Genomic DNA, 57671 nt, shown 5'->3' with positions numbered 1-57671 from the left:
TTAGGGAACAGTTCTACTAGCTGGGGTGCCAAAAACACAGAAGCTTGCATCATCGCAGATCGTGATGCGACCTACTCGCCGGGACAATTTATTTGGACTGGATTTGACTATATCGGGGAGCCAACCCCGTACTTCACTAAAAACTCGTATTTCGGTCAACTGGATACCGCAGGATTCAAAAAGGATTCCTATTATATTTATCAAGCAGAATGGACGGATTACAAGGTCGCCCCGATGATTCATATTTTTCCGTACTGGGATTTCTCTAAAGGGCAGCTTATTGATGTGCGAGTATGCTCCAACGCACCACAAATCGAATTGTTCTTTAATGATCAATCCATGGGCACGGTTAACATTGACCATAAACATGGTAAAAAGCTGCTTGGGGAATGGCAGCTCCCCTATAGCGATGGTGCTCTGCGAGCAGTCGCTTATGATGAACACGGAGTGCAGATCGCTGAAGATACGGTAACTTCTTTCGGAGATTCGGCCACTGTGGTCATGAATCCTGATAAAACTCAGTTGACTGCTGACGGATCGGACTTGGTATTTGTTGAGATCTCGACCCTCGATCAAGAAGGACGTCCCGTGGAGAATGCCAATAATCGTATTCAAATCTCTGTAGAAGGACCGGGGCGTCTTGTTGGTTTGGATAATGGTGACAGCACTGACTACGATTCATATAAAGGAACAAGTCGCCGGATGTTCAGCGGCAAATTGCTTGCGGTCATTGCCTCTTCATTGGAGTCAGGTACAATCGTTGTACGTGCATCTTCCCATGGCTTACAGTCTGCTGAGCTTACACTGACTTCCGAAGCACGAGAGCTAGATCATTCTAAGGACGAAGAGCTTATACTTTATCAGCATTCGTCACAATCACTATCGGATGTGAGTGAGTTATCCCAAGACTATTTATCAGATGAAATTCCCGTTCGCAAGCTGGAAATCATATGCCCACAAGGAAATCAACTAACGAAGGACACCCGAGCACTTCCGGTTCGTGTGCAAATTCATCCAGAGAACGCAACCTATCAGGAAATTGAATGGCGAGTTACGAATGCTGCCGGTATTGACGCCAATATAGCCGTTCTTGAGGCAAATGGACATGAAGCAGTAATTTCGGCTTTGGGAGACGGAGACGTCTATGTACGATGTGCAACGAAAAACGGTGCAGATCAAGTGCGCCTGTATTCGCTTATGGAATTCCATATTCGAGATATGGGAGCTGCCTTTTTGAATCCTTATGAGTTTGTTTCCGCTGGTTATCATAGCAATACGAGCCGGAACTTAACAAATGGGAATGAACGCGGAGTGGCTACTGCAAGAGAAGGAGACAGCTGGATCTGTTTCGACAACATCGATTTCGGTGATTATGGAGCTACTGAACTTACCCTTCCTATCTTCGCGCTAGATAACGATAAATATACGATTGATATATGGAAAGGTACTCCGGATGCTCCAAACGCAGCTCTGCTGACACAGGTAACCTATCAAAAACCTTCCATATGGAATGTATATCAAGAGGAAACCTACTCATTACCTGAGCGAATAAAAGGTGTCACCACCCTTTGTTTTGTTCTTCATAAAAAGATTCATCTCAAGGGCTTTCAGTTTAACAAACCTTTAAAAGCGTACGAACAACTTAACGTTCTGGAATACAATCAGATTTATGGGGATTCCTTTACGCTGGCAGATGGACAAATCAAAAATATTGGTAACAACGTCTCTCTCATCTTTAAAGATATGGACTTCGGTGATACTGGAAGCACTAAACTAACCTTATGCGGGCATTCGCCTATCGATAAAAATACTCTGCATATTCTATTTAGCGGACCAGAGGGTGAAAAGAGACAGCTTGTGGAGTTTACACAGTCAAGTGATTATTGCGAAAGAGAATTTGTATTGGAGCGCATAACCGGTCCGCAAACCGTCACCTTTATATTTCTACCGGGGAGCCAGTTTGATTTTAAGTGGTTCCAGTTCCAAGCAGAGTAAGGTATTTTCAACTTTAAACTAATCGATTAGCAAAAGGAAAAACCCTACGCATTAGCGCAGGGTTTTTCCTTTAACTTATATTTAGAGCTACTTAGTCAACTTTATTAAATTCGATCCAGTCGATCTGTAAACCTGGTTTAATGAATTCCAGTTTCATTTCATAAAGACCTGCTTCGAGTTCTACTTTCACAAGCTTTTGTCTAATCCATTGACCTTCTGTCCCGTTGGTTTGAATGGTTGTCATCAATTGATCATTCAAATTAACATTGCATGCACTTTGAGCCAGCTCAGGCTCTGTTGACATGATATGCACGAGGATCCGATATTGTCCAGCTTGGCCAACTTCAAAGAAAGTCGATCCTTCAACGGCTGGCTTAACCTGTGGATTTTGAGATAAGGATTGTACTTGTTCTGCAGTAAGTGAAGGATTAGCCTTAAAGGACTCAACCGTTTCAACAATTTGCTGTTTTCTCGAGAATACTGGAGCATGTATGATGAACTCACAAATATTCATTGCAGAACGTTGCAGCTCTCCTCTAGTCAAAGATCCATTTTCCAAGGATTCAATGGTGTTGTCATTCCATCCATTAATTTCGGCGCCATAGTTAGCTACAACCATGTACAGGTCATTTTGTGCACGGACCATCCAATTTGTAAATTTCCGGTCTGCAGCTCCACCATTAACGACATCATTCATGATGGCCCACCAGTCTGTCATGACAATACCTTTGAAGCCCCATTCTCCGCGGAGAATTGTAGTGTTCAAATCGTAATTTGAAGCGGCCCAATGTCCATTAACAGGGTTATAGGAGGTCATAATTGAATTCGCTCCACCCTGCTTCACTGCAATTTCAAAACCTTTCAAATAAATCTCGCGAAGCGCACGTTCCGACACAACAGCGTCCACTTTACTGCGATGTTTCTCCTGATTATTGCAGGCAAAATGCTTCAGCGTGGCATTAGAGCCACCTTTCATAATCCCACGTGTACATGCAGCGGCAAACACCCCAGAGATCAAAGGATCTTCAGAAAAATACTCAAAGTTGCGGCCATTAAGCGGGCTGCGACGAATATTTAGACCTGGTCCAAGCAAGGTGTCTATGTTGTTTCTTACCAACTCTTGTCCTTCTAACACATACAGCTCTTCGACTAATGCGGCATTCCAAGTAGCTGCAAGAAGCGTTCCGATCGCAACCTGAGTCGCTTTCGCTCCACTATCCATACGAATTCCTGAAGGACCATCTGCCGTACATGCAACAGGGATTCCTAAGTTATATAGACTATCACTTACTCCTCCAAATGCAGAAGCTGTACCCGGTGTAACCAATGGGCTGCTCATACCTTCACCCCGTACAATGGCAGCCAAATCATCGTCACTAAGCTGGGCAATAAAAGCTTCCATACTAACTTTTTGTTCAAATACATCTCTTAATTTATGCCCTTGATTGCCTGTCTGGGAGATCGTTGTTGGTAGATTGCTCTCGATCCGTTCTGCTAACGAAATCTTGCGTGTTGGAACCTCTGCATAAACAAGTTCATATGAACCGTCTGCTTTTTGAACACCTGGTTGCATTCTTGTAAAGCTTTGCGTGGGTGCAAGAGCTTCTTGTAACTGTTCCACAACTTGAAGAGTTTCCACGACATAGCCGCTATTCCCTTCAACCTTGACTTCCTCCACTTTTTTAACACTCGTTCCCACAAATATGCGGTACGTGCCTTCTTCTAGCACATAAGCGGAAGCATGCCCTGACACACCAGCATCATCATAGGAAGCCATTGAATGAACAGGGAAACTCACGGTAAGACGTTGAGCTTCGCCTGGCTGAAGGACTTCTGTTTTTGCGAAGGCTGCCAAAGCTTTAGCAGGCTGTCCCAATTTTCCTTGTGGAGCTTCATAATAGACCTGAACAACCTCTTTTCCAGCAAAGGTAGTTCCTGTATTAGTTACGGTTACGCCGACTTCAACATTAAGTTCGCCAGCTTTGTAAATAAGTTTAGCTTCTTCTGGCTCGAGCTTAAACGTGGTATACGATATTCCATAACCAAATTCATATTGAACCTTTTCTGGGCAAAATGTCTCGAAATAACGATAACCAACATAGATATCTTCCTGATAAAGGTTTGTAAATTCATTACCGTAGTTGTGTGTTGACGGGTAATCGTTGATGGAATATGCGATCGTGTCTGTTAATTTTCCGCTAGGAGTTACTTCTCCAGCCAGCACGTCCGCAATTGCATTACCACCTTCCATTCCCCCCTGCCAAGAGTAGATGACAGACGAAATCGGATTTTTATAGCTTTCATCGTTCAGCCAGCTCATATCAATAATATTAGAGACGTTCAGTACAACAATCGTTTGCTCAAAATATGTAGTTACCTGCTTCAGCATCGCTTTTTCATCAGCTGTTAGTTGGTAGCTTCCTGAACCATCGACATTATCCTGATCTTCTCCTGCTGTACGTCCGATTACAATGATTGCTTTGTTCGATTTACTTCTAGCCTCAGCTACCAATTCGTCGGATAAAAGCATTTCCTTCTGGTTCCATGGCTCTGCAGCCCAAACGCCGCCACCATTATCAAATGGATTTTGCTCAATCCACTTCTCATATACTGCTGCCAAATCTTCGTTGACCGTAAGGTTCTTTTTACTGCGAAGACCGCCCAGCAGGTTGGTCGTATAAGTAACATGAACACTACCGCCCGAACCAGTACCACTGCGATAATAATTCACTTGAGTTCTGCCAAAAACAGCAATATTATCACTTTCAGCAAGCGGAAGCACCTGATAATCATTCTTCAACAGTACCGCACCTTCTGCTGCTACCGTCCGGCTAAATTCTGCAAAACCTTCTAATGGAATTCCCACACTCTGTGTACTCAACTTGTTTCCTCCTGTTGTTCAATTCTATAGGTTGTTTCTTTAGGCATCAATTACATATCATAAAGTTTAACTATACCATTATAGTACATTGGATAACTGTAATATATATAATAATTATCTTTATTAATATAATAATATTGGTCTGTTAGAGTTGGAAATTTTCAATCGATGTTAAAAATATCAGCTAAGTTCAATGATCTTCGTGGCAACATTATGGCAAAATTCGCGATCATGCTCCACAAAAACGAGTGTTGGGGTATATTCAAGCAATAGCTCTTCAATTTGCATACGTGAAATAACATCAATAAAATTAAGCGGTTCATCCCAAATATACAAATGAGCTTTTTCACTAAGACTTTTGGCGATCAGGACTTTTTTCTTTTGGCCGCCACTGTAAGTGGATATATCCTTATCAAATTGAATTCTAGAGAAATCAAGCTTTCGCAGAATAGATTTAAAAAGACTTTCATCTATCCCATTCTCTCTAGCATAATCTGTTAAATCGCCCCGTAGATCTGAAGTGTCTTGTGATACGTAGGAAATGATAAGCTGGCTATCCTTTGTGAAGGTGCCGGTATAATCTATCTCCTCACCGCAGATCAATTTGATGATACTTGATTTGCCGGAACCATTTTTACCCGAGAGTGCAATTCTCTCCCCCTGCTCAATGGTAAAGCTTACTTCTGAACATACCCTTTTCTCTCCGTAAAAAACCGAAACATTGTCCAGCTCCGCAAGATGACGTTTATGAAAAGCAAGCTGCGTAATCTCTAAGTTCTCAGAATTTTCGATGTTTTTAAGAAGCTTAGACTTTTCGTTGATGGCAGATTGCTGTCTCTGCTCGATGGCTTTAGAGCGTTTCATCATTTTAGCGGCCTTGTGTCCAACATAACCTTTATCTAACTTAGATCCAGAATTTCTAGTTCCATTTTTAGTTTTTTCCACCTCATGTGACCAGTTACCTGTTCGTTTAGATGAGGCTGACAAGCGTTTGATATCTCTTCTAAGTTTTTCGTCTTCCGCTATCTCAAAGTTATCTTGTCTGACTTTATTCTCCCACCAGCTAGAAAAATTGCCCTTTTGAATCTCTATATTGGTTTTGTTGATTGATAAAATGTGGTCCACACAATTATCAAGAAAGGATCTGTCGTGAGAAACCAGAATATATCCACTTTTCGTATTGAGGTAATCACTGACAAGCTTTCTTGCTGTCATATCTAGATGATTTGTAGGTTCATCAATCAACAGGAAACTATTCTCCTTAATAAACAATGTAGCTAACAGCACTTTCGTCTGCTCTCCGTTAGACAATGAATCAAAGGGACGATATAACACATCCTCAGAAACCTTTAGCAAAGAAAGCTCACGCATTAACTTCCAATGAATATAATCCGGAAAAATCTCGCTGATCACATCTATGGTGTTAAGCTCCTTGTTATTCACCTGAAAAGGGAAATATTCAAAGCTGACATGAGCAGAAATATTTCCGCTGTATTCATGCTTTCCAAGCAATAAGCTAAGAAATGTAGTCTTTCCTCGACCATTTCTTCCTGTGAAACCTAATTTCCAATCGGTATCGATTTGAAAGTTTACGTTCTCAAATATGTTATCGTAGCTGCCTTCATAGGCAAAGGTTAGATTTGTGACATTTATTAATGACATAAAATAATCCTCCTGTATTTTAAAAAAATAAAAGCCACAAGAAAGTTACTTTCTTGTGACTCAAATAAATACAGCAAATCCAGCCCCAAATGGAGTTAGATATGGATATATTTTCGAGTGAAAAGAAGTAGTAACTTTCTTGCATACAAAGAATAAAACAAACGAAATAAACCATTGTTGTTGTTTTATTCATCATGGGACGCAAGAATAATTACTACACTATAATTTTCAACTCCGATCATTAATTTGTAATTATGTTATCATGCATATTTATTATTTTCAACTTCCTACCCATAATTCGTTAAAAAAGTTCAAATTCTTCTTCTATAAGATCCATATTTACACTCATAGCTGTCCGACTCCCGTCAGCCGCGGCAAACACTAACTGAGAAGGCATAAAATAAGAAACATCTCCAGCCGAATATAATCCTGGAATCGAGGTTCTCCCCGCACCATCCGTGCTAAACCCACCAGAATCATTCCGCTTTACAGTCAAATGGTCTACGATTGATGCCGTTTGGATCAAATTCGGAGAAATAAACCCTCCCGTTCTTAAGATCTCAGTACCATCTGCAAAGCGAACCGCCTGAAGTTGCCCGTCATGCCCTATAAAAGAGGAAATTGTTTGTTCATTGACTACAACTCCCTTAGCCTCAAGACTTTTTTTCTGTTCATCAGAAAGGAATGTCTTGCCGTTCGTGCAGATAACCAAATCTTTACTCCAATTGAGCAGCATTTTAGCCATATGAAAAACATGTGGATTTTCGGAAACAACGACAAGGGGTTGATCTCGTAATTCCCAGCCGTCACAATACGGGCAATTAAACAGACTTTTTCCGTATAATGGTCGTAAGCCCTCTATCTCAGGAAGGACCTCTTTTAACCCAGTCGCCAAAATCAATCTGCGAGCTTCAATGTGACGACCAAACGAATCATGTACCGCAAATCCAGAATCAATTTTGTTAATCGAAATAATCTCAGTCTGGATATGCTCAACAGACGGATAACGTAGTACCTCCTCATACGCAATGCGACGAAACTCGGCTGGTGTAACCCCGTCTCTTGTAATAAAACCATGTGATGCATGGGTAACAGCATTCCTTGGCTGATTATTATCAATTAAAGCTATTTTTCTTCTTGCCCTACCAAGAACAAGGGCTGCGTTCAAGCCTGCGGGTCCACCACCAACAATAATGCAATCGTAAATCATATGAATCATCTCCTATATGCAGATATTAAAGACTCTTTTTGTCTATTATTAAACCAAAAAAATACTCGTTCCATCATAGACTTAATGAATCTATAATATCTCCAAATTAATTAAAGTGTCAACCCAAACTTTCCGATCCTCCGTGAGTTTTATTTAGTGTAATACTAGAAAAAAGTAAATAAGCCCATTACCGTATGTTTGGAGGTAACTTAATACTCCAATATATCAGGTAAGAGCTATATGTTGAACTTACTTGGCAGTGCAGGGCTTCCTCACTTATCAACCTTCACCGTTTGCTAATTCTAAATCATCAGCCGAGGGTCCGTAAAGACCAGGTACCGGCACGTCAAGCAGCCGCAGATAAATTCCAAGCTGCGCCCGGTGGTGAACCATATGATTCAATCCGATGGTACGAAGCGCAGCTGCCCGTGTCTGACGACGGATGATCTGCTCCCCGTTCCGCAAGGTCCACTCCGCGCCGAGCATCTCCACATTGCTTGCAGTAATTAATTCCTCAATCTCACAAGCTTTCAGGTCGAACTCTTGTAGAACCGCGTCGGGACTCTCCAGTGCTTCTCGTCGATATGCCACAGATGCCAAATCAAACTCCGAGTAAAGTAGAATTGCAGATTGCCAGCTCAGAAGGTTAACGAGGTGTGTGGCCAGCCCACCCAGGCTCATTGACTTAGAGTGTGGTTTCCATGTCATATTCTCTTGAGGCAGCTTCTCCAGTATCCGACGTGTACCAGCCAGCTCTTGCAAAACATCCCCAATGATCAGCTCTTTAACCATTCATCTCTCTCCTCTCTTCTGTAAAGCAATTTCTTTTGATCATTCGTGTGATACTTTTGATTTCTTTTCCCAAACACTTTCTAACTCTCCGCTAGATCGGACCGAGGTGCACTTATTTCGTAGATTTATAGCATTTCACCAGGTTATCGGACCCAGATGCAGTTATTTCCCTAAATACACTCCAATTCTGTGCCATTACAAGCCAATAAGAGCTATGCAGTCCGATAAGCTTGAAAAATGCAGCGAAAATCTAAAATAGCTGCAATGGAGTCCGATACGATGGACATTTGGCGAAAGTCCAATACAGAATACATCAGAAGGAAGATCTAATTGGATTATGAATAACGACTTCGACATCGCTTAAGAAACATCCTGCTGAGCATTCGTTTTTCAAGTCTTCTCTCTGCAACTTTTTAGATACTTTCTGCCAATTGCATAGTGGTAACACATGTATTATCACTCTTAAAAGTGGAAAGCTCAGATTTTGCTGCTTTTCCATCCTGCTCAATGGTTACGTTATATTTTTTGTCCCGGGGTAACCAAAGATCAATAAATCCGTTAGATAGCGATTTCATTTCTTGATCCACAATCACATTGCCTTCGCTGTCTTCGATATATACTTTAAACTCATCATCCGTTAATTCCCCTTGGCAGCCAGTCAAGCTATGTGTTGCGCAAGGATGCGTATTCTCCACATATGGAGCTATAGAAACAAAAAACTCATCTTTAGGCAAGTCGTAAGTTTTCTCTTTATTGTTACTATCGGTTACAATAAGTTGCTCAGAAGTGATAGACGCGGACAGGTTTTCCAGACTGCTTGAACTATATTCTTGCACTAATTGCTTAATGTCGGTTGTATCTTGTGCTGAAGGCGTATCCTTATCGATACCTCCCAATAACAAATACGCACCTAATGCAACAACCGCCGCTCCCGATACCACCAAGATATTTCTTTTCATTTGTAATCATCTCCTTCGCTTATTCGCCAGATTATGTACTCACTCAAAGTATCTTCCATTTCTTTTAGTATAACTAGTTAAACTAAACTAACACAATTATGAACAAGGCAAAATAGTGAAAAGTTATGTATTTGATTCATCCTCTATCAACACAAAAAAAGGCCTCCTCACTGGTTTTTCAACCTCGAGGAAGCCTTTTATCTTTTATATTATTATGCTTGTAAATTACCGACCATAACACGAATGACATCCGCAAGAGGAGTAGCTGAACGTTTCAGCAGTTTCTCTAAATCGCTACTTTCAATATTAAGCCAACCTTCACGAATCCCACGTTGTATAGCTACAACTATTGGAAGCGCAGCTTCTGGGACACCCACCTCCGACATGGTCTTGGCATAAGCCTCGTCGTCAACCTGGATTACTTTGATTTCTTTACCGATTACACTGCCTATGATCTCAGTCAATTCCTCTTGTGTTAAAGGGTTGCCAGACAATTCATACACTGTGTTCTCATGTCCGTCACCTGTCAGAACATTTGCTGCAGCTTCTGCATAATCTCCGCGTGTAGCCCAGCCAACTTTACCATTCCCTGCTGAAGTCACCCATGGGGCACCTGCTAGAGCACCTTGAATGGAGCCGATCTCATTCTCCAAATACCAGTTATTACGGAGGAAGCTGTAAGGAATGCCAGTTGCGCGAATAGCTTCTTCGGTGATGCGGTGAACTTCAGCAAGAAATAGCTCACTCTTGTCTGCTTGTCCTACACTTGTGTAGGCAATGAAGCCGACGCCTGCTTTTTCCGCAGCAGCAACAGCTGCTTTATGTTGACGAATCCGGGTTTCATTATCACCATCTGCAGATACAATTAATAATCGATCCACACCGGCAAATGCTGATTCCAGCGTCTCAGGTTGATCAAAATCACCATGACGGACTTCCACTCCACGTGCCTGAAGATCACTTGCTTTTTCTGGGTTCCGCACACTAACTACAAGATCACCTGCAGGTACAGTTTTAAGTAAAGCTTCTATCACCAATGATCCGAATTGACCTGTTGCTCCTGTTATTGCTATTTTCATTTTTACTTCCTCCTCAAATTAGGATGATAAATTTATTTTAACCACTACCTGTAACTATTGTAGTTACAATCAGTTTGGATGTCAACTTATTTATGATCCCAACTCTGGCTGGATAATAAACAGGAGAATTAAAAAATTATATTCAGAACAAAAAAACCACCGTCATTTCCGTTAGGAAAAACGCTGGTTCTATGATTAGCTCCAACTCAACTTAATAATGGTCCCTTGTCCAGGGCTACTCTCAACAGCAATTCTGCCCTCCATACATTCGATTAATCCCTTGGAGATCGCCATGCCAAGGCCGGATCCGTTGGAGCTAGATACCGTGTCCGTTCCTCGATAATAACGTTCAAATAGACGGTTAAGTGTGACTTCATCCATTCCATCGCCATCATCGGAAAATTGAATAGTAAATCCACTGTCCAAATCATTCATAGTAAGCGAAACCGTTAAAATCGTATCCGAGGGGTTATGAAGTAAAGCATTCGCAGTCAAATTGTTGACCACCCGCTCTAGCCATGGAGTATACAATCGGGCTCTCACTTCGTTTGGTGCCGGCACAAATATAATTCGTTGCTTCCCATATTCGGGATTTGCAGCAGCTTGATCAAGGGCTTGATGTAGCCAAGAGTTCAATTCCACCTCCATCAGCTCTGGTGGCTTGATCCCTGTTTTTAGCCGATAGGTCATGGCAAGATCACTGATCAGCATGTCCATATGGGCTGATTTATCCAGCATCGTCCTTGTAAACTTGCGAACTTCCTCTTTCGACCAATCATACGAAGGCTCCGCCAGTAAATGGGCATAACCAGTTATAGAAGATAAAGGAGTTTTTAAATCATGTGTAACACCTGCGATCCATTCTTCCCTCAAATTCTCTGTTTGTTGCCGCAACGCCTGATCTCTCTGCAAATTAGCAGATAATTTCTCTATGGATACCATAACATCAGAAAAAACCCGGTATCTCCGCCTCCATTTACCTACGTGGGTTCGACTACGACGATTTCCTTTACGGTCCATAGGCTCTGTATATATGGCATTTCCAATGGAATCGAGCCATACAAGCATATGCAGCATTGGCGCTCCAAACCTATGAGCTTGCCATAAAGAAAGCAATATAAATGCAAGCAATAAAGCCGCGAGCATTGCTAATGAGCCTTTAATAACAATTTTAACCTCTTCAGGTACCCATACCTTTTGTCCTGTATCTGCACCCTTTACGTTCGGTTGTCCAACGATCCATGTTTGGCCCGTTTGTTTATCAAAAGAAGATCGGACATGATAGCCGTAACGTTCACTGTAGAGAGTGCGTAGTGCTAGCTCTGGCACTGAGTACTTGGTGGGAATCATCTTTGGCCTATTATAGGAGAGCAGCTCCGTACCCGATGAATCGATGAGTTGAACAAAAGCCTGTGATGATTTAATTTCTCTTTCAATCGAATCAGGCAGAACCAGATCTCCATCTACTGCATCAAATGTACCTTCGCTCATTTTTTTTAACAGAGGATCTAGTATATTTGGCGCGCCATAAAGAAGCGTGAATTGTCTCCCATTTTTCTCTTGAATCCATACAGCCAGAGTATACCGAAAAGGCTGAGTCCCTGTCCAATAGGCGACTACTTCACCCGGTCCATATTGAATTGGGACATCTTTTGGAGTGTTGTAGGCACTTTCAACTTTTCCATTTTCATCGATGTTTTGCAGCCAGCCCTTATTCTTCTTCACTTGCTCCAGCAAGCTCGGGGAAAATTGAATGCCCTTCTCATCAATTTTGGAGGATTCAACCAGTTGCTCTAAGCCAACATTCGCAAAATCACGCGTAATACTGATATCGAGAAAACGCAACAGCATCCAAGTAAACGTTACTGCTGCAATAGCGAGAACAACCATTCCCGTAATTGCTAGCTGTAGAACGAACCTTAACGTTAACCGACGTTTGATATTCATGGCATAGACAACTCCTGGCGGTCTACCTTCACCAGCTTATAACCAAGACCCCTAACGTTAACAATAAATTTTGGATCGGACGGGTCTGCTTCGATACGTTCTCTAATTCGATGAATATGAACCATGACCGTATTATCATCGCTCAGTGCTTCATCGCCCCATACTTTCTCATATAACTCACTTTTGCTGAAAATCTGATTGGGATGTTTGCATAAGAAGACCAGCAGTTGAAATACAAGTGCCGGACAAGCAACAGACTGACCCTCTACCAGGAGTTCTCCCGCTGTCTCATCTAGCTTAAACCTTCCGTAATCATATACATTTGCAGATTTATGGGGGACTATTTCTACACTCTTGCCAGTAGCCTGTTGGTTAGCAGAAGCAAAATATCTCCGCAGTTGTGCTCTTATACGAGCCACAACTTCAAGCGGGTTAAAGGGCTTGGTAATATAATCATCTCCGCCTATAGCAAATCCCGTTAATTTATCGAAATCAGACGTTCGAGCAGTCAGAAAAAGAATAGGGGCATCCGTCGTCTGACGGATAAAAGGGCAGATTTCGATACCACTTCGTCCGGGCAGCATTACATCCAGCACAATTAAATCATATTTTTTGGATTCACAGGCACTTACTGCTTCTTCACCTGTTTGCACTGTATCTATATTGGCGTAGCCTTCCTTACGCAGCACTGTCTCCATAATGTCTAAAAGCGATACCTCATCATCAACCAATAAAATTGAAGCCTCATTCATATAAATTTTCCCTTTCACAATAGACGTTTTTATCATCATAGCATGATTTTTTTGGCTAGCAATCTTACTAATCTTAACGGAAGCTTAATTCGTATTCATTATATAGCTAGTAAATTATGTAAGTGTTAATATAGAATTTCAGAAGCGCTAAGGATAGACTGCTACAATCGTAATACTGGGAGGCGATATATATGAACAAAAAACCTAAAAAAATCATTCATAAAGTTATTTTGAATACAAGAACTGCCTTGGCTGTAGGGTCATTGTCTTTATTAATGGCTGCCTGTGGAGGAGAGAATGCAGATGTGCCGACTACTGAAAAGGCGGAGCAGACAACAAGCCCGGCCACAGCTGCCATTCTGAGCGGATTTGCTCCAGATGAACTATCAAAGATTCTACTGGACGGGAAGTACAAGGAGTTGTATGCCCGCTTTAATCAGCCTTTAAAAGATGAAATAAGTGAAGCAGAATTAACAGAGACAGGAAAAGAATTCACTAAGGGTATCCATACATTGGAAAAGGCATCGACCATGCAGCTTAATGGATTTGATCGACGCACATGGGTTAGTGATGCTGGCAATAAGGGGCTTGTCGGGATGTTTGATCCGGATGGGACGATTACATTAATTCAAGTTCAAGAGCTTACCCCTTCTCCTGAAACCGACAATGTACTAAGCAAACATGAATACGCACTGCCGTTTGAGGGAGATTGGTATGTATTTTGGGGTGGTGAAAATGTGCTTGTGAATTATCATTATGAGTTAGAAATCCAGCGGTACGCTTACGATTTTATCCAAACCAAAGATAACTATTCCTATACAGGAGATCCACTAAAAAATGAAAGCTATTATGCCTTTGGCAAAAACATTCTCGCTCCAGCGGACGGCACCGTTGTATCGGTTGTGAATGACATTAAAGACAATGAGCCAGTTGGGGTCATGAATCCGAATCAAGCTACCGGAAATATCGTTGTCATTGATCATGGCGGGGAATATAGTCATTTGGCGCATCTCAAACAAGGGTCAGTTACTGTAAAACCGGGGGATAAAGTCGAAAAAGGTGAAGTTATTGGCTTAACAGGTAATTCTGGTAATACGAGCGAGGCCCATCTACACTTCCAAATCTCAGATGGAGCTGATCTATTCACTTCCCGGGCAATCAGAGTTAAATGGGAGAAAAATTTAAAACCAATTCAAGGTGAGACTATTTCCGCCGCTAATTAGCGCTAAATTCCGGATCGCTAAGGTTGTCTCTCATAAATAATAAATCAGATGAGACAACCTTGATCTTCCCTAAAAAACATCCTACTTTCTTGTAATACCAATACATATAATCCGGGTAATTCACAAATAATAATAGACATATAGGATATATAGTGACTAAATATGGCTCTCTTTTCAGAGGAAAGGAAGTGTCAACCCCGATGTCTTTACTCCTAGGCTCTCATGTGTCTATGACCGGAACAAAAATGCTCCTTCGAGCTAGTGAAGAGGCAGCCTCTTATGGAGCGACCACCTTCCTTTTTTATACCGGAGCCCCACAAAATACACGCCGCAAACCCATTGAAGCTTTGAATATTGAAGCGGGACATGCTCATATGAGAGATAACGGTATTTCTAATATTATTGTTCACGCTCCATTTATTGTTAACTTAGGAAATACACTTTCGGCACAGGTCTTTAAGCATAGTATAGGATTTCTTCAATCAGAAATCATAAGAACAGAAGCTTTGGGTTCAACCCAAATCGTCCTACATCCTGGCTCCCATGTTGGTGCTGGCTCTCAAGCTGGAATCTCTCGGATCGTGGAAGGCTTAAACGAAGTGCTAACAGATAAACGAAATGTTCAGGTTTCATTAGAAACTATGGCTGGAAAAGGTAGTGAATGTGGAGTCTCTTTTGAAGAACTTGCAGCTATTATTGATGGAGTGACCCATAATGAGCGCCTATCAATTTGTTTGGATACTTGCCATATCCATGATGCCGGTTATAACTTAAAAGAAGATTTTGATGGCATATTGGATAAATTTGATCGATTGATCGGAATAGAGCGACTAAAGGTAATTCACGTCAATGATTCAAAGAATATCATGGGCTCACATAAAGACAGGCACGAAAATATAGGACACGGATATATCGGCCTTCAGGCGCTTCGATATGTGGTCCACCATCCTCAACTATCAACCATTCCCAAACTCCTAGAGACTCCCTCCATCGGTGAAAAGAAATATGTAAACGCACCCTATAAGCATGAGATTTCCTTGTTAAGGGGAGAAACAGATGAGCTGGTAAAAAAATAAAAACCGCCAATTACGCGGTTTTTCATCTGTGCAGCCATGATCGACTATCCTTTTGTGGAATCAATTGTAGTAGGTGCGGTTCCATTTACCTGGAGTTTTTTTAACGAGTTTTTCTTTGCTGTTAATTCTTTGGAAAGATCAGCTTGCAGGCGATTCATGTTTTTAATTTCATCGTTAAGCTTTTTGATTCGCGTCATTTTACTGCTCAAATCTGTGTGAGACTTGCTAAATTTCATATCCTGTTCTAATTGATTAATTTTGAATTTGGATTTTTCCTTTTTGTTCTTCACGTTTTTGAGCTTGCTCTCTACCTCTATGATTTCTTGTTCTAACCTTTGGATCATTGGTTTGGTGAAATTAATCGCCATTCTTACACCCCATATCATTTAGTGTTGCCGAGAATCAATTCTACTATAAAAGAAGAAAAAAGCACACTCATTAGAGTATGCTTTTTAAAAATAATCAGAGAAATAAGGATGTTCTGGCCTGATTAGCCCTTCCAGGAATTGAACTGTAGCTTCATCTGCCTGGATCCGACCGATCCTAGCCAAATAGGTAGGTCGCTTATAGCCCATTAACATCGTGGTTAAAGTAGGAATCTCAATCAACAAGGAAGGGTTAGTCCCTCCTGCGTGCAAAACACCTGTTCCATCTTTATCCACATTAAGCGTAAATGTACCCCGGTTCCATTCCAGCATCGGATCACTCAAGGTGAAGATAAGGCAACCATCTTTATCCTGTTTTTTAAACGGATACTGTTCGATAAATAATTGCACATCCACTATCCGGGCCATAAAATAAGGAGCAATGGTTTCCTTGATGTCACCATCATCTAAAACGAAGGAAAGCGGCTCCCCTTTATAAATATCCCCTTTGACAAGAGTAATCATCGAAAAATGTGCACTTATAAAGTTCCATAATCCCACGCGAGCTCCTTCGTTAATATATACCATTTCTTTGATGTAAAAGATCTCCTCAGCAACCCAATACAACAAATACCCTGTGGGCAAATCATCATTGTTATAGTAGATGCCCACTGTCATTTCATCCAGATCCCAGCGTAAATATTCTTCCCAAGCCAACTTATTTCGAAGCATAGCTCCATGATGCTGCATGGAGAACTGATCATATATCTCCTTGATATCTGGATGTTCAATAGTTACCCGCTCCACGTTCCCAGGAACTTTTTTAGTTTTCGGCAGCTGGGTATCCGGAACTTCAAATGAGATTTTATCGGTAATGATCTCCCAGCCTTTCCGCCTATAATACGGAATAGAATACGGAAATAGATAAGAAATTGATTGCTTGCGGCCCCGCATTTTAGTTAATGCATGCAACATCAGCTTATTCATTAAACCTAAATTAGCATATTCGGGATAGGTTCCAACACCCGTCAGGCCACCCATCTCATAAATTCGCCCAAAAATATTTACTTGAAATGGGTATACTGCTAACTGTGAAATCAATTTATCACCATCAAACCAACCGACTACATCAGCATACTTTAGAACTGGCAGCTTCGCTTGGGTGATTTCACGATTTTCCCAACCAAAGATTTGTAAATCACGATTCGTCACTTGAAATACATAACGCAATAAATTATTAAATTGCTCTGCATGTTTAGTCTCGACATTTGCTAACCTGATTCTGTCCTGTAACTTATTGCGACTCACTAGCAATACCCCCGCTGAATTCCCCAGATATAAATCAGAAATCACTCTTATTATTCTTTATATCCGTTCAATAAATACATTCTTTCAGAGAAGGTTAGCCTAGCGAATTCTTTTGCAGCTGCGGGATCAAAGCATACGCAAACGTGATGAATGGGCTTAACCACAGAAGGGTGGCATAAGGTATATATTCAATTACCGGCACACCTAGTGTAGCAGCGAAAAAAGCACCGCTAACTCCCCAAGGAATTAAAGGATTAACAAGGGTTCCACAATCCTCTAACGTACGGGATAGTGTCTTTGCTGGAATGCCTCGGCGATTATATTCATCTTTGAACATTTGACCAGGCAACAAAATAGAAAGATACTGTTCACCAGTCATCCCATTAACCGCAATGGATGATGCGCCGCTCATAAGCACGATACTGCTTTTACGTTTGAGGGGTTGAATGATTTTGCGAAAAAAAGCCTCTATGACACCACAATGTTGTATTAGTCCGCCTAATGATAAAGCAATCAAGATAAGTGAAACGGAACTCATCATTGATTGCATTCCACCTCGGTTAACGATAGAAGCAACGGTTTCATTGGCAATAGTACTTTCGTATCCATTCTGCATCACACTGAACCAGACACCGATTTCTGCCTGCTGCTGAATAATAGCGGTCACTAGAAGACCAGTAACAATACCAACTATCAGTGTAGGAAGGATTGGGATTCGTTTGATTGAGCAAATAATAACGGCAAGTGGTGAGATCAAAGTCAACCAGTGGATATGAAATCCATCTTGTAGAGCAAACTTAATCCCCTGAATCGACGATAAATCAATCGCATCGGCTTTTGGTGCGAACAAGAAAAAGACAGTAGTTATTATAAGCGCCGGAATCGTTGTGTACATCATATTACGAATATGTGTGAACAAGGATATACCTACCACTGCAGGTGCAAAATTCGTCGTATCGGATAAGGGTGACATTTTATCACCAAAACAAGCTCCGCAAATGATCGCTCCAGCAGCAAGTGTGGGAGAAATCCCTGTCGTCAAAGCAATACCCATCAAAGCTACGCCGATCGTGCTAACGGTGGTGAATGAGCTTCCAGTAAACATAGAGACGACAATTGTGACATATAACGCGCTTACTGCAAAGTAGTTCGGATTAATATAATCCATACCATAAAATAAAAGTGTAGGCACCGTACCACTCATCATCCATACAGCGATCAATATTCCGATTAGCATGAGGATAAGAATGGGCATTATAGCTGTTTGGATGCCTTTAATGATAGCTGCCTCAATATCTTTCCATGACACGCCAAATAAACCCAATAAGACTGCTGTGCCAACTGTGGTTGCGAGAAGGGGGATATGAGGTTCTGCTTTTAATAGGAAAATAGATACAAAAAGAAGTGCAAAAATAAAAGCGATGATAATCATACTTTTTGAAAAACTAAGCTGACGGTCCATAACGATAGTGCTCCTTAACATTGTGATTGGGATAAAATTCGGAGATTGCGGCGCTTCCTTACTTTTAAGCTTTTAGGCTTTTAGGCAATGAAGCACAGAGGTAATATTAACGATAAGATAGAGAAGAGTCAATGTTAAGAACATACAATGAAGGTTTTTCCATTAAAAAAACAGAGGGCAAAATGCCGCTCTGCTTTATATTCATCCTATTCACTTTACAATTGCAGCTTTAAAATATCCTGCGGAGTTTCAAATTTATATTTCGCGGGAATATGCTCATGCTGCTTGCATCCCCATAAAGCTAATCCAAAATCGACACCAGCATCTCGTGCACATTCATAATCATAAATCGTGTCCCCTATGTAAATAGATGATTCAGGGTTTGCTTTTGATACTCTAATAAATTCTAGCAAGGGATCTGGATGTGGCTTATGCTTTGCTGTATCTTCTGCGATAACGGTATATGATAAATATTTAGTTAAGCCAAATGGAACGAAATCATCATTTAGCTCAGCTCTTGTCTTGGAAGTCACAATTCCTTGAACGATCTCTTTTGACTGTAATGAACTCATTACATCTACAATTCCGTCAAAGATGTTAATAGTATCATAGAAATCTTTCATGAAAACATTCCATCTCTCATTGCCCTCATGAATATCTTCGATCCCAAGTTGTGGTAATGAAGCTGAACCGGGAATACCTAACACAAAATAGAGCTCTGACAATTCATACTCTCTGTTATGATCCACCTTTAACATCTTTTGCAGAGAACTCAGAACAGCGATTTCTGTATCAATTAAGGTTCCATCCACATCAAAGATTACAGTGTTATATTTACGCATAACTACCTCCTATAGGATTACAACAAATACAAGATTATTAATCGTTAAGCTTAATCTATTACTTAGAAAATAACTCTACGGCTTGTGTATCCATAATCGGATTGATATATTTCTCTAGCGTAATCGTTAGGGGTTGAGGATAATCTTTCGCTCCCTTTCCAAAAGTATAACGCATTTCATCCACGGCTGTACCCTCCTTTGAAGTCATGTAGCCACCGAAGTTTCCTGCCGAAGTTGTTTTGATTGCTCTTTTATGCACATTTCCTTCCGCATCAGTAAAAGTCTCAGCAAGTCTAGTATAGTATTTTAAATATTCGGCATCAGTAATTGTATGCCGTAACAAGATCTCTCCTTCATCTGCATAATTCTCTTGCGTTGGAGAAACAAGCTCAAGGCCGCTTCCCGGTGCTTCAATGATTTGCTGCTTATTGAGATCGACAACAATTTTCATTTTATTCTTTTCCACTGCCGAGATACCAAAGGTTTTTAATGAAACGGTGTCTGGCTGACGGTTTAGGCTGCTCTGGCTGTTCCTGAACACCAGCGTAAACTTGGTGTTGTCCGAATAGACTTCAGAATTGTCAGAGTTGACGATGTCGGGGTAAAATAATTTTTCGGTAGCTCCCCCATTTGTATTAATCAGAACTGGATTAATCAATTGAAAAATTTGTTTATCATTGTTCAGATCATACTCCAAATCTACATAGGTACTAAGCGGTGTATATTGCACTAGATTCACTTTAATCTTTTGCCCGTCAACTGTCAGCGTTTTATCCGTTTTTAGAATTCTTTCCTGTGCTTTGAGCATATCAGGATTAAGTTCGAAAGCAACATCCAGATTAGTCCGGTACTTATTACTACTGGATTGTAGCGCCTTATCTGAAGTTTCAGTGAGAATGACATTATAGTTTACTTCCTTTGGATATTTAACCGTTGGTGAAAGACTAGTAGTGTATATAAAATCCTTAGACTGGCCTGGTTGAATTCGGTTATCGCTGGCAAGCATACTTAGTGCAGCACCTTTATGTAGATTCGACTCCTGTATGCCTTCATATTGAAGCGCAAAATTCGCATGTATAACTTCTTTGTCTGTATTGTTCTGAACACTGTATAGAATATACACCTTCCTTCCATCTGTTACTGCACCAGTTACATCTACTCGGTACCCCTTGTTTTCCGCGCTCTGACCCACCGGCATCACGAGATTCTGTTCCAGAGCACTAGCAAGCGCTGGTTCTAACCTTGAAAATGAACGATACGCTGCAAAATCATCTGTATTTTTAGGGCTGGCGGTTTGAACTGAAGGTTGAGCCACTTCCTTGGCCGGTAACCCGATTGAAGAGTATGTAAATAATAGGGCTGCGGCTGCAGCTGCGATCACTCCCAAACCTGCGGTATAAACGCGGCGTTTCTCACGTTTTTTTCCTTCCATAATTCCCTTTCGCATCGCGTTATAAATTTTCATTTCCTGTAAAGTTTCAGTATTCTGATTCATTTCATCAACATTTTTCTGCAAAATACGATCTTCTTTATCTGTCACTCTGTTCACCTCCCATATCACTTCAACACATTACGAAGCTGTTTAAGTCCCTCGCGTAACCAGGTTTTGATTGTACCTTCAGGTTTTTTTAGCACTTTTGCGATTTCGATTGTAGTCATGTCATTGTAATATTTAAGAAGTACCACATGCCGATATTTGGGCTTTAACCTGTTCAGAGCACGTTCCAGATCAATCCGGTCGTTACTTTTCATTTCCTGAGTTGCAACCTCTGCCAGCTTCTCCGTAGGAATCACTCGTTTTTTTCGTCGTAGTTCATCCATACAGCAATTGATCGTAATTCGAATCAACCAAGGTGTAAATGACTGTTCATCTTTAAGCTTCTTACGTTTCATCCAGGCTCGACATGAAGCCTCTTGTACAACTTCTAACGCGTCCGCTTCTGTCCGTAGATAACTATAAGCGACGGTGTACATTTTCCGATGCTCCACATACAGGCGTTTAAAGAAAACTTCCTCATCCATTCGGGCAAAATCAACCATTCTGACCTCGTCCATCGTCCTATCCACCACTCACCACACCCCCTCTTTTTTTGTCAGTGTCGGTATTAGGATAAAGTCATCGTTCTGATGTTCTTATAAGTAAGACGGAGTTGAACGTAAAAACGATTGATTTTTTTCATAAAAAAGTGCTGGCAAAGATGCCAACACTCCATTTTCATATTTATCGATCACGATTAACCATATAATTCAATAGATGTTTTAAAAAATTGATATTGCGGGGGATCTCTTTTAGCGCCTCCATGGCAAGACAATAGTGCTCCCACATCTCTTTTCTAGCGCCTTCTGAACCCAGAATGGAGACAAACGTTGCATTGTTATTCTCAACATCCTGCCCTGTGGGCTTACCCAGTAATTGTAAATCCCCTTCCAAGTCGAGTAAATCATCTTTAATCTGAAAAGCAATCCCCGCATGATAAGCGAATTTCTTCAAAGCTTCAATTTCTGTCTCCTTAACCTGTGCGAGAATCGCTGGCATAACTAGTGAAGCTTCGAACGCAATGCCCGTCTTATAGAAGCAAATCATATTTAATTGCTCTAGCGTCAATGCTTTCCCTTTAGAATTCAAATCCATCGCTTGCCCCATGCAGGTATCTTCCGCCTTTTGAGCTGAATATTGCATTAAAGCAATTACGGATATAGAATCGAATGTATGAAGGGATGCCTGTTCCTCAATCGACTTCTGAATTAGAAAGAGTCCTGTCAATTCCGCCGTTGCGCTATTATACACCTCATGTAGAGTTGAACGGCCTCTTCGAGTGGGGGCATTATCCTGAGAGGGCAGATCATCGAAAATTAAGGATGCAGTATGCATATATTCCAAAGACCTCAAAAGCGGCACAATTGCCGCACTGTCTAATCCGTATTCGTTCACCCCCATAACCCAAGTGAGGATAGGTCGTATTCGCTTGCCATCACCCTCTAAACTATAATTGGCTGCATCAATTAACATTTCTTTCATAGCTGGTGTCCCAACAGGTTTATTAATCGGCAATTGATTGTTGATTTCACCACGAACCTTTTGAATCGTATTGTGAAAATCCACCTTTTCCTGCTTGTTGTTTTTTAAATTCATAAGCATTTGATCTCTTAGTAGTTTGTCAAAAAAATCCACATCATCAGCTTTCAACACCATTTGCTGCACGAGACGATTAAATTCGGGTTGACCCGAAGCAAAGATCTCCATAATCTCTTTATACTTTTCAGTACCCACACGTACTTTACAACGCTTCAAACCGTTAATTGCTCGATCTAGAATCACTTCACGGGTTTTGGCATCGGAGTGATATACGGAATGGATTAGATGAGAGATGACGGTCCAGTATAATTCAAAAGGGTTTATCAAATCTGAACGTTGATCACGGTATTTCAGAAAATAGGTATACGGCGTTACCGCTCCCTCTTTCATATCGTCAAACATATCTGCAAAATCATCAGCCAGTTGATTGTAAAGACCATAATAAAAAGTGCGTTGATCAAATCCATCATCTGTAGGTGCACTAATAACGGATCGGACAATTAAACGGGAAGAAGAGGATTTTAAGATAATGGGGATATAAAGCTCTTCATTGGTGTATTTAGCATTGGAAAGTTCCTTAACACGGTCCAGCTCCTGAGATTGAAAAAACACAAAGGATTGCTCGAAGAATATGTTCTGCATTTCTGGACGTTGATAGCTTTTAATATATTCGAAAGCTTCACTAAGCTCCGAATGTACGTATCGAATGAATTCCATGTTCTCTCCGGACCATTCTCCAAGCTCAGGCACAGATCTAGTAAGGATAGCGTCGCGTATCATGAGGGAAAATTGCTCTTTTTCTTGAACCGTTAAGACACTGGAATCGAGAAGATCATCAATAAAAGGGTAAGTCAGCCCATAAGAATAACCAAGTCTAATGGCTTCACTAAACTTCTTAGAACGTTCCAAAGGTGGGGTACTCTCCCCCATTTCCTCCATTACATGCAGAATGACCCCGATAATGATCTTAATTAACTTACGCTGCGCTTGTTCGGCATTCATTTCCTGCGGAATATGGGTTGATACGTTCTTTAGCTTGTCGATCACCCAGATGGTGGCGGTCTCGACGCCTTCTTTCTGCGCCCAGCGATATACTCCTGCCAAACTCATAAATTCCGATTGATCTCTTATCGTTGTTGAATCGTCTGGGATCAATTGAGATCTAATGTCAGCAACCATTCGCTGAATCCTGTTTTGTGTATCAGTAGATTCCAAGGCTTTGCCCAGATCCCTCATATATAAATAGGACACGCTGCGATCTAAATAATCATCCAATTTACCGTTAAGATTCAGCCAGCCTATATACCTATGATAATCCTGCGAATCAGGTTTCCTTTTCCCTCTAGAGAAAAATGACAACCATGAGCGGCGATGAATATGATGTTTTTTCCATAATTGAATATCTTCAGTGAGAGTAGATACATAAGTTTTTTCTTTGAACTGCATGTGCAGTGAAACAAAATACTGAGCCGCCCTCTGCTCAGCTAGCGAATAGGCTGAATCGGCATGATCGGTTACATTCACATTCATAGGTGGATTACCTCAACTTCTCTTTTGGTTAATTGTCGGTCATGTTCATATCTTATACGGAGAATTGTCTTTATGGTTACGAATTCTTCGCCATACGTTTCCCAATAAAGTCAAAGATCAGACCCGCTGTCCTTTTTATAGGACCCAATGAAACAGGATAATAATAACCCGACTCAAACCAGCCTTGTTCTTTGTAATAACGATAATCCTTGGAATGATCATCAAGCATTGTTTTTATACTTGTACGTGACATTCGAAACAGCATTAATCTGAGAAAAGAAGGAACTGGAGTCTCGGGCGACATAAGGTCCTTATAGAATCTTTCGGAGGCTTTCTTTATTTGTCTCGTCATTTTTTTCTGCGCAACTTCTGTTCTTGGCTCCAAAGTAGTCAAGACACAGCCTTTTGTAACTTGAAATCCGAAATTCTCGCCCATATTACTAAGGTATTTCACAATTTTGCTGCCTCCAAAGATACCCTGATTGACAATAGCCGTGAAGGTTTTCCCGAAGAATCGAGGTCTATGAAATACAAAAGCAAGCCGGTCCAAGAGGTTCTTCATCGGTGCCGATACATGAAATGCATAATTAGGCGTGGCGAAAATAATTCCGTCAGAATGGATCATTTTCTCCATCAATACATCGCGATCATCCTTTAGTGGACAATATTCCTCACCTTTATTGAAACATATCTTGCAGCCCCGGCAATATTCAAGCCGATAATCTTTTAAAAAGACATACTCAAATTCAATATCACCATATGCTTTTAAATTATTGCCAAATTCACAAACCGCTTCAAAGGTCGCATGCTTTTGTTGATTCCCAATAAATGCAGTAACTTTTTTCATTTGAACCCCTCCATATATGCATATTTTGAATAACACCCATCAATATGAATGAATATTATTTTATTCATTCATATTGTAGCACCTTGATCCCTTTTATGCGATATAATTCCATTTGAGAATGCAAAAAAAGAAGCCCGACTTGACCAGGCTTCTGTTAACTTCCCTCTATATCTTTTTAGCGTAATTATGTGTAACAAAATCAACTAGCAGATTCACACTGCTCTCCATATCGTAAATCTCTGTGTTAACTGTCAATTCGGCATGTTCAGGGGCTTCATAAATAGCATCAATACCTGTAAATTCACGAATTTCACCTTTTCTAGCTTTCTTATACAGCCCTTTAGGATCACGTTGTTCGCAGGTTTCTAATGAACATTGCACATAAATCTCTGCAAACTCGCCAGACTGAAAACGATATCTAATCGCTTCTCTAGCAGCTGAAGAAGGTGAAATCATCGGGACAAGCACTATAAAGCCTAGATCCAAAAACATAGATGCTACTTCGGCTGCGCGACGCATATTTTCTTTACGATCCTCTTCTGAAAAGCCTAAATCAATATTCAAACCTTTCCTTAGCTGGTCGCCGTCGATCACAGCACATCGGATGCCTTGCTTAAACAATTCTTTTTCAGCTTGTTGTGCTAGTGTACTTTTTCCTGAACCTGAAAATCCTGTGAACCAAAACACGCCCGCTTTATGACCGTTCAACAGCTCCCTATCTTTTCTATTCATTCTAAGACGCCCCTTTCTATATGATTAATATTATACTAGTTTACCGCAGTCTTGAGAGAAATGGCTGATCCTAATTCCTTCTGTATATACGCTATATCAGTCATCTGCTCAATATGGTAAACTCCACCTGGGGGTGGTGAATCATATAGATGTTTTGCTACTGCCGCTGTTACTTTTGCCGTAATGATAGATTGATTCTTTCCTTGTAATAAAAAATCCGCATGAAGTAATTTACCTTCTGAATTTCTTCCATGTGCCTCAACCTTAATAGCGAACCCATCATCCCCCAAATGCAGCCGCCCCATAACACGAACAATTGAATTCTTCAGCCAGCCTATTTGCAGTAAGCGAACGGCTCCAGTTCTTTTCGTTATTGCCAGTATTTTAGTAACTACAGCTGAATCAAGACAAAATCGTGTAGAGATAGACGATGATTTTAGTGTTCTGCTAAGTGTCTGTTGATCTGAGAATGGAAAACGGTAAGCATATCGCTTACCCATCTCATCACCAAAATGATACAACCTTCTGTCTGTAAAGCTCTCCACCTCAACCTGGCGATTATCCTGCTTCACTTCGAACTTAGCTGCTAAACTGTCAACTGTCCATTCTAGCGCCGCTTTGCCATGAGAATCACCTAATCCGAGCATAATCGCAATTTCTATCTCCTCAATCTGATCCATCTGCCGCTCTGCTTCAAGGGCCAGGAGATTAGTGATGCCGGGAGCAAGTCCTACACTTAAGACAGCACTTGACCCATTGTCTTCAGCTTCTCTCTTGTATTTCTCAATTTCATTCAAAAACAAACCGTTCGCAGATACATCCACATAATGAATACCGCTTCGAAACACCGCTCTTATAAAATCCGTATCCGTTTGATCTAAGCACATAATGATTAATTTCACTCGTTCTAACTTATCAGTAGGTAAAGGTTTATTAATATCCAACTGCATCGGCTTAATTTTCCCATCAGTTGCTTGACTGAATTGCTTTGCTTTTACAAGGCTTCGCCCTGCAGCATATACTTTTCCAGGATATTTTTTCTCTAAGATTTCACAAATGGTACGCCCTACATGGCCATATCCACCGACGACTACAATATCTTCTTTTCTCTGCATTTTATCACCGCATCCTATATAATAGAAATAATTAAGAACCATTCTCAATTATACGGATATGGTTTACATTCACTATCCCATAAATGTGGGATACTTGTTTTTATACTCCATGACTAGAGGGCTGACCTATGAAAACCATAAGACAACTTAATCATATTAAACAACAAATCATAAGGTTAGGTGCTGTTTCTGAATCTTCACATAGCTACCGTACTTCATTACTGTCGATTTTACGCGAGGCTGTACCCTTTGATGCTGCCTGTTGTACCCATGTTGATCCACAGACACTACTCTCGACAGGTGCGGTTACAGAAGATAACGTGGAATCCATTCATCATCACTTGTTCCAGATCGAATACGGTGAAGACGATATTAATCCCTATGAGCAAATGGTTCATAGTAAAGTGCACGTAGCTACTTTATATGAAGCAACCGAAGGGCAGCCAGATTTGAGTGCCCGCTATCAAAAAGTACTGTCTCCGGCAGGATTTGAGGATGAATTACGCGCTGTACTTGTTCATGGAGATGCGTGTTGGGGGTATCTGACACTTTACAGAAAGTCCGGTCAGCCTGTATTTTCACTGGAAGATTGTGAGTGGATAAGCTTAATGCTTCCTGAGATTGCCGCTAGAATGCGGGCTTTCAGTCTTGAGTTGCCTGAGAGAAATCAGACTTGGCTGGAAGAAGATTACGGTTCCGGAATTGCCGTCCTTTCTGATCAACTAATGCTCCTCTCCTCTAATCCTACAGCGGACCGTTGGTTAGAGAAACTTCGTTCATTAGAAAAAATTGATCACCATATCCTGCCACGACCAATTCGGGCGGTGAGCACACAAGCAATCAATAGTCCCTCTGAATCTTCGGGGATGGCAAAGTCCTGTATCCGGATGTCAGACGGACCTTATCTAGTGATCCGGGCTAGCCGGCTTCATGCATACGACGGTCAGACGCAAATTGCTATTTCATTCGAGCCTGCACGTCCAGCAGATATGCTTCCTATCATTGCAGAAGCGTATGATCTGACGAAACGGGAACAGCATTTACTTGAAGGAGTAATTCGCGGATTATCTACTAAAGAATTGGCTGCTGAGTTACATATTTCTGCTTACACGGTTCAGGATCATTTAAAATCCATTTTCGCTAAAGCAGGTGTCAGTAGCCGTAGAGAGCTTATCTGGCATTTACATTCTCGATATAGCATTTCAGAGAAATAGGATCGCCGAGCTTCTTATCAAAAAAGCCCAAGCCTTTATTAACAAAGGACTTGGGCTTTTATTTTATCTTTTATTTCCTTAATGCGATGCCGTAAATTCTTCCAGCTCAGAAGCAGGATCAAACTTCTCCCTGCTCATCACAAATGCTGCCATTAGAGCTATAACTGATGGAATAATCGCCCAAGCAAAGGTATGAACAAGAGAAGAAGATAATCCTTCGGTGATTTTATCAAGAACCTCAGAGGGGATTTTGGCCCGTGTGTCGGGAGTCAAAATTGTACTTGGATCACTTAGATTAACACCTTCTGGTGCCGCGCCTCCCTTACTGAACATGGAAGCTAGTTTATTCGAAAAAATGTGACTTTGAATAATACCAAATACCGTAATGCCAAGTGTCATTCCCAGCTCCCGTGTGAAGCTAAGTGTCGAACTTGCAGAACCCCGTTGTCTTGCTGTAAATCCATGAATCGCTGCATTGCTTAGAACAGAAAATGATGAACCTATGCCAAGACCCACCAGAAACATAAAAATAGTGACTATAAACCGGGAGGAGTCTGGTGTTAGTGTGGTAAGTAGAGCCATACCTGCAACAAGGAGTACTAACGTAGAAATCATGATCGTGCGATAATTAAATTTAGAGAGCAAGAATCCTCCGCCAGCAGCAGTGATAACAGAACCAATCATCATCGGAAGTAGAACAAGCCCCGAATTTGTGGCAGACCCGCCAAGAACCCCTTGAATATAAATTGGAATGTACACCGAGGCTGTAATAAATGCTGCTCCGCTAAATATCGCCATAACATTACTCGTAGAATAGAGACGATTCTTGAACATACCAAAGGTAATGATTGGCTCTTCTGCACGACGTTCGATAACAATAAAACCAATTAAAAACACAACAAAAGCCATAAACAATCCCAGAATCATTGTCGAGTCCCAAGCATATTTCTTACCCCCGAGCTCAATCGCAAACATGAGACAAAGGATTGAAGCTACAAGTGTAAAAGCCCCAAGATAATCAATTTTCTCTTTGGAATGCTCAACAGATTCTTTGTAGAAGAAAGCGATCATAAAGAATGCAATAACACCAATGGGTAAATTGATATAAAAGACCCAAGACCAATGAATATAATCCGCTATATAAGCGCCAATAAGGGGACCAAATATACTGGAAATACCATAGGCAGCACCGAATAACCCACCGATTTTCCCCCGTTTTTCTGGGGCCACTACATCGAACATAATCGTGAATGCAATAGGAACGAGTGCCCCTCCACCAATACCCTGAATTGCCCGATAAATACTAAGCTGGACAATAGAATTTGCCGTACCACATAAAGCTGAACCAATCATAAAAACAATAATACCGAAAATAAAAAATCGCTTACGTCCATACATATCCGATAATTTACCGAAAATCGGCATACCCGCCATCTCAGCTATCATATAAGCGGACGTAACCCACATCAATTTGTCAAAGCCGCCAAGGTCACCTACAATGGTTCCCATTGCGGTTGCAAGTATAGTATTATCCATTGATGCCATAAGTGTAGCCAACAATAGAGCTACTATAATAACCCCAACTTTATTTTTCTTTTCCATGCTCCTTTTTCTCCTCCACTTTTCCCAAATGTTTAGTTCTACTCTAATTGTTAAAGGATTGTGCACAGGCTTCATTCCAAACCATGTGATGTTATACCCTTTGCAAATTAGTGAATAATTCGATAAAATCAAGACAATTAATTAGATGTTCATCAAGCATCTCGTTCATTGATTATCTTGACTATCAAGATATAAACATTTTAAAAGGAGGGTCCTCTTTTGTCAAGAGATCGACACAATCAAGTTACAATTCAGCAGGAAGACTTAACTTTACGCATGCGGGGCCTAGGCAGCCGAACGGTTTTGTATCAGCAAAAAGTAGCAACTTCTCTAGGGTTATACAATAACGATTTTCTATCTATAGATATCCTTCATGAAAAAGGTCCTATCACCGCAGGCGAGCTATCCAAATTAACTGGACTTACTACAGGCAGCATTACCACATTAGTTGATCGACTTGAAAAAAACGGCTTTGTTCGCAGAGAACATGATCCCAATGACCGTCGTAAGGTGATTATTGTTCCTTTATATGAGAATAACGAGGTTGGAAATGCCTACCTTCCTTTGCACACTAAGATGGTTAAACTGGCGTCTTCCTTTACTGAGCAGGAGCTTGAGCTTATAACAACATTTTTAGGCAAAGCAAGTACCATCCTGGAAGAGCAGATTCACTATCTCAGCACTACAACGAGTAACTAAAACTGTATAATCGTCAAAAAGGACGATCTCCCATGAAGTCAAATGACTTTGAGATATCGTCCTTTTAATATAAGTATGGATCAAAGTGAAGCTGAAGCTTGAGCAACTAAAGAGACCAATTGTGCAGAATCAAATGTGTCTCCTTTTCGAAGCTTCAGGGTTTTCCTTTCAGGTGGTCCCTCAAATGCTCCCTCTGGAAGCGTTAGCTCGGTTGTATTAAAGATTACAAAGCTGACTGCGTCTTTTGATGTCGAGATGGCCGCAGCGTATTTTCCATTTTTCAAAAAATGAGGTTTCTTATACTGAATACGTTCCTGCACATCCGGTATAGCCTGATGAACAACCTCACGTAGTGAGGTGGACAACTCCACCTGCCATGATTCTTTTAGCGCTTCAATAAAATCGATTACTTCCTGATTCATTTTTCATCTCTCCCTTTAAGTAATTAAATGGTTTGCCTGAATAAGCGCAGTAAGTTGTTTAACAAAATCAGGAGGTCCTTTGAGATCCGACGCATCTGCTATGACGAACATAAGATGATGAAATCAACACATCCGCAAAAGAATTTCAAAAATTTAATAGTTTAAATTCCCCTTATATTAATTTCTTGTTCATGTAGTCATTATCCTTCTGGCAATTTAGAGATATCCAGCTCGTTACAAGCTAAAAGGGAAAAGCTCCTAAGAGCTTCTCCCTTTTAGCTTGTACATAAAATTAATGAATCGTTAGATTAAAACCGCTCTGAATATAATTCAGATTCGGATAAGCAATGTTGGAAGTTGTCAGGTTATTAAAGGTTGCAGCACCATTGCCTGTATAGGTGTAAATAGCTGCACCTTTATGTGGACCTGAGAACCGTGAAGTTGTTATTCCATCAAGTCCTGTACCGTTAATATTGATGTTGTTGAACACGATGTTCTCGAATCCACCACCATATCCAAATTGAATCGCATCACGCTGGGTATTAATGATGTCTATGTTATTAAATGTAACGTTCTTGATAGCATCATTTGATGCTTCAAGATCAATTGCGCCACGTTCACCCCCATAAAGATCTTTACTCGTACCACTGTTAATAATGGTTGTGTCTGAGAAAACTACACCCGTATTATTCTGGAAATGATAACCTGGAAAAACGGTATTCATACGTATGCCGGAACCACCAACTGTATCAATGATATAGTTATGATCAGCCTTATGACCACTTCCTCCAAAGAAAGCAATCGCTGCCGCACGCCAGTTATTCTCAATGGTGTTATACGAGAAGGTATTATTCACACCAGCAGGTGCACCATTTGTGTTACTGGTCCATACTGCAAGACCATCGTCACCATTATTTCGCACACTGCTATTGCGTACAATTGAATTGCTAGTTCCTTGCGAGAAGTTGATGCCGTCTGCAAGATTGTTCCGAATCCGACTGTTTTCAACTACCAGCCCGGTAGCATAAATCGCAGGTGTATGAGCGTAGTCGCCTACCCACATTCCGCATTCAAAATGCTCTACCCAGACATCATGGATAATAGAGTTGGTTCCAAAGTTATCCATAAAACCTTTGTAAATTGCATTTTGTCCATAACGTGAGCGCAAATTAGAATTCATATATACATTACTGAAATCTAGCTTACCTGAAATACGGAGTGAAATACCACCGCCCGCAGCATTAGGATTGGTGAACTGAATATTGGTGTGCCAGAGACCAGCACCAGTAATAGTGAGGTTATTGATCATATTACTAGCAGTACCAATCTCCCACATACTGCTAAGATTAAAGGTTCCTGCTGGAATATAAATAGACTTTCCGCTTGCCACGGCTGCATTTACAGTAGCTTTAAAAGCTGCCAGATCATCTTGTCCGTCGTTTGCCACAGCACCGTAATCTGTTACAGATACGGAGTTAGCTGGGCGGGCAATTGCTGTTGGAACAGATTCAATTTCAATGAAATCCACACCATATTCCAAGCTATCTCCATTGTTCTTCTGGATTCGAATCTTATCCCCAGGTTGGAGGGGTGTATCCATCTTCCAGTGAACTTCATCAAAACGGAATAGTGGACGTCCAGCACTAGGTGTATCGCCAGGCATATCACCTGAGAAATACTGCCAGCTGTAGTATGAGGTTAAGGAAACTGTTTTTACTTTCGCTCCATTCACATACACATCCAGTGAACCATTCAATCCCATCCCATCTGCAGAGTCAGGCATTGTAAATCTCATAGTTACACCTGCGCCGCCTTGACCCTGTCTGACCGTCCACTCTAAGTTCGAACCATTCGAAGGAAGAGCTATATAACGCTGGCCAGAAGCCTCAGAGGCGATTAATCCTTGATCAAAGGTTGGCGCCGATTTCAATGTCGCGCCACCCCCGAGTGTAGCATCCTCGGTATCATATCGACTATACGGCATGCTTGCACCACGCGCAGCATAGACAACGAGATTAGAAACACTTACATTATTCGCTTGCTTGGCAACTATCTCATTAGCATCCACTTCAACAGTAGTGGTGACTGTGTAGTTACCATTAATCGCTGTCCAAGTCCCTGGAATCGCTACATTAACTATTGCCCCCGCTGCTAAGGCACCGTTATAAGATCCATTATAGGTTTGAATAGTGGAACCCGCAGAGTTTTTAAGAACAACGCTTATACCATGTGAACCACTTGCAGAGGCAATGGTTCCTTGATTCTTAAGATTTACATTAAACGCTACATTGTTATTAGCAACAGGATTACTTGGTGTCCATGTAACAGTTCCCACTAAGTCAGAGCTGGACACTGGAGCGATAATAAGTGACGCTGGGTTCGTGTAGCTGTTATTCGCTTCATTTTGTTCGATAACTAGGTTGTCTTCATCAACTTTGGCACTAACTGAATACGTTGCGGCAGGCTTAACTCCTGCGGTAAGTGTCATCGATGCTGTTGTCGATGCTCCAGTTGCTAGTACACCTACCGGAGCTGAGCCTACAAGCTCATTATTTAAATAGAAATTAACAGTAGTAGCTGGAGAGCTGGCATTGCCGATATTCTTTACGATTGCGTTCAGCGTAATCGCATTAGACTCAACCGGATTCGTTGGTGACCAGGACATGCCAGTAATCACCAAATCCGGATTCGGAGCTGGAGTACCGTATACTTCAAATTCGGCGATCTGTCCAGCTGGAGCACCCGAGTTGGCAGTAATATTAAGCTGTAGACGTTTGACAGTTGCGGTAACAGGAATGGTTACTGTATTTCCTGAAGCTGGATTAAACGAATACGATTGTGCTGACACCAGATTCCCAAATGTCGTTGTGTTCTGATTGTGACCGAGCACTTGAATCGTTTGGGTACGTGCTCCCCATGCAGCGGCTGGATTTAACTTTAGAACGATGGAGGAAACGTTGTAGTTTGACCCCAGGTCAAGTATCAATGAACTAGGATTACTGCCACCTTCCCAGTATGTGTTGGTGTTGTTGTCATTAGCATTTGCTGCCACAAATGATTGCGTATTAGAAGATGCGGTAATCGATTTGCCAACCGCGATATTACTGCCCGCAACAGGTGTGGCCGTTGGCGTTGCTGTCGGTATGGCTGTTGGCGTTGGTGTGACTGTTGGTGTGGCTGTTGGCGTTGGTGTCGGTGTGACTGTTGGCGTTGGTGTGACTGTTGGCGTTGGTGTGGCTGTTGGCGTTGGTGTGACTGTAGGCGTCGGTGTGGCTGTTGGCGTTGGTGTAACTGTTGGCGTTGGTGTGGCTGTTGGCGTCGGTGTTGGTGTACTAGCTCCATAAATTTCGAACTCAGATACTTGCGCTGCCGGCCAACCCGTATTACCTGTTACATTCAGGCGTACATAACGAGTGCTGGTTGCTGAAAAATCAATCTTAACGGTGTTCCCTCCTGCTGAAGGATTGAACACATAATCAGCTGAACCAACAATGTCAGTGAATGTAGATCCATTTGTGCTGCCTTGAACGGCGAGTGTTTGCGTACGCGTCTCCCAGCCCGTTGGAAGCTTCAATACGATTTGGTCAATACTTGTCTCTGTACCGAGATCTACTTGGATCCATTGCGGAAATGCATTATTGCTGCTTTCCCAATACGTCTCTTGATTGCTGTCTTTCACATTGTTTGGACTATACGTTTGTGATTGACCACTAGCCGTCACAGTTTTGCCCAGCGTCAAATTCGCGCCACCAGAGGCACTAACAAATGTGAACGGACCCGCTGCCAGGTATAAACTTGAAATCAACAGGGTTACTACAAGCGACCATACGACATACTTGTTGCGCATTATAATCCTCCTCTTAATGTAGATACTCACTAACGTGTCGCCTTATCGGAGTGCTCAAATGATAGCGTTTACAATCAAATTCATCTCAGAGCACATTAAATAACAACCGATCCTCCTTTCAATGTGAGACACTCTCATTATAGAGAAAGAGCGGATCAAGCTATAAGATGTAATTCTACGGAAAAGATATGTGATACCAATATCGCGAAACTACCCTAAATATGGAATCTATTAACATCACGTCCATCAAATAAAGGCCTGATTTCTCAGGCCCTAGTTTTTTATGAAGATTAACTTGTCGTTTTAAGTTCTTTTTCATTAGCTGAATCTGGAGAGTTTAATAAAACCACACCTCCAACTATTAATACTATGCCTGCAAGTGTAAGCATACTAAATGGATCCCCCCATATTACGATACCAACGATTGCGGTTAGAACTGTACCTACACCTGCCCAAATCGCATAAGCTAGGCTTAAAGGTAAAACTCTGAGACTTATGGACAAACTATAAAATGCGATAATAAAACCAATAATAACACCTATAGTAGGCAATATTTGTGTGAACCCTTCTGACATTTTCAGCATAGTTGTACCTATTACTTCGCTTATAATAGCTACCCCAAGTACCCAAAAACCCTTATTCTTGTTCATAACATTTCCTCCAAGCTCTAATGAGATCCACCAGAAAGTTTCATAATGACTACTCCACCAATGATAAGAATCAGGCCGAGTAGTTTTTTCAGATTGAAGTTTTCTTTATAAATGATGACTCCAATTAACGCAGTTAAAGCCGTACCTACCCCCGACCAAATAGCATAAGCCGTCCCTAGTGGAATCGTTGAAAGCGCTAAAGAAAGACAATAAAAGGCTGAACCCATGCCGAGTACGACTCCTATTGAAGGTAAAATCTTTTTAAACCCGTTAGAAACCTTAAGCATGGAGCTACCAAATACCTCGCAGATAATCGCTGTTGCCAGTAACACATATGAATTCAACAATAGCCCCTCCTTACTCCGTCATGTTTATTAATTCTTGAATTACTTTATCTCGTAAATCCTTATCTAAAGCTCCTAATCCGAACATTTCTGAATACCATAAACCGTCCGCTGCCAGCCTGACAATTGTGGAACGTACAGGATCTATTCCATCGTTCTCTATATTGTTTTGCCATACTGAGTATTGATCTTGAAATTTCTTAAGGATATCCGGATTCGTAAAAAGAGCAGCCGAAAGCGCGGTGCTAATCTCTTGCTCTTCCTTAAGATCGTCGTCAATCGCCTGAACAAACGCTCGTCCCCACTTCCCCGTTTCTCTAGATGCATTCGCTACTCTTTCTTGAACATTACTGAAAAAATCACTTGTTAACTCTTCCACCATACTTTTTATTAAAGCTTCCTTATTCGGAAAATGGTGCAGCAGTCCACCTTTACTGACCCCCGCTTCTTTGGCAACGGCTTCAAGCGTAAGCTTCTCCACCCCATTATTTTTAACTACTATAGAAGCTGCTAATAAAATACTACTTCGTTTTGAATTACTGTTCACGATAATCACCTCTGTTATTTACTATACCGTCTGGACGGTTTTATTGTCAAATAAAAAATCATTACCTTAGATCAAAAAAAGCCTGGTAATCCAGGCCTCCAACATTTTTAAAGCAATTCACATTAAATTTTTAATATACCAAGCATCACAAGCGAAATGCTCCGACCCCGCAAGCGGTTCATCCAAAAGCTCAAATCCATTTTTCATATAGAAACGGTTAGCTGCGTGCATGTTTTGAAGTGTCTCCAAATAACATTGGTTGTAATGAAGCTTAGCAAAGTCCAACGCTGTATTTAAAAGTTCTTTGGCTATCCCGTTACCTCTAATCGACTGAGATAAATACATTTTTTGCAACTCACATATCTTGTCATCATTCCCGAAAGGAGCAATGCCACAACCCCCTAATACTTCCCCTCCCTCTTCGACAACCCAATAAGCCCGATTCTCACTATGATTATAATCATCTGATAAATGATGCAGGCTGTCATCCTCCCAGGCTAGACCCGAGCGATTCCCGCCAAACTCAATTAGGCAGTCCCTAATGACCTTTTCAATGGAGCTATTATCTTTCATTTGTAATAGTCGGATATTCATGAGTAACGTTCTCCTATCTTTCGATTAGCTTTCTTCAGTTATTATATTGTATCAAGCTTCAGAATGGATAATTATAATGGGATTCAAACATAATATAGAGAAATTTATTTAGGAGGGGCTTCAATGAAAATGGCAGCTAAGCAACTCTCGATTGCAGCATTAGGCGGGGTTCATGAAATTGGTAAAAATATGTATATCCTGCAATACGCAGATGATATTGTTGTCATTGATTGCGGCTCTAAATTCCCAGATGAAAGTCTCTTAGGGATTGACCTAATTATTCCTGATGTTTCGTATTTATTAAATAATATTGATAAGGTACAAGCGTTGGTGGTGACTCACGGACATGAGGATCATATCGGCGGGATTCCTTACCTGCTTAAACAGTTGAATATCCCAATATATGCTTCCCGTTTAACCTTAGGATTAATCGAAAATAAACTTAGGGAACATGGAATTTTACGACAAACGAAACTCCATTGTATTAATTCAGAATCTACGTTAACCCTGGGAGCCATTACTACAACATTTTTTAATACAAATCATAGTATTCCAGATTGCCTTGGCGTAGTATTCGATACACCTGAAGGTATCGTAGTTCATACGGGAGACTTCAAATTTGACATGACGCCTGTCAACAAGCAGTATCCAGATATACATAAAATGGCCGATATTGGGAAAAACGGTGTAAAGATCTTGCTGTCAGAAAGCACTAATGCTGAGCGTCCTGGCTTCACCCCTTCTGAAAAGCTTGTTGGCGCTCACATAGAAGAAGCCTTTTTAAAAGCAGACCGTAGAATTTTTATTTCTACCTTCGCCTCAAATGTACATCGTCTACAGCAGATCATTGATGCTTCTCATTTAACTGAACGTAAATTGACCTTACTCGGCAGAAGTATGGTAAATGTAGTCAGAGTGGCCCAAGAACTCGGTTATTTGAACATTCCGGACGATATGCTGATCGAACCTGCAGAAGCTGCTAAGCTCCCTCCGGCACAGGTAACTGTTTTATGTACAGGCAGTCAAGGAGAGCCCATGGCCGCACTATCCCGCTTAGCGAACTCAAGCCATCGATTGATGGAGATCCAGGCTGGGGACACGGTGCTGCTCGCAGCCAATCCCATCCCGGGAAATGAACGGAATGTTTCAAGGATTGTCGATAATTTATATATGCTGGGTGCTAAAGTCATCTATGGTTCACGCAGTGAGCTTCACGTCTCCGGGCATGGCAGCCAAGAGGAGCTTAAGCTAATGCTGACTCTAATGAAACCTGAATACTTTATTCCGATTCATGGTGAATACCGTATGCTGCATCATCACAGCTTGTTAGCGGAGGCGGTAGGCGTCAAACCGGAAAATATCTTTATTCTAAAAAATGGAGACATCGTTGAGTCATCGTCTGGTGTTGTCCGCCAATCCGGTCGAGTGACTGCTGGGCAAATTCTAGTAGATGGCCTTGGGATCGGAGATATTGGAAATGTTGTGCTTCGCGATCGTCGCCAGCTGTCAGCAGACGGCATTCTGATTACAGTGATTACACTGAGCCAAACCGATGGACGTCTATTAAACGAGCCAGACACTATTTCCAGGGGATTCGTTTATGTCCGTAACTCCGATAATTTAATGGACGAGATCAACCAGCATGTAACATCGACCCTTAAAAAAATGAACGAAACGGATCTCGGCCAATGGAATATCATCAAGCAGACCATCAAAGAATCATTAAGTAAGTTCCTATACGAAAAAACGAAACGGCGGCCAATGATTCTTCCAATCATCATTGAGGTTTAATAAAAAGGAGTTCCCGTGGGGAGCTCCTTTTCTCTTTGTATCCAGTTGTAGAGGATAGATTTTAACTACATTTTAACTAAATTGCGCACAAGTATTCATCTTGATACATTCTGTCGCCATATTCCGTTGAATATTAATAATTTGCTCCAATTGGGAAACTCGATCTTGAAGCTTTAGGTTAGTTGGATCCGTTTTTAACTGTGCGGCCAATGAAAAGTATTGAGGCACTTCCCAGATACAACGTAAAGCAGTGCCTAAACAATAACCATATCTTGCAAGGGACTCGTCCCCCTGCCATCCTGAATCTTTTAATCCCTCGATATAGTTTTGGAATAAAGACTCTTTATATTCCTCGTAGCGATGATTAGGAAAAACTCCTAAGCTCATATTTACGCCAAACATTTTGCCAAGGTCTTCACCTATCCCCGATATACTCATAAATTGCCAGTCAATTAATATTAGCCGTTCGCCGTCCGTATCACTTTGAGTTAGCAGCATATTCATTTGACTGAGGTCTTGGTGTGCAAGCACTCGCGGCAAGCTATTCAAAGAACGCAAGCTTCTGTCAATCTGGTCTGTGAAGTCTTGGAACCATGTCCAGATACTACGTTCATTATCATTGTGTAATTGATTTATATATTTTGCTGGATTAGGGGCGTAGATTTTACTCGAGGTAGTCCATGATTTAAGCCAGTTTCTGCAAATCCACTTCTCATCAGGAATTTTCTTTCCTGTCAGATAAGTTCCATTGAAACGACCTAACTGTTCAGCGATGTAATCAAACTGTTCCTTTGTGTAAGCATATTCCCCATCTATTCGTTCCATCCATAACCATACGGTACCATCTGCTTGTTCCTCAACAAGATAACACTTAGGTGCCTTGATTGAGCTAGGAAGCTCGTCGAGAATCTTGGATTCAAAGACTAGAGCTTCTCGTCGCCAGTAATTGTGATGCTGAAGATTATCTTTCTCCGCACTATCTGGCTTGATTATCTTTAATATGATTGACCATGGAAGCTGCTTATGATTAATAGATGCAAAACCGCTTAGACGAAAGATACCCGCTGTTGTAAAGTTAGGTGTTTTATAATCTAAATCTTCACATGTAAAATTGACTATCTTTGCTTCGGATTCTTCAAAAATCCGCTGAACACAGCTGTTAAGCTGATCCATTTTATTCTCTAGCACATAGACCCTCCCTGTCTCTGTTAAGATCCCATTCTATTCCGCTAAAAAAAGCCTATGAAGCGTAACAGATTCGTTAACACTCATAGGCTTGTTCATCAAAGACTTACTTATTAGAATACTTTCGTTGTCCAATCTTCGCAATTCCAGATATCGGTTACGATGTCCTGATAAAAATCGGGTTCGTGAGAAATCATAAGAATACTTCCTTTGTATGCTTTTAGAGCGCGTTTCAGTTCATCTTTGGCATCGATATCCAAGTGGTTCGTCGGCTCATCTAATACGAGAATATTAGTTTCGCTATTAATCAGCTTACATAGACGCACTTTAGCTTTTTCCCCACCACTTAGTACAGCAATCTTACTCTCAATATGCTTCGTGGTTAATCCGCATTTAGCTAGAGCAGCACGTACTTCGAATTGTGACAGAGACGGGAATGTATCCCAGATTTCCTCAATACAAGTCTTGTAATTGCCTTCCTTCATCTCTTGCTCAAAATAGCCAATCTCCTGATGATATCCACGTTCTACTGAACCAGACAATGCAGAGATTTCACCTAAAATACTGCGCAGCAATGTTGTTTTACCAATTCCGTTTGCCCCAACCAACGCGATCTTCTGTCCACGCTCCATCAACAAATTAAGCGGTCTGGACAATGGAGAGTCGTAGCCGATAACCAATTCTTTTGCTTCGAAAATCATCTTGCCGGCAGTTTTACCTTCTTTAAAGTTAAACTGTGGTTTCGGTTTCTCCTTGGCAATCTCGATGATCTCCATCTTGTCGAGCTTCTTCTGTCTGGACATCGCCATGTTACGGGTAGCCACGCTGGCTTTGTTACGAGCTACGAAATCCTTCAGCTCTGCTATTTCTTGCTTTTGGCGATTATAAGCAGATTCAAGCTGTTGTTTTCTCATTTCGTAGACTTGTTGGAATTGCTCATAATCACCCACATAACGGGTCAGCTTTTGATTTTCCATATGGTAGATCAGGTTGATAACACTATTCAAGAATGGCATATCATGTGAGATCAGAATAAAAGCATTATCGTACTCTTGAAGGTAACGTCTCAGCCATTCAATATGCTGCTCATCCAGATAGTTCGTAGGCTCATCGAGGAGCAAAATATCTGGTTTTTCAAGCAATAGCTTAGCAAGCAAGATTTTGGTACGTTGACCACCACTAAGATCGGCTACATCGCGATCCAATCCAATGTCAGTGATCCCTAGTCCACGCGCGGTTTCTTGTACTTTCGCATCGATCATGTAAAAGTCTTGATTTGTAAGTGTATCTTGGATGGTACCTACTTCTTCAAGCAGCTTTTCCAGCTCTTCAGGTGAAACGTCACCCATTCTGCCATACATATCGTTCATCTCTTGCTCAAGATCGAACAGGTACTGGAAAGCACTTCTGAGTACATCTTGAATCGTCATTCCTTTGGTTAACACTGCATGCTGATCGAGGTAGCCAACACGCACCCGCTTGGACCATTCGACTTTACCTTCATCAGGTTGCAGTTTGCCTGTAACAATATTCATAAAAGTGGATTTTCCTTCGCCGTTAGCGCCGAATAATCCGATATGCTCGCCTTTTAGGAGACGGAATGAAACATCCTTAAAGATCGCACGATCTCCAAAGCCATGACTTAATCCTTCAACATTTAATATGCTCATTTATGGACACCTTTTTCTTATTTTTCTCGCTATATTATAAGCAGGATTAGCTAAAAACTCAATGGAGAAGCAAAAAATTATCATTTTATGGGCTAATCCGCGAGCAATTTTAGTTTTGTGGACCGTCATTTGCCGAGAATGGGATTACGCTGGCGATTGCTCGTCATCTTTTATATGATAGTATGCATAGATACACATTGGAGTTGACTTGAGAACTAAGGAGAATTAGAAATGAATAAACTTGTATTTTTTCTTGGTCCAGCTGGAGCAGGCAAAACAACGTTAGCTAAAGCGATTGCTTCGCGGCGCAAAATACCTTTTTTCGATATGGATATTCTACTACGGCCTGCTGCTGACGCGATAATGACTTTACACGGACTGGATCCGGCAGATAGAGACTCAGCTGAGTACAAAAGGTTATGCCGCGATTTAGGTTATCGAATCACTATGGATGCTGCGCTGGATAATATAGGCTTGGACGTCGATGCTTTTGTAGTTGGTCCCTTTACCAAAGAGGCGGCCAATCCTGACTGGATCAGCCATGAGTTAGCTCGGATCGGGCGTTCCCTTCATGATGTTGAGGTCAAGGTTGTCTTGGTAGGGTTAGCCAACGAGGAATTGTACCGGGAACGAATTCAAGACAGACAATCACCACTAGATGAATGGAAGTTCCAGCATTGGAATGAATTCCGCACTTCTCTTGGCAACCGTACGGTAGAATGGCCGCTCCCGGCTGAAAATATTGCGTTGATCGACAATTCTAACCCGGATATTACTGCTACTGCTGCGGCAGTAGAACGATTTATTTACGGCTAAACTTTCGGACCCAGATGGCCTTAGTTCCACTTTTATCACCTTTTGTGCAAAGTTTCGGACCCCAGTGCAGCTATTCGTTAGAAAAGTGGCTTGGGACGTGTTTTTCGTGCCAATAGCGACGATGCGGTCCGTTAGAATTGCAAAAGTGCGATAATGCTGCGTTTAGGGTCAGCTGAGTCCGATAGCAACAGCGTTCGCGTCAAATAATGAGAGCAAACGATGTTTGAGGCTTTGACGAAGCGTTTTGGCTAAACTTTCGGACCCAGATGGCCTTATTTACACATTTAGCACCTTTTGTACAGAGGTTCGGACCCCAGTGCAGCTATTCGTTAGAAAAGTGCGCTTGGGGGATGGTTTTCGTGCCAATAGCGACGATGCGGTCCGTTAGGATTGCAAAAGTGCGATAATGCTGCGTTTAGGGTCAGCTGAGTCCGTTAGCTACTGCGTCACCCGTAAAATAATGAGAGCAAACGATGTTTGAGGCTTTGACGAAGAGTTTTGGCTAAACTTTCGGACCCAGATGATCTTATTTCCACTTTTTCACCTTTTGTGCAGAGTTTCGGACTCAGATCACGTTATTCCCAGAATTCTTTTATTGAATATACTTCTGACTGACCAAATCATCAGCAAGCACCGCGGTTGGTATCACAAATTCAACGGAGCCCATATAACCCGGTGCGACATCGTATTTATTAAACACAATTACAAGCTTACCTTCGGTGTTGATATAAAAGCTCTGATCCTTCGTAATGGAGGTAAACTGATCCGTTGGCACATCATCGCCATACTCAGGGATCCAGTAAACTTTCTCAGAGTCTGCTTTCATTTGAGCAATCATCTGTTCTTTAATATTTTCACTGATGCGTTCAATGTATTGATCATCTTTAAATAGCATTGGCAATGTAATAAGGATCTGGTTCACTTTGTCTATCGTATCAAAAGTAACTTCCATTGAAGATGAACCAGCGGTTTCCTCAACATATCTGCCAATGGAGAAAATGCGCTCATTATCCGTTTTCACTTCATAACCTACATCCAGCCCCAAATGGCCCCCACCTTGTTCCTTCAACGCTTCGATCTCCGCTTGGAACTTTTCGTATAGTGCTTTATTCTCACTTAAATATTTGCTGTTCAATCCAAGCTCCAGTTCTTTGTTTTCCATATCGGTAACGGCTGGAACTTTGATATTAGCATCGTAGTTCTCTTCTTCTACAACGTATTCTTTAATAGTTAGTACTTTTATTATCCGATCAACGCCTGGAATGGAAGATAATGCACTAGCTACGGTTGTACTAGTGTTTATGGCTACTAGAAAAATAACTGCGGCCGCACCAACACTAGCCACCCACTTAGTTGTCGTGTGTTTTTTTCTATTGGCTTTAAGTGACTGCTTTATAGAACGGTTTACAATCAAATCAAGTTCATCCGGAATGGGAATATCGGTATACTCTTTATGTAATTCTTGTATTCTTTCGTCCATCTTACTTTATCTCCTTTAAGGCTTCATCATTCAGCTTCACCCGCAATAACTGAAGGGCCTGATACAGCCTTGTCTTTATTGTATTGGTGTTCTCGTTAAGAACTTCAGCCACTTCATTAATCTTCATATCCTCAAAATATCTAAGCACAATCACACTTCGGTATTTCGCCGGCAGCTCTTCCAGTGTTCTTTTCAAATCCATATCTGTATAGCTATCCTCAACAGCCGGACTATAGGTTTCTATTATCTCTGGCTCCATCGTCTGAACCTTCTTGTTTCTGCGCAAAAAGTCTAAGGAAGTATTCACGACAATCCTGTAAAACCAGCTTTTCACGGCATCGTGATCCTTTAGCAAATCCATTCGTGTCATCGCTTTATAAATAGAATCCTGCACAATGTCGAGGGCATCCTCTTTGTTTTTCACATAACTGTAAGCAAGCCGGTATACATTTTCTTTGTTTTCTTTGATACATCGCGTCAATATTTTCTCGGTTTTCCTATTCAACATGGTCGATTATCCTTCTCTGTTTGTGATCTGGTGTTGTAACAGGAGTAAGACGTTTGGCGAGTATAAAAAAGTTTGGAGATTCCAAATAAATTATTTATTTTCTTTTTCCAAAGCTTTAATTAGAATTGATGCATAATACTTGGCACCCTCACGTTTCAAATGAACACCATCTTTGTAGAAGTAGTCGTCTTTTCCTTCACTAGCTGAGTACCAGTCTACTATGGTCGTATTCCTGAATTCACTGGAAACTTTTGAAAGGGTGGAATTCACAGTCTGCTCCCACTTTCTCGGCACACGTGTATTGACCAAAATAATCTGCTCCGCATCGCTTAACGAGTTTAGTAGTTTACGTAATTGCTTGGAGTTAAAAGCTCCATTCGTTCCCAGCTCTATGATCATCCGCTCCCCTAACCGTCCTTGTGCTCTAAGCTGATCAATTACCTCCTGTGCCTGCATCATCTGTCTGCCGACCTTTCCATCGATGACAATACCAGGGAGACTTTCTACCAAAAATGGTGCTGCATCCAAAATGACAGAATCGCCAATGGCCGTAATATTCTTTCCAGTTTGATTTTTCCCGGTTACCGCTATGTTTCCTTCTGGTTCAACTTGTTGCTCTTCAGTGTCAGGTTTTTGCTTTTCAACATCAGTCGTATCTTTTTCTACGGGTGGTGCCAATGAGTTGTGATCTATTGGATCTTGCGCTATTCCCTCTTGCTGTACATTCTGCTTCTCTTGCTGTACATTCTGCTTATCTGCAACTTCGATTGGAAGTGTGTCAGATTCAGCGTTGGATAAATATCCATTGCAGGCAATCGGAATAAGAATCAAAAAGATCATGGTCATAAGAAAGACTGGGCGGTAGCTGCGGCGTTGTTTTGCACTCCAATTGTTCCAAATGTTTCTTAATGATCCCCGCCGGAGCGGCTCCTCGACATATTTGTATGATAAGGCTGCCAGTAGAAAACTTCCTGCTAACTGAAGGATAATTCGAAGCACGCCGCTCTCATCTGGATTCCCATTAGGGCTGGTAAGAATTATTACGGGATAATGCCAAAGGTATAAGCTATATGAACGTACACCTATCCATCGCAAGGGTTTACAGCCCATTTTCCGTCCAAGAGAGCTGGCAGGATGAGCAAGCACGGCAATCACTACTGCAGTAATGATAGAGATGATCAAAAATCCACCCCGATATAGTGATTCATCAAACTCGTTAACCCGGTAAACTAGCACCATTAATACCAGCAGTCCCAGAGCACCAATGATATCAAACATATAACGAGATCTTTCTGTGACTGTATTTTTAAGTTTCTGACTAGGCCATGCAACAGCAAGCGCCGCTCCAATTAGAAGTGCAAATATGCGAGTATCTGTTCCATAATAGACCCTGCTTGGATCTGTGCCCGGTACATAGAACATAGCCATGGCTAAAGCTGAGACAGCAGCACAAGCCAGAATCCAGGCAATAAGTTTACCTCGACGAGGTATGATCTTTAGTCCTAATACGAGCAGCAGCGGCCATAGAATATAAAACTGTTCTTCAATAGAAAGTGACCATAAATGTCCGATCGGAGAAGGAGGTCCAAAACTTTCGAAGTACGAAACATCATGAAATATTAACCACCAGTTATTAACGTAAAATAGTGATGACATGAAATCTCCTGTCAGCCCATTTAATCTCGTGGGATCTATGATTAAGAGCCATATGGTGACAACGATCAGCATGACTATCGTCGCCGGCAGCAACCTCCGTGCTCTACGTATCCAAAAGTCCAGAAGGTCCAATCTTCGATGACGCTCCCATTGGTTAATGATTTGGTCTGTGATGAGATAACCCGAGATCACAAAAAAGATTCCCACTCCCAGCAGTCCACCCCCAGCCCATTTCAAATTCAAATGATAGGCTATGACAGCGAGTACGGAAAAAGCTCTTAGTCCATCAATACCAGGCATATAACGCTTGTTGTCATTCATTCTGTTTCAGTCCTTACCCTTAATTTGTTGTTCATAGGCAGGACGCAGGAGCAGCTCAAAAAGTTCTTTAAACTGGCTAATCTGTTATCAAAAGTAAAAAAAACACCCGCGCAAGAATTACCCTGCGGGATGTTTTTAATAAATCAAACTACTTTCACAAACTTCTAAATGGTTATTTCTGAACTTCAACCTGAAGAATTTCTGATACGAATTGAACAGGTACATAGGTTTTGTTATCTTGCAGAACAGGTGCGGCACCTAAAGCTTTAGGAGTCATTTTTGCGAAGAAGTATGAATCTTTGTTAAGCGTAACACTTGTCCACTGTGCTCCTTTCATCAACTCAGCGGTTTTGGTAGACTGATTCCATTTCAATTCATAGTTTAGTTGACTGGCCACATCACGAAGCGATACCATGAGCACGCCTTTCTTATTCGTGAAAGTAGCTACTTTTTTCAAATCAAGCTTAGTTGTATCCGTTGAACTATGATTTAAGCTGAACCGAAACTCTGGTGAACCTACATAACCTGGCGCAATGCTGTATTTAGGGAATACGATTACTAAGTTACCTTTATCGATATAGAACGACTGCTCAGTTGAAGTTCCTGTGTACTCTTCTAAGAAATATTTATCTGAATCCTTTTTAATCGCTGCCAGAATGTCTGCATCGAGCTTCTCTTTGTAGTTAGCGCCCAGTAGATCCGTTAGCGCAACAGGTTCTGCCTCAGCTATATTTTTCACATTATAAGTATCGATCCGCGGCATGCTTGTTCCACCTTCAGAACCTTCAGTAGTAACAGTCAAGGAGATAACGCCTGCTGGAGAACCTGTTCCATCTGATTTCAGATCATAAGTAATATAAAGAGTATAAGGATGAAATTCCATTTGATCAGCTTGTGCTTTTTTGCCCATTTCTGCGGCGTCTTTCTCCCACTGTGCCAGATCCTTTTCAGCATGAGAGAGGATAATATCGTTCAGTTCATCTTGATAATGAGTATCCAGCATTCCTGTTAGCTGTGGTACTTTTAAATCTGCAATCAGGTATTTACTTGTTGTGTTAAGTACTTTTTCTTGCACTTTTATGCCAGCAAGGACTGGTGCTTTCGACGGTAAAGCCGCAGAAACATTAGCTGTTACTTGTGTGGAAACCATAGCATGAACCGGTAAAGAAGCTGCACTCACTCCCATAATGGCTACACATCCAACTGCACTCATTTTAAATAGATTTTTTGTTCTTTTGTTCATATCTCGTCATCCTCCATCTCTATTTATAAGTGCCTTCCGATGACACTCATTAGCTAGGACGCAGGAGGACCTCTAAAAAGTTTGCTGGTTTTCTAATTTAAATATAATTTCCTCAACTTCTGTACCCCGTAACTCTACGTAAAAAGGCTGCACCTCATCATTTAGACAATACTCCAGCCGCAGTCTGAGGTTTTTCCATGTGACCATTTCCAATGCTTGTTCTATCGAGAAAAACCCAACTTCTAAGCTCTCGGAACTAGTAGCAGGTTCGCCGCCGATGGCTTTCCCTAGAAATAGGTTAGTACAAATAGATCGATCAACATTTTGAAAAACTCCGCAGAACTTATTAATCTCTATATCAATGCCCGATTCTTCTTTGGCTTCCCTGATTGCTGCTTCTATAAGGGACTCCTCCTCTTCAACCTGTCCGCCTGGCATCTCCCATCCTCTACGTGGACCTTTTATTAATAAGATTTCTTCTTGATCATTGAATACAACTGTAGCTGCTGAAAGAATATGTTTGGGGGGATTCATATCCATTGTTACCTCGCTCTAAATTTATTCTAAGCCCTAATTAATTCTGAATACAGGTCCTTTGGGTGAGAAAGGTAAGTCATTTCCCTTGGGCAAAATATAAGCATGGTCTCTTTTAAGGGTCAGCTTGTCACAATAACCATCTGTAATAATTAGAAGTGGTCCTTTTTTCGGAAAATCCTCAGCTTGTTGAATCAAATCAATAGCTGGTTGTAAGATCGTTCCCCCTCTTCCCTTCACTTGTACCCGATCCGCGATAGCCTCCGGGGGCATGTAACCTGCATCATAAGGACAAGCATCACAAAAGATAATCCGTGCAAAAGGAACATCACGAGCCTGCGCATAACTTGAAATGGCTCCTAATGCTTTGGCCAGAAGCTTTTTATCCATTGAGCCTGAGGTATCTAAAATAACTCCAAAAGTGCGGCCATCATCTGCAGCACCGCTATGAACCCACTGTGGTCGAGGGATATCAGGTGTAGAAGATTGACGTCTGCTAATTCGTGAATAAGATCTGGTCTTCTCAAGCGGTGAAAAATAATGATCAAACCACCGAGCAAGCTCTACATCCCATTTAATAGGTGGCTGGCCTAGCGCTCTAATCTCTTCAACTAGGCCTGATGGCAAAAGACCGCGGCTTTGCTCTTCATGATACATCAGTCCTTGTTGCATAGCATTTTTACAGAAATCATCTAACGTCTGTCCTTCTCTCGCATCCCAAAAACTTGATGAACCGTTATCTAAAATGTCACCAAGTCCATTCCCTCTCAAGGTCGCCAGTTTCTTATAAGTGCGGATATCTCCGACCATACGATCATAAATCGTTTCAGCAGATAAACCTTTAAGCTCAGGATCTAATAAGAGTCCAATTCGCGGATACTCCCCTACACTCATTTCTACTAGCCATAGATTTATTACGTAGTCACAAGCCACATTCCAAAGATAATGATCCCGGCCAAGACATCGCTCGTGATGCTGAAGCCCCGCGTGCAGAAGCTCATGCGCCATCACGAAAATACACTCCTCATCGTTTAGTCCGGCTGCAGGGTTCATAAATATTTTGCGCTCAATAACGTCAATGGCAGCTATGGAAATATCAAATCGCCGACATATCGCTGGATCTTCTATAATCTCAAAGCCGGCGGCAAGCGCACCTAATAAAGGATATCTGTCCATAAACCATCGTTTTGCACGTTGTGGAGCGGTTAATGAAAGTGTAGGGTCACTAATAGTATTAGCATGGCCTCCAGCAACACTTACTGCATTCGTCACAGCATTAGATAACCCATAAGCAAAATAGGCTTCCCAATCCGGTGCTTTTCCCCAGTATCTTTTGGTGGTTTCTCTAACATTCATATCCAGTTTTGAAACACCCGCAGTCCCAAAATATCTGGAGGTGTCCGGAATTCCTTTTATCATAAACTGCTCGTAAAGCTGTTGTTCATCTTTAATTGTAAGATCAATTCGCGACTCCATATCTGCGGGTACTTTCCCAAGCTTCAAGTCATTTAAAAACTTTGCTATGTACACATCACATGCAACGTTCCACGCCACTTGATTCTCTTTAATCTTTAAATGTCCAAGACCTAAATGAAGAAAACAATGTGCCAAAACGTACATCCATTCAGCAACCTCGCCACGCCGTTTAGGATGAGTGTAAATATAACCGTTATTAGTGACAATTGCCCAGCCGTCTTCAGGATAGGAACTATTTTCATTATGAATAATCGAAGCTCGAACAGATAACGGCGCAAAAATAGGATGATCCGCGATTAACGAACATGCTTCATTAAAATTTTTCAAAGCGGGATTATCTGGAGTTGTTTTTTTAGCCATATTTACCCCCGCTCTTTTATTGCAAGACGTGGTAAATCACGTACAATTTCAACCATTAACCAATCTGGAATATTATCATTTTGCTCCTGCTTAGCAACTACTAGCTGTGCAATTTCAAAGCTAATGACGGACAAGTCTTTAATCAGCTTTTTAACAGTGTGTGCAAATTGGCGATGTCCATCTCGTACGTTATCTTTAATCGGAGGGAGTTCTTTGATAATCTGGGCACGCAAGGATTGCGCCAGGAAATACAGGAGATCCCGATCTTCTGGAGCCGTTGGAAATGAGGATTTACCATCTATAATTTGATTAAGTTCATATTTTCCAGTTAGATTTTTATAAAAAGCCCTGAATTGTGTGGCGTGAGCAGGTGTCAGTGAACCATTCGCTAAAATCCCCACGGTATCCGCATTTATATCATCGCCAAACTCATGTAGTGCATCACTAAGCATATGCCAAGAGCGTGGCGTGGAGAAAGGCTCTTCAGTCTTTGGAGGTGCACTCCACAAATGATCGGGACGCAATTCCAGATATTCAATAACCATAGGATGAATGTTATGCTCATATGCCCAAGAGATCCAATTTTGAAACGATACATTTAACTGTATATGGAACATCCGATTGATAAGCGCGGAGGACATAGGTTTAACAATTGCACTATCTTGTGCACGGTTACCAGCTCCTATTACTATAGAGCCCTCAGGTAGGTGATAATCGCCTATGCGGCGTTCGTGGATGAGACTATAAAAAGCTTTTTGCACTTCTTGAGAACAGGCATTAAGCTCGTCCAGGAACAAACAATAAGGTTCATCCCGAGCAATCATTTTTGGAGGACAGAATTGGCTCTTACCGTTAACGATTTGCGGGACTCCAATGATGTCTTCAGGTGCTAATTGAGAACCTAATAGAGACACACAAGGAAGACCCACCTGATCAGCAAAAGCTTCTACTAGCGAAGATTTCCCAATACCAGGCGCCCCCCAGATAAAAACAGGGCGAATCACAGAAACGTTTAGAAGTACTTGCATAAGTTGAATAGGTGTTACTGGCGTTGCTAGATTCAAATAAATGCTCCTTTTTAATGTATTGATAATAACGATAACTATACACAGTATAACAAATAATTCATTAGCTCAGGAACGAACTTCAACAACAGATGAATAACCCCACATCCTAGTCGAGGGTTACTATTTATTTCAGGGGAGGTTGTTGCGCAGATTTTAATAATTTCCCACCGTCATAATGTTTCCCATATTTTTTCACTATTTCTTTAATTTCATTATCTTCAGGAATTGAGTTTGAGATTTTCCATGTTAAAAAGTAAGCCTGTACTTTCCCGCCATAAAAAACCCATGAAAAAAATCTCATAGCAAATTTATGTGCACCTTTTTTCCTGAAATTATTCATGGAGCTTCCTTTTTTCCACACCGTTATAGTCTGCCCGACACCTCCCTGAAGTTGTCCAGAGAGCTCAGCATATAGGAGATTTTCATTTTTCTGAAGTTGCTTCTTAACGAAATTATTAATAGTTCCATTAATCATAATTCTGAATATATTGAAATTTTCTCCTCGTGTTACTGAGATAATCGCCGTTTGGGGTAACTCTACATCTCTATCGCCTAAAGTGAACTTTGCACCGTACTTATTGTTTGGATCTTGATGCTTAACCCATTCTCTCAATATAAACTCCCCCGATCCTTTCCCTATATATATTATCAACCCACTCTATTTCATTCGAAAAAACAAACCTTTTCTTGACGAGATATAAAAAAGGATGATATATTGTTTCACGCTTTAATAATTAAGTAGTTAATCATTTAGTTGTTATCTAAAATTTAATGGAATTACTTATTCCGCCCTATTTCATAACTTTAGGAGGCGTGATTTGGCTAATAATGAAGATTTTCTTCAGATATCTACTATGTTCAAATCCTTTTTAAAAGGAATCTCTCAAGATTGGAACAAACAAGACTACCCCCTAAATATTACACAGTTCAAAACCCTCAGGACTTTATCTAAGAACGGTCCACAAAACGTATCACAGATTGCTGCAGCTCTTGGTATTACCTCAGCAGCAATTACAGGCGTAACAGACCAATTAATCGCTGAAGATTACGTAAATAAGGAACGCGCCAAGGATGATCGAAGAGTGGTACACATCACCATTACGCAGAAAGGAGAAGCAACGATTAAAGAGGTGCAGGAACGCCATCAAGAACTTATGGAATCTTACTTTAAGATACTGCCCGATGAAGATATTGAGCATTTAAGAAGAATTTTCGCAGTTATAATTTCTGATTTAGACAAGAGATAAAATTTAAAAAGTGGCGGGGAAACAATCGAATGGAACATTTATCCAGCAAACGAAAACTTAGTATTATGATAGCTATTATGGCTGCAATGCTGTTCGCAGCGATTAATCAGACAATTACAAGTACTGCTATGCCGCGTATAATCGCAATTCTTGATGGCATGGATTACTATACTTGGACTATTAACATTTATTTATTAACATCAACAATAGCGACCGTTCTTGTCGGTAAGTTATCTGATATGTTCGGACGTAAACCCTTTCTATTAGCAGGTATTCTATTATTTATGGTTGGGGCTTTTCTGACAGGAACATCTTCCGATGTTTATCAATTTATCATTTATCGTGGGATACAAGGGGTAGGTGCAGGTATTATTCAATCCACCGCATTTACTGCCGTAGGTGACTTATTCCCTCCGCGTGAACGTGGTAAATGGATGGGGTTGATGATGGCCGTATTCGGTTTCTCCAGTGTGCTTGGACCAACGCTTGGAGGCTTTTTGATCGACAATATGGATTGGCATTGGCTGTTCTGGATCTTCCTACCGCTTGGTGTAGTGGCCTTCGTGATGATTCTTACCTTATTTCCTAAAGGCAAACGCGGAGAGTCAACCAGCATCGACTATTTAGGTTCCTTGTTAATGACAACTACCATCGTTCCTCTACTGCTTGCCTTCACCTGGGCAGGTACAGAATATGATTGGGGTTCTTCGCAAATTCTCGGCCTGTTGGCGGGAACAGTCGTTTCGGCACTTCTCTTTATTTTTGTCGAATCCAAAGCTAAAAATCCAATACTCCCGCTTCATCTATTTAAGAATAGTGTAGTTACCATATCTAATATTATTGGTTTTATTATGAACTTCGGTATGATGGGAGCTATGATCTATCTTTCCTTCTTCGTACAAGGTGTTCTGGGGATCTCCGCGACATATGCAGGGTATGTTACTATGCCAATGTCGATCGTTATGGTTGTAGCCAGTGCCCTTACCGGTCAAAAGATGGCGAAAAAAGGGAAGTATAAACGTTACGCATTAATTGGAATACCCATTATGATTGCCGGTATGACAATTATGGTATTTATGAATAATGTACCGATGGCTGTCCTAAGTATGATTGTGTTTGGTCTTGGGTTAGGATTGGGGATGCCAGTATTCTCACTAGCTACTCAAAATGCGGTTTCACACACCGAACTGGGTGTAGTAACGGCCTCCTCACAATTATTCCGTAATTTAGGCGGTACGATCGGTATCGCAGTCATGGGTACCGTTATGTCCAATAGTCTTACTAAAAACTTGAAGGAAGCTCTGCAATCGTCATCAGCACCGGATTTCACACAGATAGATCCAAAACTTGCTGAGCAAATGCTCTCCTTCGCTAATCCACAGGCATTAATGAACAAACCATTGCTTGAACAGACTCAAGCTAGTCTGCCAGCCGATGTACAGCCTGTCTTCTTACAAATGATTGAGGGTATCCGTGATGCTTTAGGACAGACATTGTCATCCGTGTTCTTAACCGGAACCATTGTGCTTGTTGTAGCTTTCGTGCTTGTCTTCTTCCTGAAGGAGCTTCCACTTCGTACTTCTAACCAAATGCCAGTTCCTGAAGAAGCTGAACAGGACCTGTCAAACATGAAATCTTCAAAACTTGCAGTGGATAAAACCTAACCGCAAATTATTTTGAAGCTGACTATAAAACAACAAAAACTGCAACGTACTCATGCGTAACTGAGTAAGTTGCAGTTTTTGTGTTGATCTATTATTTTACAGGTGAAAGCTCATCTTCTGTTACCCACTTATGATTTTTCACTTCATCTCCACCCGTAGTAGGTTTGTAATTAATCATATAGACAGTGGTTTTTTCTGCTGAGTTAATCTGAGCCGTTGCACCCTTCATATCCTTCATATGATCAGCTTCCATAATAACCTCTGAGCCTGGTTGATAGGATATATCCTTTGCTTCTTTTATTTCTTCATGAATAATCCACTTATGATTTGTAACCGGTTGACCTCCTGTAGTAGGTCTATAGGAAACATTATATGCTGTCGTCTCATAAGCTCCCACAATTGTCGCAATGGCTCCCTTCATCCCTTCCATATGGTCAGTTTGGATCACAGCTTCACTTCCTACTTTGTAAGTAGGATTCTCCGCTACCTTCAGATCTTTTGGAACTTCACCTGAACTTGAATGTGAGTTATGTTCCATTTGTGTATCGTTAGAAGACATCTGATTGCCATAGCTATTGTCATTACTACAAGCACTTAAGCTGAAAGCAGCTGCGACGACTAGTAGAAATAATTGCTTTTTCATATAAAAGACCTCCGAAATTTTATCTGCCTATAAGTATTATTTTACCCATTTCAGAAAATCACAAACGGAACTAAGGATTTACAGTTTGTAAAACAGTAATTTATTTTCCATTAAATGAGTGTTGTCTCAATGATTAAACTATATTTATAATGTTTTCTGAAAGGAGGCTACTATAATGAAGACTAAAATATTCACTTTGTTGCTTCTTTTGGGTCTGGTGAGCATGGCTACTATGATCGGTTCTGCTAATGCAGCTCCGCTATTAACCATAGGAAGTTCTTCAGGAGATGTATGGGATCTACAATATAGATTAAAAACCCTTGATTTCTATACTGAGCCCTTAGATGGGGTATACGGATCACAAACGAAAGCAGCGGTTGCTAAATTTCAAAAGGCCTATGGCATAAGCGCTGATGGAATTTCGGGGACAAAAACTTGGAATATTTTAAAAAAACACACACTTAATATTAATGAAATGGATATTTTGGCTAAAGTTATCTACAGTGAGTCTCGCGGTGAGCCTTATGTTGGACAAGTTGCAGTGGGTGCAGTAGTCATGAATCGTATACAATCTAGTCAATTTCCTGACAATATTAAAGAAGTTGTATTCCAAAAAGGAGCTTTCACAGCCGTATCTGACGGCCAGTATTGGCTTACACCAAATCAGACAGCTTATTTAGCTGCTCTTGATGCTGTTCGAGGTTGGGACCCCACAAACCATTCAATCTATTATTTCAATCCCGATACAGCAACTAGTGCATGGATTTGGTCACGTCCGCAAAACTTAAAAATTGGTAAACATATATTTGCAAGTTAAACGCATCAAATAGCTAAGATCAACAAAAGCCGATCTAACTACGATAGTTAGATCGGCTTTTATTATTAAACCTATTCGGTTGTGTTAGAATCCATTCCAAGCACTAAAGCCACCAAATATTGCAGTGAATTGTACTTATAAGCTTTTGCTTTTAGGAATGAATTCTTAAACATAACTTCGAAATCCCCTTTTATGGATTCGATAATTCTGATTGGTTATTGAATGTAAAAATCATCTTTAATTCATCATCATATGACTTCCCGCATTCCTCTAAATAACTATCACTAGTGTATTCTTTTAAAGTTTTCCTCCAAAAATGCTGTGCTCTCCTATTTGTATCCGTGGGATTCGTTTGCAGCTCCCAGTTACCCAAATGAAGCTTAAAGACTTCTTTAGCCGCATATTCAGCGATCCCCTTACCACGGTAGGGCCGTAGAATAAAAAATTCATTCAAATAGAATTCACAAACAGACGGTGTGTATGGTGGTGTAGCAACTAATGCAAACCCTACTGGAATATCATTTTCTTTTATTAAATAAGGATACAAAATGCCAGCTTTCTCCCACCAAATGTCGAAGACTTTATTCTGTTCCTGTAGTGTCTGTGTCTCGTCCTCCTCGAATACCCCGTATCGATTAGGAATCGTCCCCCATATTTCTGATAGATCGTGTAAGTATAGTGGGTAAAGGTTGTTAATAATAAACTTCGAGGCACTGTCAGTTAAGGTGATTGTGATATTCATGTCGTTCCCTCCCTACCTTCTGTCGAATTCCTGAATATATTTATGGAGATCACTAAAATATTATGGTTACTGGAACAAGCTTAATCTCCATCATACCTCCACAAGTTCTTGTCTAATGTCACTTCTTTTTTAGTATAATTACGACCTCGCTCTAGTTATATGCCATATTCGATTAGAATTAATTTTTATATAATGTCACCATTTATATTTGATAATTAAGTTAACCGTACCTACTGTACTTCTATATACTCGTCTTAACTTTTGCGGATACAGTACAAACCTCACGCATATTACAATTGTATAAAAATGGGAGGTGCGCTCAGATATGCCGGATCCTTTTGTTTCGAGATCTCTAGATGAAATAAGATTCTGGTCACGAATCATGAAAGAACACTCTTTTTTTCTTAAATTAGGGTTTCGTTGTGAAGACACGCAACTAATTAATGAAGCAAACCAATTCTATGCCACATTCGAAGCCATAGAGAATAGATCACTCGGATTTACTGTGGATTCTGATCCAGCTGTAATACGGAAGTTTAATGAGGAAGTTCATAGTGCAGCTTCACATATCTGGGCGTTTAAAAGAAAAATACTAGGTCTAATTCTACAATGTAAGCTTCCAGGCGGAACGAACTTCCCCTTATTAGTGGATCATGTCAGTAGGGAAGCCAACTATTTTCGAAATCGACTGGAAGAACTGAATCAAGGTAGGTTAGATCTTTTATCAGACGCAATTATTAATGAAAACCAAACCCCTGCTCAGTCAGCAACTTAACGAGAATAAAGTCTCAGTTAAATCTCTCCGTGACTTTAAGAAAACGGCACGTGATCTTATTGAGGAATGCCGAATAAAGAGCATCATCCATCCATTGCTTGCGGATCATGTATTCCGGGAAGCAGAACGATTCCTGTATATAATTGATGCATTTGAAGCCTCTTTGAATATGAATAAACAAATCGTATAGCATTACATATTTAATGGATAGGGCTACTACTTGTATCAAAAAATACAGGTTGTCGCCCTATCTATCTTTATATTTGACTTCATTTAATTCAGTAATCCATTCCCAATCGATGTATAGAGATTTAAAGCACAAAAAGTAGTTGGTATTTGAGAAGAAACACTTTATAGTAAAACTCAGGGAGGAATAGTAAGTTTATGGAAGACGAGATTGCTACCAGTAAATACAAAATCAATAGATAAGGATGATTGAAAATGAAAAGGTTTGGTCGATATTTGATACTATGCACTATGGTTATTGCTCTATTAATGCCATCCACTGTGTTTGCTGCTGATAAGAAATTGCTCAACGAAGCGAGTATTACTTTATCTAGTGATGTTATTCCCGTGGGTGGGACCACAAAAATAAAAGTTCGTTTACTAGCTGAAATGACCAGTCTTACATATGCAAAATTGACACCTGAAGTTTCTGATGAATCTATACTTACCATTGAATTGGATGGTTACTCAGATTATATTATTACAGGAGTTCAAGAAGGTTCTGCAGAAGTAGTCTTCAACATTCCTGGTTGGTCTGAAGAAAGATTTCCTATTACCGTTCTATCTGAGGCAGATTATGAAGAAAAGATGAAAACGCCACAAGAAGTAATAGATTTCACAACCTATTCTGATCAAATAGCAGCGATTTTTAAATTTGATGAAATTGCCTCTGAGGCAT

The 57671-nt window shown here is 41.0% G+C and carries 48 protein-coding genes and 1 pseudogene (2 of these 49 only partly in view); 12 read left to right on the top strand and 37 right to left on the bottom strand.

Translation table 11 applies throughout. From position 1 onward, the window contains the following. Positions 1–1995, top strand: partial view of a sugar-binding domain-containing protein gene (locus MHB37_RS15640; RefSeq protein WP_405169559.1) — the 3' portion only. Its footprint begins 1485 nt before the window's first position; the window shows 1995 of its 3480 coding nt (coding positions 1486–3480); its start codon lies off the left edge, out of view; it ends in the stop codon at positions 1993–1995. Between the two features lie 91 nt (positions 1996–2086). Here the strand turns inward: MHB37_RS15640 and MHB37_RS15635 are convergent, their stop codons facing one another. The 8 genes from MHB37_RS15635 to MHB37_RS15600 form a co-directional block, all read right to left on the bottom strand. Then, a complete protein-coding gene (locus MHB37_RS15635; protein WP_405169558.1) occupies positions 2087–4876 on the bottom strand; it encodes a glycoside hydrolase family 3 C-terminal domain-containing protein in 2790 nt (929 codons plus the stop codon). A gap of 180 nt (positions 4877–5056) precedes the next feature. Next, positions 5057–6538 (bottom strand): Lsa family ABC-F type ribosomal protection protein, encoded by a 1482-nt coding sequence (locus MHB37_RS15630; RefSeq protein ID WP_405169557.1) that lies wholly within the window; start codon positions 6536–6538, stop codon positions 5057–5059. A 301-nt stretch (positions 6539–6839) separates the two neighbouring features. Beyond that, positions 6840–7748 carry an NAD(P)/FAD-dependent oxidoreductase gene (locus MHB37_RS15625; RefSeq protein ID WP_405169556.1) on the bottom strand — a complete coding sequence of 303 codons (909 nt, stop codon included), beginning with the start codon at positions 7746–7748 and terminating at the stop codon, positions 6840–6842. A gap of 279 nt (positions 7749–8027) precedes the next feature. Next, a complete protein-coding gene (locus tag MHB37_RS15620) occupies positions 8028–8540 on the bottom strand; it encodes a DinB family protein (RefSeq protein WP_405169555.1) in 513 nt (170 codons plus the stop codon). Positions 8541–8953: 413 nt separating this feature from the next. Then, positions 8954–9499, bottom strand: coding sequence for a CueP family metal-binding protein (locus MHB37_RS15615; RefSeq protein WP_076125722.1), 546 nt, complete (start codon positions 9497–9499; stop codon positions 8954–8956). A 212-nt stretch (positions 9500–9711) separates the two neighbouring features. Beyond that, on the bottom strand, positions 9712–10578 hold the full coding sequence (locus MHB37_RS15610) for an SDR family oxidoreductase (protein ID WP_076184560.1): 867 nt from the start codon (positions 10576–10578) through the stop codon (positions 9712–9714). A 195-nt stretch (positions 10579–10773) separates the two neighbouring features. Continuing rightward, a complete protein-coding gene (locus tag MHB37_RS15605) occupies positions 10774–12525 on the bottom strand; it encodes a HAMP domain-containing sensor histidine kinase (protein WP_340395608.1) in 1752 nt (583 codons plus the stop codon). Beyond that, positions 12522–13277, bottom strand: coding sequence for a response regulator transcription factor (locus tag MHB37_RS15600; protein ID WP_076125728.1), 756 nt, complete (start codon positions 13275–13277; stop codon positions 12522–12524). Before MHB37_RS15600 ends, MHB37_RS15605 begins: the two co-directional genes overlap by 4 nt. A 191-nt stretch (positions 13278–13468) precedes the next feature. On the opposite strand from MHB37_RS15600, the gene MHB37_RS15595 reads away from it, so the two are divergent. Together MHB37_RS15595 and MHB37_RS15590 are read left to right on the top strand one after the other, a co-directional pair. Further along, a complete protein-coding gene (locus tag MHB37_RS15595; RefSeq protein WP_076184558.1) occupies positions 13469–14500 on the top strand; it encodes a M23 family metallopeptidase in 1032 nt (343 codons plus the stop codon). A gap of 200 nt (positions 14501–14700) precedes the next feature. Continuing rightward, a complete protein-coding gene (locus MHB37_RS15590) occupies positions 14701–15576 on the top strand; it encodes a deoxyribonuclease IV (protein ID WP_405169554.1) in 876 nt (291 codons plus the stop codon). A 44-nt stretch (positions 15577–15620) separates the two neighbouring features. Here MHB37_RS15590 and MHB37_RS15585 read toward each other — a convergent pair whose 3' ends face one another. The 10 genes from MHB37_RS15585 to MHB37_RS15540 form a co-directional block, all read right to left on the bottom strand. After that, positions 15621–15944, bottom strand: coding sequence for a hypothetical protein (locus MHB37_RS15585; RefSeq protein WP_036677934.1), 324 nt, complete (start codon positions 15942–15944; stop codon positions 15621–15623). A gap of 84 nt (positions 15945–16028) precedes the next feature. Then, the gene (gene eis, locus MHB37_RS15580) at positions 16029–17249 is read right to left on the bottom strand and encodes an enhanced intracellular survival protein Eis (protein ID WP_405169553.1); all 1221 of its coding nucleotides are present in this window, start codon (positions 17247–17249) and stop codon (positions 16029–16031) included. Between the two features lie 94 nt (positions 17250–17343). After that, positions 17344–18711 carry a Na+/H+ antiporter NhaC gene (gene nhaC / locus MHB37_RS15575; protein WP_076184555.1) on the bottom strand — a complete coding sequence of 456 codons (1368 nt, stop codon included), beginning with the start codon at positions 18709–18711 and terminating at the stop codon, positions 17344–17346. A gap of 215 nt (positions 18712–18926) precedes the next feature. Continuing rightward, positions 18927–19553 (bottom strand): HAD family hydrolase, encoded by a 627-nt coding sequence (locus tag MHB37_RS15570; RefSeq protein WP_076184554.1) that lies wholly within the window; start codon positions 19551–19553, stop codon positions 18927–18929. A gap of 58 nt (positions 19554–19611) precedes the next feature. Further along, positions 19612–21093: a DUF4179 domain-containing protein gene (locus tag MHB37_RS15565; protein WP_076184553.1), complete on the bottom strand. Its 1482-nt coding sequence runs from the start codon at positions 21091–21093 to the stop codon at positions 19612–19614. 17 nt (positions 21094–21110) lie between these two features. Next, positions 21111–21608 (bottom strand): RNA polymerase sigma factor, encoded by a 498-nt coding sequence (locus MHB37_RS15560; RefSeq protein WP_076125874.1) that lies wholly within the window; start codon positions 21606–21608, stop codon positions 21111–21113. Between the two features lie 166 nt (positions 21609–21774). Beyond that, a complete protein-coding gene (locus MHB37_RS15555; RefSeq protein WP_405169552.1) occupies positions 21775–24159 on the bottom strand; it encodes a polyprenyl synthetase family protein in 2385 nt (794 codons plus the stop codon). Between the two features lie 76 nt (positions 24160–24235). Next, positions 24236–25006 carry a flavodoxin family protein gene (locus MHB37_RS15550; protein WP_076274454.1) on the bottom strand — a complete coding sequence of 257 codons (771 nt, stop codon included), beginning with the start codon at positions 25004–25006 and terminating at the stop codon, positions 24236–24238. A gap of 165 nt (positions 25007–25171) precedes the next feature. Then, complete coding sequence (cysC, locus tag MHB37_RS15545) at positions 25172–25738, bottom strand: adenylyl-sulfate kinase (RefSeq protein ID WP_405169551.1); 567 nt, start codon at positions 25736–25738, stop codon at positions 25172–25174. 35 nt (positions 25739–25773) lie between these two features. Then, the gene (locus tag MHB37_RS15540) at positions 25774–26853 is read right to left on the bottom strand and encodes a saccharopine dehydrogenase family protein (RefSeq protein ID WP_248548236.1); all 1080 of its coding nucleotides are present in this window, start codon (positions 26851–26853) and stop codon (positions 25774–25776) included. 128 nt (positions 26854–26981) lie between these two features. Between MHB37_RS15540 and MHB37_RS15535 the strand changes: the two genes are divergently transcribed. Further along, a complete protein-coding gene (locus MHB37_RS15535; RefSeq protein WP_339191007.1) occupies positions 26982–28067 on the top strand; it encodes a helix-turn-helix transcriptional regulator in 1086 nt (361 codons plus the stop codon). A gap of 78 nt (positions 28068–28145) precedes the next feature. On the opposite strand, the gene MHB37_RS15530 is transcribed toward MHB37_RS15535, so the two are convergent. Next, positions 28146–29669: an MDR family MFS transporter gene (locus MHB37_RS15530; RefSeq protein WP_076184547.1), complete on the bottom strand. Its 1524-nt coding sequence runs from the start codon at positions 29667–29669 to the stop codon at positions 28146–28148. 276 nt (positions 29670–29945) lie between these two features. Here MHB37_RS15530 and MHB37_RS15525 point away from each other — a divergent pair, with 276 nt between their 5' ends. After that, complete coding sequence (locus MHB37_RS15525; protein WP_172628892.1) at positions 29946–30368, top strand: MarR family winged helix-turn-helix transcriptional regulator; 423 nt, start codon at positions 29946–29948, stop codon at positions 30366–30368. 80 nt (positions 30369–30448) lie between these two features. Here MHB37_RS15525 and MHB37_RS15520 read toward each other — a convergent pair whose 3' ends face one another. The 6 genes from MHB37_RS15520 to MHB37_RS15495 all read right to left on the bottom strand — a co-directional run bounded on the left by MHB37_RS15520 (position 30449) and on the right by MHB37_RS15495 (position 36772). After that, entirely contained in the window at positions 30449–30790 is a 342-nt protein-coding gene (locus MHB37_RS15520) for a DUF1801 domain-containing protein (RefSeq protein ID WP_036677965.1), read from the bottom strand. A gap of 292 nt (positions 30791–31082) precedes the next feature. Beyond that, complete coding sequence (locus MHB37_RS15515) at positions 31083–34637, bottom strand: discoidin domain-containing protein (RefSeq protein ID WP_405169550.1); 3555 nt, start codon at positions 34635–34637, stop codon at positions 31083–31085. Between the two features lie 290 nt (positions 34638–34927). Continuing rightward, positions 34928–35287 (bottom strand): multidrug efflux SMR transporter, encoded by a 360-nt coding sequence (locus MHB37_RS15510; RefSeq protein ID WP_076217536.1) that lies wholly within the window; start codon positions 35285–35287, stop codon positions 34928–34930. A gap of 17 nt (positions 35288–35304) precedes the next feature. Next, complete coding sequence (locus MHB37_RS15505) at positions 35305–35631, bottom strand: multidrug efflux SMR transporter (RefSeq protein ID WP_036677974.1); 327 nt, start codon at positions 35629–35631, stop codon at positions 35305–35307. A gap of 13 nt (positions 35632–35644) precedes the next feature. Then, positions 35645–36178 carry a TetR/AcrR family transcriptional regulator gene (locus MHB37_RS15500; protein ID WP_076125775.1) on the bottom strand — a complete coding sequence of 178 codons (534 nt, stop codon included), beginning with the start codon at positions 36176–36178 and terminating at the stop codon, positions 35645–35647. A gap of 117 nt (positions 36179–36295) precedes the next feature. Then, on the bottom strand, positions 36296–36772 hold the full coding sequence (locus MHB37_RS15495) for a GNAT family N-acetyltransferase (RefSeq protein ID WP_076184542.1): 477 nt from the start codon (positions 36770–36772) through the stop codon (positions 36296–36298). 123 nt (positions 36773–36895) lie between these two features. Here MHB37_RS15495 and MHB37_RS15490 point away from each other — a divergent pair, with 123 nt between their 5' ends. Beyond that, the gene (locus MHB37_RS15490) at positions 36896–38563 is read left to right on the top strand and encodes a ribonuclease J (RefSeq protein ID WP_256715769.1); all 1668 of its coding nucleotides are present in this window, start codon (positions 36896–36898) and stop codon (positions 38561–38563) included. A 72-nt stretch (positions 38564–38635) separates the two neighbouring features. Here the strand turns inward: MHB37_RS15490 and MHB37_RS15485 are convergent, their stop codons facing one another. Both MHB37_RS15485 and MHB37_RS15480 read right to left on the bottom strand, forming a co-directional pair. Beyond that, positions 38636–39751 (bottom strand): phosphotransferase, encoded by a 1116-nt coding sequence (locus tag MHB37_RS15485; RefSeq protein WP_405169549.1) that lies wholly within the window; start codon positions 39749–39751, stop codon positions 38636–38638. A gap of 110 nt (positions 39752–39861) precedes the next feature. Beyond that, positions 39862–41418 (bottom strand): ABC-F family ATP-binding cassette domain-containing protein, encoded by a 1557-nt coding sequence (locus MHB37_RS15480; RefSeq protein WP_036677991.1) that lies wholly within the window; start codon positions 41416–41418, stop codon positions 39862–39864. A gap of 231 nt (positions 41419–41649) precedes the next feature. Here MHB37_RS15480 and MHB37_RS15475 point away from each other — a divergent pair, with 231 nt between their 5' ends. Continuing rightward, positions 41650–42234 (top strand): AAA family ATPase, encoded by a 585-nt coding sequence (locus MHB37_RS15475; RefSeq protein ID WP_076306429.1) that lies wholly within the window; start codon positions 41650–41652, stop codon positions 42232–42234. Between the two features lie 592 nt (positions 42235–42826). On the opposite strand, the gene MHB37_RS15470 is transcribed toward MHB37_RS15475, so the two are convergent. From MHB37_RS15470 to MHB37_RS15435, 8 genes are all read right to left on the bottom strand, one after another. After that, entirely contained in the window at positions 42827–43714 is an 888-nt protein-coding gene (locus MHB37_RS15470; RefSeq protein WP_076217533.1) for an RsiV family protein, read from the bottom strand. Between the two features lies 1 nt (position 43715). After that, a complete protein-coding gene (locus MHB37_RS15465) occupies positions 43716–44222 on the bottom strand; it encodes an RNA polymerase sigma factor (protein ID WP_076125785.1) in 507 nt (168 codons plus the stop codon). 90 nt (positions 44223–44312) lie between these two features. Next, positions 44313–46199, bottom strand: coding sequence for an acyltransferase family protein (locus tag MHB37_RS15460; RefSeq protein ID WP_405169548.1), 1887 nt, complete (start codon positions 46197–46199; stop codon positions 44313–44315). Positions 46200–46371: 172 nt separating this feature from the next. Beyond that, the gene (locus MHB37_RS15455) at positions 46372–47442 is read right to left on the bottom strand and encodes a stalk domain-containing protein (protein ID WP_076280679.1); all 1071 of its coding nucleotides are present in this window, start codon (positions 47440–47442) and stop codon (positions 46372–46374) included. Between the two features lie 72 nt (positions 47443–47514). Beyond that, positions 47515–47976 (bottom strand): NUDIX hydrolase, encoded by a 462-nt coding sequence (locus MHB37_RS15450; RefSeq protein WP_076125878.1) that lies wholly within the window; start codon positions 47974–47976, stop codon positions 47515–47517. A gap of 36 nt (positions 47977–48012) precedes the next feature. Continuing rightward, positions 48013–49812 (bottom strand): DUF2201 family putative metallopeptidase, encoded by a 1800-nt coding sequence (locus MHB37_RS15445; RefSeq protein ID WP_405169547.1) that lies wholly within the window; start codon positions 49810–49812, stop codon positions 48013–48015. Positions 49813–49814: 2 nt separating this feature from the next. Beyond that, on the bottom strand, positions 49815–50876 hold the full coding sequence (locus MHB37_RS15440) for an AAA family ATPase (protein ID WP_405169546.1): 1062 nt from the start codon (positions 50874–50876) through the stop codon (positions 49815–49817). A gap of 127 nt (positions 50877–51003) precedes the next feature. Then, complete coding sequence (locus MHB37_RS15435) at positions 51004–51492, bottom strand: hypothetical protein (RefSeq protein ID WP_340395596.1); 489 nt, start codon at positions 51490–51492, stop codon at positions 51004–51006. A 205-nt stretch (positions 51493–51697) separates the two neighbouring features. On the opposite strand from MHB37_RS15435, the gene MHB37_RS15430 reads away from it, so the two are divergent. Together MHB37_RS15430 and MHB37_RS15425 are read left to right on the top strand one after the other, a co-directional pair. Next, on the top strand, positions 51698–52126 hold the full coding sequence (locus MHB37_RS15430) for a MarR family winged helix-turn-helix transcriptional regulator (protein WP_036678010.1): 429 nt from the start codon (positions 51698–51700) through the stop codon (positions 52124–52126). Positions 52127–52155: 29 nt separating this feature from the next. Next, positions 52156–53790, top strand: a complete 1635-nt coding sequence (locus tag MHB37_RS15425) for an MDR family MFS transporter (protein ID WP_076125795.1) — start codon at positions 52156–52158, stop codon at positions 53788–53790. 91 nt (positions 53791–53881) lie between these two features. Here MHB37_RS15425 and MHB37_RS15420 read toward each other — a convergent pair whose 3' ends face one another. Beyond that, positions 53882–54433: a DUF1541 domain-containing protein gene (locus MHB37_RS15420; RefSeq protein WP_405169545.1), complete on the bottom strand. Its 552-nt coding sequence runs from the start codon at positions 54431–54433 to the stop codon at positions 53882–53884. Between the two features lie 175 nt (positions 54434–54608). Between MHB37_RS15420 and sleB the strand changes: the two genes are divergently transcribed. After that, on the top strand, positions 54609–55250 hold the full coding sequence (gene sleB / locus MHB37_RS15415; protein WP_076125799.1) for a spore cortex-lytic enzyme: 642 nt from the start codon (positions 54609–54611) through the stop codon (positions 55248–55250). 190 nt (positions 55251–55440) lie between these two features. Here sleB and MHB37_RS15410 read toward each other — a convergent pair whose 3' ends face one another. Continuing rightward, positions 55441–55992, bottom strand: coding sequence for a GNAT family N-acetyltransferase (locus tag MHB37_RS15410; protein ID WP_405169544.1), 552 nt, complete (start codon positions 55990–55992; stop codon positions 55441–55443). Between the two features lie 325 nt (positions 55993–56317). Here MHB37_RS15410 and MHB37_RS15405 point away from each other — a divergent pair. Together MHB37_RS15405 and MHB37_RS15400 are read left to right on the top strand one after the other, a co-directional pair. Further along, positions 56318–56957, top strand: a pseudogene (locus tag MHB37_RS15405) (DUF2935 domain-containing protein). 251 nt (positions 56958–57208) lie between these two features. Beyond that, positions 57209–57671: the 5' portion of a hypothetical protein gene (locus MHB37_RS15400; protein WP_312149527.1), read on the top strand. Its footprint extends 329 nt past the window's final position; only the first 463 of its 792 coding nucleotides appear in the window; the start codon lies at positions 57209–57211; its stop codon lies beyond the right edge, outside the window.

This window comes from Paenibacillus sp. FSL H3-0286 (assembly GCF_045040705.1).
Classification (GTDB): domain Bacteria; phylum Bacillota; class Bacilli; order Paenibacillales; family Paenibacillaceae; genus Paenibacillus_AQ; species Paenibacillus_AQ odorifer.
Note: the sequence above shows the minus strand (reverse complement) of the source record. Positions and strands in the feature narration are given on the sequence as shown.

Bases quoted from the DNA above. Each gene is read 5' to 3' on its own strand.
- nhaC (WP_076184555.1), bottom strand. From the start codon at position 18,711: ATGGACCGTCAGCTTAGTTTTTCAAAAAGTATGATTATCATCGCTTTT.
- cysC (WP_405169551.1), bottom strand. From the start codon at position 25,738: ATGAATAGAAAAGATAGGGAGCTGTTGAACGGTCATAAAGCGGGCGTG.
- MHB37_RS15595 (WP_076184558.1), top strand. From the start codon at position 13,469: ATGAACAAAAAACCTAAAAAAATCATTCATAAAGTTATTTTGAATACA.
- MHB37_RS15590 (WP_405169554.1), top strand. From the start codon at position 14,701: ATGTCTTTACTCCTAGGCTCTCATGTGTCTATGACCGGAACAAAAATG.
- MHB37_RS15470 (WP_076217533.1), bottom strand. From the start codon at position 43,714: ATGGACGAAAGAATACAAGAATTACATAAAGAGTATACCGATATTCCC.
- MHB37_RS15630 (WP_405169557.1), bottom strand. From the start codon at position 6,538: ATGTCATTAATAAATGTCACAAATCTAACCTTTGCCTATGAAGGCAGC.
- MHB37_RS15540 (WP_248548236.1), bottom strand. From the start codon at position 26,853: ATGCAGAGAAAAGAAGATATTGTAGTCGTCGGTGGATATGGCCATGTA.
- MHB37_RS15515 (WP_405169550.1), bottom strand. From the start codon at position 34,637: ATGCGCAACAAGTATGTCGTATGGTCGCTTGTAGTAACCCTGTTGATT.
- MHB37_RS15420 (WP_405169545.1), bottom strand. From the start codon at position 54,433: ATGAAAAAGCAATTATTTCTACTAGTCGTCGCAGCTGCTTTCAGCTTA.
- MHB37_RS15465 (WP_076125785.1), bottom strand. From the start codon at position 44,222: ATGTTGAATAGGAAAACCGAGAAAATATTGACGCGATGTATCAAAGAA.
- MHB37_RS15560 (WP_076125874.1), bottom strand. From the start codon at position 21,608: ATGGACGAGGTCAGAATGGTTGATTTTGCCCGAATGGATGAGGAAGTT.
- MHB37_RS15585 (WP_036677934.1), bottom strand. From the start codon at position 15,944: ATGGCGATTAATTTCACCAAACCAATGATCCAAAGGTTAGAACAAGAA.
- sleB (WP_076125799.1), top strand. From the start codon at position 54,609: ATGAAGACTAAAATATTCACTTTGTTGCTTCTTTTGGGTCTGGTGAGC.
- MHB37_RS15615 (WP_076125722.1), bottom strand. From the start codon at position 9,499: ATGAAAAGAAATATCTTGGTGGTATCGGGAGCGGCGGTTGTTGCATTA.
- MHB37_RS15410 (WP_405169544.1), bottom strand. From the start codon at position 55,992: ATGAATATCACAATCACCTTAACTGACAGTGCCTCGAAGTTTATTATT.
- MHB37_RS15490 (WP_256715769.1), top strand. From the start codon at position 36,896: ATGAAAATGGCAGCTAAGCAACTCTCGATTGCAGCATTAGGCGGGGTT.
- MHB37_RS15455 (WP_076280679.1), bottom strand. From the start codon at position 47,442: ATGAACAAAAGAACAAAAAATCTATTTAAAATGAGTGCAGTTGGATGT.
- MHB37_RS15605 (WP_340395608.1), bottom strand. From the start codon at position 12,525: ATGAATATCAAACGTCGGTTAACGTTAAGGTTCGTTCTACAGCTAGCA.
- MHB37_RS15525 (WP_172628892.1), top strand. From the start codon at position 29,946: ATGCGGGGCCTAGGCAGCCGAACGGTTTTGTATCAGCAAAAAGTAGCA.
- MHB37_RS15480 (WP_036677991.1), bottom strand. From the start codon at position 41,418: ATGAGCATATTAAATGTTGAAGGATTAAGTCATGGCTTTGGAGATCGT.
- MHB37_RS15510 (WP_076217536.1), bottom strand. From the start codon at position 35,287: ATGAACAAGAATAAGGGTTTTTGGGTACTTGGGGTAGCTATTATAAGC.
- MHB37_RS15530 (WP_076184547.1), bottom strand. From the start codon at position 29,669: ATGGAAAAGAAAAATAAAGTTGGGGTTATTATAGTAGCTCTATTGTTG.
- MHB37_RS15475 (WP_076306429.1), top strand. From the start codon at position 41,650: ATGAATAAACTTGTATTTTTTCTTGGTCCAGCTGGAGCAGGCAAAACA.
- MHB37_RS15445 (WP_405169547.1), bottom strand. From the start codon at position 49,812: ATGGCTAAAAAAACAACTCCAGATAATCCCGCTTTGAAAAATTTTAAT.
- MHB37_RS15610 (WP_076184560.1), bottom strand. From the start codon at position 10,578: ATGAAAATAGCAATAACAGGAGCAACAGGTCAATTCGGATCATTGGTG.
- MHB37_RS15550 (WP_076274454.1), bottom strand. From the start codon at position 25,006: ATGAAAAAAGTTACTGCATTTATTGGGAATCAACAAAAGCATGCGACC.
- MHB37_RS15495 (WP_076184542.1), bottom strand. From the start codon at position 36,772: ATGAATATCCGACTATTACAAATGAAAGATAATAGCTCCATTGAAAAG.
- MHB37_RS15425 (WP_076125795.1), top strand. From the start codon at position 52,156: ATGGAACATTTATCCAGCAAACGAAAACTTAGTATTATGATAGCTATT.
- MHB37_RS15520 (WP_036677965.1), bottom strand. From the start codon at position 30,790: ATGAATCAGGAAGTAATCGATTTTATTGAAGCGCTAAAAGAATCATGG.
- MHB37_RS15450 (WP_076125878.1), bottom strand. From the start codon at position 47,976: ATGAATCCCCCCAAACATATTCTTTCAGCAGCTACAGTTGTATTCAAT.
- MHB37_RS15555 (WP_405169552.1), bottom strand. From the start codon at position 24,159: ATGAATGTGAATGTAACCGATCATGCCGATTCAGCCTATTCGCTAGCT.
- MHB37_RS15460 (WP_405169548.1), bottom strand. From the start codon at position 46,199: ATGAATGACAACAAGCGTTATATGCCTGGTATTGATGGACTAAGAGCT.
- MHB37_RS15600 (WP_076125728.1), bottom strand. From the start codon at position 13,277: ATGAATGAGGCTTCAATTTTATTGGTTGATGATGAGGTATCGCTTTTA.
- MHB37_RS15535 (WP_339191007.1), top strand. From the start codon at position 26,982: ATGAAAACCATAAGACAACTTAATCATATTAAACAACAAATCATAAGG.
- MHB37_RS15625 (WP_405169556.1), bottom strand. From the start codon at position 7,748: ATGATTTACGATTGCATTATTGTTGGTGGTGGACCCGCAGGCTTGAAC.
- MHB37_RS15570 (WP_076184554.1), bottom strand. From the start codon at position 19,553: ATGCGTAAATATAACACTGTAATCTTTGATGTGGATGGAACCTTAATT.
- MHB37_RS15620 (WP_405169555.1), bottom strand. From the start codon at position 8,540: ATGGTTAAAGAGCTGATCATTGGGGATGTTTTGCAAGAGCTGGCTGGT.